This window comes from Streptosporangium sp. LJ11 (assembly GCF_051918945.1).
Classification (GTDB): domain Bacteria; phylum Actinomycetota; class Actinomycetes; order Streptosporangiales; family Streptosporangiaceae; genus Streptosporangium.
The window spans coordinates 1-56,819 of sequence record NZ_JBPXMB010000029.1 but is presented as its reverse complement, the minus strand read 5'-3'; the positions used below and the strand labels follow the sequence as shown (position 1 = coordinate 56,819).

51 protein-coding genes and 4 tRNA genes (1 of these 55 running past the window's edge) are annotated in these 56,819 nt (G+C 69.4%); 23 read left to right on the top strand and 32 right to left on the bottom strand.

What is annotated here, in order from left to right; genetic code table 11:
- On the top strand, positions 1–332 hold the 3' end of the coding sequence (locus tag ACTOQ3_RS34930; protein ID WP_440087753.1) for a serine hydrolase domain-containing protein. The gene continues 811 nt to the left of window position 1, outside the view; only the last 332 of its 1,143 coding nucleotides appear in the window; its start codon lies beyond the left edge, outside the window; its stop codon occupies positions 330–332.
- 33 nt (positions 333–365) lie between these two features.
- Here ACTOQ3_RS34930 and ACTOQ3_RS34925 read toward each other — a convergent pair whose 3' ends face one another.
- The 7 genes from ACTOQ3_RS34925 to recD2 form a co-directional block, all read right to left on the bottom strand.
- Positions 366–1,223, bottom strand: coding sequence for an NAD(P)-dependent oxidoreductase (locus tag ACTOQ3_RS34925; protein WP_440087752.1), 858 nt, complete (start codon positions 1,221–1,223; stop codon positions 366–368).
- Between the two features lie 193 nt (positions 1,224–1,416).
- On the bottom strand, positions 1,417–2,448 hold the full coding sequence (locus tag ACTOQ3_RS34920) for an ABC transporter ATP-binding protein (RefSeq protein WP_440087751.1): 1,032 nt from the start codon (positions 2,446–2,448) through the stop codon (positions 1,417–1,419).
- Positions 2,445–3,206 (bottom strand): molybdate ABC transporter permease subunit, encoded by a 762-nt coding sequence (gene modB, locus ACTOQ3_RS34915; protein WP_440087805.1) that lies wholly within the window; start codon positions 3,204–3,206, stop codon positions 2,445–2,447. The genes ACTOQ3_RS34920 and modB overlap by 4 nt, the downstream gene beginning before the upstream one ends.
- 181 nt (positions 3,207–3,387) lie before the next feature.
- Entirely contained in the window at positions 3,388–3,795 is a 408-nt protein-coding gene (locus ACTOQ3_RS34910) for a TOBE domain-containing protein (RefSeq protein ID WP_362844357.1), read from the bottom strand.
- Positions 3,796–4,047: 252 nt separating this feature from the next.
- Positions 4,048–5,028: an SMP-30/gluconolactonase/LRE family protein gene (locus ACTOQ3_RS34905; protein WP_440087750.1), complete on the bottom strand. Its 981-nt coding sequence runs from the start codon at positions 5,026–5,028 to the stop codon at positions 4,048–4,050.
- A 259-nt stretch (positions 5,029–5,287) separates the two neighbouring features.
- Positions 5,288–6,589: a ThuA domain-containing protein gene (locus tag ACTOQ3_RS34900; RefSeq protein WP_440087749.1), complete on the bottom strand. Its 1,302-nt coding sequence runs from the start codon at positions 6,587–6,589 to the stop codon at positions 5,288–5,290.
- A 216-nt stretch (positions 6,590–6,805) separates the two neighbouring features.
- Entirely contained in the window at positions 6,806–8,971 is a 2,166-nt protein-coding gene (recD2, locus tag ACTOQ3_RS34895) for an SF1B family DNA helicase RecD2 (RefSeq protein WP_440087748.1), read from the bottom strand.
- 1,074 nt (positions 8,972–10,045) lie between these two features.
- On the opposite strand from recD2, the gene ACTOQ3_RS34890 reads away from it, so the two are divergent.
- The 3 genes from ACTOQ3_RS34890 (at position 10,046) to ACTOQ3_RS34880 (ending at position 13,879) form a co-directional block, all read left to right on the top strand.
- Positions 10,046–11,071: a LacI family DNA-binding transcriptional regulator gene (locus tag ACTOQ3_RS34890; RefSeq protein WP_440087747.1), complete on the top strand. Its 1,026-nt coding sequence runs from the start codon at positions 10,046–10,048 to the stop codon at positions 11,069–11,071.
- A gap of 244 nt (positions 11,072–11,315) precedes the next feature.
- The gene (locus ACTOQ3_RS34885) at positions 11,316–13,202 is read left to right on the top strand and encodes a ricin-type beta-trefoil lectin domain protein (protein ID WP_440087746.1); all 1,887 of its coding nucleotides are present in this window, start codon (positions 11,316–11,318) and stop codon (positions 13,200–13,202) included.
- Between the two features lie 209 nt (positions 13,203–13,411).
- Complete coding sequence (locus tag ACTOQ3_RS34880) at positions 13,412–13,879, top strand: hypothetical protein (RefSeq protein ID WP_440087745.1); 468 nt, start codon at positions 13,412–13,414, stop codon at positions 13,877–13,879.
- Positions 13,880–14,206: 327 nt separating this feature from the next.
- Here ACTOQ3_RS34880 and ACTOQ3_RS34875 read toward each other — a convergent pair whose 3' ends face one another.
- From ACTOQ3_RS34875 to ACTOQ3_RS34865, 3 genes are all read right to left on the bottom strand, one after another.
- Positions 14,207–14,671 (bottom strand): hypothetical protein, encoded by a 465-nt coding sequence (locus ACTOQ3_RS34875; RefSeq protein ID WP_440087744.1) that lies wholly within the window; start codon positions 14,669–14,671, stop codon positions 14,207–14,209.
- A gap of 363 nt (positions 14,672–15,034) precedes the next feature.
- Positions 15,035–16,570, bottom strand: a complete 1,536-nt coding sequence (locus ACTOQ3_RS34870; protein ID WP_440087743.1) for an MDR family MFS transporter — start codon at positions 16,568–16,570, stop codon at positions 15,035–15,037.
- Between the two features lie 375 nt (positions 16,571–16,945).
- Positions 16,946–17,491 carry a DUF308 domain-containing protein gene (locus ACTOQ3_RS34865; RefSeq protein WP_440087742.1) on the bottom strand — a complete coding sequence of 182 codons (546 nt, stop codon included), beginning with the start codon at positions 17,489–17,491 and terminating at the stop codon, positions 16,946–16,948.
- Between the two features lie 315 nt (positions 17,492–17,806).
- Here ACTOQ3_RS34865 and ACTOQ3_RS34860 point away from each other — a divergent pair, with 315 nt between their 5' ends.
- Together ACTOQ3_RS34860 and ACTOQ3_RS34855 are read left to right on the top strand one after the other, a co-directional pair.
- A complete protein-coding gene (locus tag ACTOQ3_RS34860; RefSeq protein WP_440087741.1) occupies positions 17,807–20,530 on the top strand; it encodes a helix-turn-helix transcriptional regulator in 2,724 nt (907 codons plus the stop codon).
- 110 nt (positions 20,531–20,640) lie between these two features.
- Complete coding sequence (locus ACTOQ3_RS34855) at positions 20,641–21,087, top strand: VOC family protein (protein ID WP_440087740.1); 447 nt, start codon at positions 20,641–20,643, stop codon at positions 21,085–21,087.
- A 166-nt stretch (positions 21,088–21,253) separates the two neighbouring features.
- Here the strand turns inward: ACTOQ3_RS34855 and ACTOQ3_RS34850 are convergent, their stop codons facing one another.
- The 5 genes from ACTOQ3_RS34850 to ACTOQ3_RS34830 all read right to left on the bottom strand — a co-directional run bounded on the left by ACTOQ3_RS34850 (position 21,254) and on the right by ACTOQ3_RS34830 (position 26,836).
- Positions 21,254–22,864 (bottom strand): tannase/feruloyl esterase family alpha/beta hydrolase, encoded by a 1,611-nt coding sequence (locus ACTOQ3_RS34850; protein WP_440087739.1) that lies wholly within the window; start codon positions 22,862–22,864, stop codon positions 21,254–21,256.
- A gap of 181 nt (positions 22,865–23,045) precedes the next feature.
- Entirely contained in the window at positions 23,046–23,723 is a 678-nt protein-coding gene (locus tag ACTOQ3_RS34845) for a response regulator (RefSeq protein WP_440087738.1), read from the bottom strand.
- Entirely contained in the window at positions 23,720–25,021 is a 1,302-nt protein-coding gene (locus tag ACTOQ3_RS34840) for a sensor histidine kinase (RefSeq protein WP_440087737.1), read from the bottom strand. The genes ACTOQ3_RS34845 and ACTOQ3_RS34840 overlap by 4 nt, the downstream gene beginning before the upstream one ends.
- Before the next feature lie 51 nt (positions 25,022–25,072).
- Entirely contained in the window at positions 25,073–25,858 is a 786-nt protein-coding gene (locus tag ACTOQ3_RS34835; RefSeq protein ID WP_440087736.1) for an ABC transporter permease, read from the bottom strand.
- A 60-nt stretch (positions 25,859–25,918) separates the two neighbouring features.
- Positions 25,919–26,836: an ABC transporter ATP-binding protein gene (locus ACTOQ3_RS34830; protein ID WP_440087735.1), complete on the bottom strand. Its 918-nt coding sequence runs from the start codon at positions 26,834–26,836 to the stop codon at positions 25,919–25,921.
- 310 nt (positions 26,837–27,146) lie between these two features.
- On the opposite strand from ACTOQ3_RS34830, the gene ACTOQ3_RS34825 reads away from it, so the two are divergent.
- Complete coding sequence (locus tag ACTOQ3_RS34825; protein ID WP_440087734.1) at positions 27,147–27,617, top strand: hypothetical protein; 471 nt, start codon at positions 27,147–27,149, stop codon at positions 27,615–27,617.
- A gap of 50 nt (positions 27,618–27,667) precedes the next feature.
- Here ACTOQ3_RS34825 and ACTOQ3_RS34820 read toward each other — a convergent pair whose 3' ends face one another.
- The 5 genes from ACTOQ3_RS34820 to ACTOQ3_RS34800 all read right to left on the bottom strand — a co-directional run bounded on the left by ACTOQ3_RS34820 (position 27,668) and on the right by ACTOQ3_RS34800 (position 33,486).
- The gene (locus tag ACTOQ3_RS34820) at positions 27,668–29,032 is read right to left on the bottom strand and encodes an acyltransferase family protein (RefSeq protein WP_440087733.1); all 1,365 of its coding nucleotides are present in this window, start codon (positions 29,030–29,032) and stop codon (positions 27,668–27,670) included.
- Between the two features lie 115 nt (positions 29,033–29,147).
- Positions 29,148–30,779, bottom strand: a complete 1,632-nt coding sequence (locus ACTOQ3_RS34815) for an alpha/beta hydrolase (RefSeq protein WP_440087732.1) — start codon at positions 30,777–30,779, stop codon at positions 29,148–29,150.
- A 581-nt stretch (positions 30,780–31,360) separates the two neighbouring features.
- A complete protein-coding gene (locus ACTOQ3_RS34810; RefSeq protein WP_440087731.1) occupies positions 31,361–31,789 on the bottom strand; it encodes a GntR family transcriptional regulator in 429 nt (142 codons plus the stop codon).
- On the bottom strand, positions 31,786–32,601 hold the full coding sequence (locus ACTOQ3_RS34805) for a hypothetical protein (protein ID WP_440087730.1): 816 nt from the start codon (positions 32,599–32,601) through the stop codon (positions 31,786–31,788). The genes ACTOQ3_RS34810 and ACTOQ3_RS34805 overlap by 4 nt, the downstream gene beginning before the upstream one ends.
- Before the next feature lie 558 nt (positions 32,602–33,159).
- Positions 33,160–33,486, bottom strand: a complete 327-nt coding sequence (locus ACTOQ3_RS34800; RefSeq protein ID WP_440087729.1) for a hypothetical protein — start codon at positions 33,484–33,486, stop codon at positions 33,160–33,162.
- 1,248 nt (positions 33,487–34,734) lie between these two features.
- On the opposite strand from ACTOQ3_RS34800, the gene ACTOQ3_RS34795 reads away from it, so the two are divergent.
- Both ACTOQ3_RS34795 and ACTOQ3_RS34790 read left to right on the top strand, forming a co-directional pair.
- Positions 34,735–35,301, top strand: coding sequence for a hypothetical protein (locus ACTOQ3_RS34795; protein WP_440087728.1), 567 nt, complete (start codon positions 34,735–34,737; stop codon positions 35,299–35,301).
- 274 nt (positions 35,302–35,575) lie between these two features.
- The gene (locus ACTOQ3_RS34790; protein WP_440087727.1) at positions 35,576–36,064 is read left to right on the top strand and encodes a CAP family protein; all 489 of its coding nucleotides are present in this window, start codon (positions 35,576–35,578) and stop codon (positions 36,062–36,064) included.
- A gap of 665 nt (positions 36,065–36,729) precedes the next feature.
- On the opposite strand, the gene ACTOQ3_RS34785 is transcribed toward ACTOQ3_RS34790, so the two are convergent.
- From ACTOQ3_RS34785 to ACTOQ3_RS34770, 4 genes are all read right to left on the bottom strand, one after another.
- Positions 36,730–36,803: transfer RNA gene (locus ACTOQ3_RS34785), tRNA-Phe, on the bottom strand.
- A gap of 28 nt (positions 36,804–36,831) precedes the next feature.
- Positions 36,832–36,906 (bottom strand) — tRNA-Asp (locus ACTOQ3_RS34780).
- Between the two features lie 103 nt (positions 36,907–37,009).
- Positions 37,010–37,082: transfer RNA gene (locus tag ACTOQ3_RS34775), tRNA-Glu, on the bottom strand.
- A gap of 92 nt (positions 37,083–37,174) precedes the next feature.
- Complete coding sequence (locus tag ACTOQ3_RS34770; protein ID WP_440087726.1) at positions 37,175–38,677, bottom strand: metallophosphoesterase family protein; 1,503 nt, start codon at positions 38,675–38,677, stop codon at positions 37,175–37,177.
- Between the two features lie 34 nt (positions 38,678–38,711).
- Between ACTOQ3_RS34770 and ACTOQ3_RS34765 the strand changes: the two genes are divergently transcribed.
- Positions 38,712–39,062, top strand: a complete 351-nt coding sequence (locus tag ACTOQ3_RS34765; protein ID WP_440087725.1) for a metallopeptidase family protein — start codon at positions 38,712–38,714, stop codon at positions 39,060–39,062.
- A 168-nt stretch (positions 39,063–39,230) separates the two neighbouring features.
- Complete coding sequence (locus ACTOQ3_RS34760) at positions 39,231–40,526, top strand: MFS transporter (RefSeq protein WP_440087724.1); 1,296 nt, start codon at positions 39,231–39,233, stop codon at positions 40,524–40,526.
- A 1-nt stretch (position 40,527) separates the two neighbouring features.
- Here ACTOQ3_RS34760 and ACTOQ3_RS34755 read toward each other — a convergent pair whose 3' ends face one another.
- The gene (locus ACTOQ3_RS34755) at positions 40,528–40,974 is read right to left on the bottom strand and encodes a PspC domain-containing protein (RefSeq protein WP_440087723.1); all 447 of its coding nucleotides are present in this window, start codon (positions 40,972–40,974) and stop codon (positions 40,528–40,530) included.
- A 153-nt stretch (positions 40,975–41,127) separates the two neighbouring features.
- Here ACTOQ3_RS34755 and ACTOQ3_RS34750 point away from each other — a divergent pair, with 153 nt between their 5' ends.
- A complete protein-coding gene (locus ACTOQ3_RS34750; RefSeq protein ID WP_440087722.1) occupies positions 41,128–42,285 on the top strand; it encodes an acyl-CoA dehydrogenase family protein in 1,158 nt (385 codons plus the stop codon).
- 8 nt (positions 42,286–42,293) lie between these two features.
- Here ACTOQ3_RS34750 and ACTOQ3_RS34745 read toward each other — a convergent pair whose 3' ends face one another.
- The gene (locus ACTOQ3_RS34745) at positions 42,294–42,845 is read right to left on the bottom strand and encodes a 3'-5' exonuclease (protein ID WP_440087721.1); all 552 of its coding nucleotides are present in this window, start codon (positions 42,843–42,845) and stop codon (positions 42,294–42,296) included.
- Between the two features lie 188 nt (positions 42,846–43,033).
- Between ACTOQ3_RS34745 and ACTOQ3_RS34740 the strand changes: the two genes are divergently transcribed.
- Positions 43,034–43,109 (top strand) — tRNA-Lys (locus tag ACTOQ3_RS34740).
- Between the two features lie 243 nt (positions 43,110–43,352).
- Here the strand turns inward: ACTOQ3_RS34740 and ACTOQ3_RS34735 are convergent.
- Positions 43,353–44,000 (bottom strand): hypothetical protein, encoded by a 648-nt coding sequence (locus ACTOQ3_RS34735; RefSeq protein ID WP_440087720.1) that lies wholly within the window; start codon positions 43,998–44,000, stop codon positions 43,353–43,355.
- 3 nt (positions 44,001–44,003) lie between these two features.
- On the opposite strand from ACTOQ3_RS34735, the gene ACTOQ3_RS34730 reads away from it, so the two are divergent.
- Together ACTOQ3_RS34730 and ACTOQ3_RS34725 are read left to right on the top strand one after the other, a co-directional pair.
- On the top strand, positions 44,004–44,294 hold the full coding sequence (locus ACTOQ3_RS34730; protein ID WP_440087719.1) for a hypothetical protein: 291 nt from the start codon (positions 44,004–44,006) through the stop codon (positions 44,292–44,294).
- A gap of 274 nt (positions 44,295–44,568) precedes the next feature.
- Positions 44,569–44,793, top strand: coding sequence for a hypothetical protein (locus ACTOQ3_RS34725; RefSeq protein WP_440087718.1), 225 nt, complete (start codon positions 44,569–44,571; stop codon positions 44,791–44,793).
- A 143-nt stretch (positions 44,794–44,936) separates the two neighbouring features.
- Here the strand turns inward: ACTOQ3_RS34725 and ACTOQ3_RS34720 are convergent, their stop codons facing one another.
- Positions 44,937–45,233, bottom strand: a complete 297-nt coding sequence (locus tag ACTOQ3_RS34720) for a hypothetical protein (protein WP_440087717.1) — start codon at positions 45,231–45,233, stop codon at positions 44,937–44,939.
- Between the two features lie 496 nt (positions 45,234–45,729).
- Between ACTOQ3_RS34720 and ACTOQ3_RS34715 the strand changes: the two genes are divergently transcribed.
- The 6 genes from ACTOQ3_RS34715 (at position 45,730) to ACTOQ3_RS34690 (ending at position 52,069) form a co-directional block, all read left to right on the top strand.
- Complete coding sequence (locus ACTOQ3_RS34715) at positions 45,730–48,507, top strand: ATP-binding protein (RefSeq protein WP_440087716.1); 2,778 nt, start codon at positions 45,730–45,732, stop codon at positions 48,505–48,507.
- A 46-nt stretch (positions 48,508–48,553) separates the two neighbouring features.
- Positions 48,554–49,120 carry an RICIN domain-containing protein gene (locus ACTOQ3_RS34710; RefSeq protein ID WP_440087715.1) on the top strand — a complete coding sequence of 189 codons (567 nt, stop codon included), beginning with the start codon at positions 48,554–48,556 and terminating at the stop codon, positions 49,118–49,120.
- 113 nt (positions 49,121–49,233) lie between these two features.
- On the top strand, positions 49,234–50,040 hold the full coding sequence (locus ACTOQ3_RS34705; protein ID WP_440087714.1) for an SAM-dependent methyltransferase: 807 nt from the start codon (positions 49,234–49,236) through the stop codon (positions 50,038–50,040).
- Between the two features lie 36 nt (positions 50,041–50,076).
- Positions 50,077–50,664: a dihydrofolate reductase family protein gene (locus ACTOQ3_RS34700; protein WP_440087713.1), complete on the top strand. Its 588-nt coding sequence runs from the start codon at positions 50,077–50,079 to the stop codon at positions 50,662–50,664.
- 193 nt (positions 50,665–50,857) lie between these two features.
- Positions 50,858–51,379: a hypothetical protein gene (locus tag ACTOQ3_RS34695; RefSeq protein ID WP_440087712.1), complete on the top strand. Its 522-nt coding sequence runs from the start codon at positions 50,858–50,860 to the stop codon at positions 51,377–51,379.
- Positions 51,380–51,529: 150 nt separating this feature from the next.
- Positions 51,530–52,069: a DUF6461 domain-containing protein gene (locus ACTOQ3_RS34690; RefSeq protein WP_440087711.1), complete on the top strand. Its 540-nt coding sequence runs from the start codon at positions 51,530–51,532 to the stop codon at positions 52,067–52,069.
- 188 nt (positions 52,070–52,257) lie between these two features.
- Here ACTOQ3_RS34690 and ACTOQ3_RS34685 read toward each other — a convergent pair whose 3' ends face one another.
- The 3 genes from ACTOQ3_RS34685 to ACTOQ3_RS34675 form a co-directional block, all read right to left on the bottom strand.
- Positions 52,258–52,821, bottom strand: coding sequence for a hypothetical protein (locus ACTOQ3_RS34685; protein ID WP_440087710.1), 564 nt, complete (start codon positions 52,819–52,821; stop codon positions 52,258–52,260).
- Between the two features lie 415 nt (positions 52,822–53,236).
- Positions 53,237–53,737 carry a flavin reductase family protein gene (locus ACTOQ3_RS34680; RefSeq protein WP_440087709.1) on the bottom strand — a complete coding sequence of 167 codons (501 nt, stop codon included), beginning with the start codon at positions 53,735–53,737 and terminating at the stop codon, positions 53,237–53,239.
- 20 nt (positions 53,738–53,757) lie between these two features.
- Positions 53,758–54,480, bottom strand: coding sequence for a sterol desaturase family protein (locus ACTOQ3_RS34675; protein ID WP_440087708.1), 723 nt, complete (start codon positions 54,478–54,480; stop codon positions 53,758–53,760).
- Between the two features lie 177 nt (positions 54,481–54,657).
- Here ACTOQ3_RS34675 and ACTOQ3_RS34670 point away from each other — a divergent pair, with 177 nt between their 5' ends.
- Positions 54,658–55,590, top strand: coding sequence for a hypothetical protein (locus ACTOQ3_RS34670; protein ID WP_440087707.1), 933 nt, complete (start codon positions 54,658–54,660; stop codon positions 55,588–55,590).
- Between the two features lie 45 nt (positions 55,591–55,635).
- Positions 55,636–55,776, top strand: coding sequence for a hypothetical protein (locus ACTOQ3_RS34665; protein WP_440087706.1), 141 nt, complete (start codon positions 55,636–55,638; stop codon positions 55,774–55,776).
- 116 nt (positions 55,777–55,892) lie between these two features.
- Here the strand turns inward: ACTOQ3_RS34665 and ACTOQ3_RS34660 are convergent.
- A partial coding sequence (locus tag ACTOQ3_RS34660) for an ATP-binding protein (protein WP_440087705.1) occupies positions 55,893–56,819 on the bottom strand: 927 nt, incomplete at its 5' end.

Here is a 56,819-nt window from a genome sequence, read left to right as displayed (position 1 = left end):
ACCACGCCACCGACCGCGACTTCGCCCGGTTCGGCCTGCTCTACCTCCGTGAGGGGAAGGCGGGAGGGCGCCAGGTCGTGCCGCGTTCCTGGGTCAGGACGTCGACCACGCCCTCCGCCTCCTTCAACCCCGGCTACGGGCTGCACTGGTGGCTCGGTGACGGCGACCGGGGTGACTTCATGGCCGCCGGATTCGGCGGGCAGTACGTCTACGTCTCCCCCGAGCGGGGGGTGGTGATCGTCAAGTCGTCCCTCTCCGCGTCGGCCAACGACCGGCGCGAGGCGCTGACCGCTTTCCGCGCCGTGGCCGCCGAGGTGGCGAGAACCCGCTGACGGGCGCGGTGACGGGCGCGGTGACGGGCGACGCTAGCGCGGTTTCCCGCGCAGCAGCTCGACGACGGCGCCGATGTCCGCGTCACCCCAGCCGCGCCCGGCCGCCTCCTCGTAGCGCCGCTCGACCAGCCGGGCGATCGGCAGGTCGAGGCCGCCCGACTCCGCCATGTCGATGGCGAGCCGCACGTCCTTGGCGGCGAGCCTGGTCGTGAACCACCCCTGGTGGTCACCGCTCAGGATGTCGTCGACCCGGTTGTGCAGGGCCGGCGCGACGGTGGGCCAGGTGAGGAGGAAGTCGTGCAGCAGCGTCTCGTCGAGATCCGCCGCCAGGCCCGTGGCGGCCGCCTCGGAGAGCGCGGCGATCCCGGTCATCAGCAGGTAGTTGTTCAGCAGCTTGAAGGCGAGCGCCGCGCCGGGATCCCGGCCGCAGTAGGAGTAGGAGGCGAACACCTCCGACCACACCGGCTTCAGCACGTCGGCGACGTCACGCTCGCCGCCCATCAGGACCGAGGCCCGTCCCTCGGCGACGGCCGGCGGCCAGCCGATGACGGGCGCGGCCACGAACCGGCCCCCGGGCGCCATGTCCCGCAGCGCGCGGGCCGTGTCCGGGGCGACGGTGCTCGTGTCGGCCACGACGGGCCCGTCGGCGCCGATTCCGGTCAGCTGGGACATCACATCGCGAACCGCCTGGTCGTCGGCGAGCGACATCAGCACCCCTTCGGCCTCCCGCACGGCCTCGGCGGGCGAGGCCGCCTCGACGGCGCCGAGGCCGACCAGCTCCTCCGCCCGCCCCGGTGTGCGGTTCCACACCGTGACCGGGAAGCCGCGCACCAGCAGCCGCCGGGCCAGTGCCTGCCCCATCATGCCCATCCCGAGTACAGCGACGCGCATAGATCATCCCCCCTCACGCCATTGTGCCCCCGCGGGTCCGGGCGGCCTGGGCCGCCACGCGGGTGACCTGCGGCATCTCGGCGCTCGTACGGGCGGGAACATGGCGGGGGGCCGTACGGGCGGGCGGTGCCACAGGGGTTCAGGCCGGATGGGCGTGGGTCGCGAGAGCCCGCGCCGGGTGAACGCGGGGGGCTCAGGCCGGGTAGGCGTGGGTCTCGGTGGCCTTGACGGCAGCCCAGATCCGCTGTCCCGAGGTCAGGTCGAGGTCCGCGACGGCGGCGGGGGTGACGTCGGCCGAGGCGGTGATCGGCCCCTCCAGGTGGATACGGACGTTGTCGCCGTGCCGCTCGATGCCCTCGATCGTGGCCTCCCAGAGGTTGCGCGGGGTGCCGTCCGGGCGGGTCCGGTAGAGCGCGACCGCTCCGGGACCGAAGGCGACGAACGCGGGACCGTCCAGATGCTCGGCGACGCTGAAGCTCACCTCGCCGACGGTGACCTGTCGTCCCGCGGCGAGCCCCCGGTAGAGATTGAGGCCGACCAGGCGGGCGACGTAGTCGGTGCGCGGGCGCCGGGCGACCTCGGCGGGGGTGCCGCGCTGCACGACGGCGCCGTTCTCGATGACGACCAGCTGGTCGGCGAGCACCATGGCGTCCAGCGGGTCGTGGGTGACCAGGACGGTCGCGCCGCCGAAGTCGGCCAGGTGGCGGCGGAGCCCTGAGCGGATCTCCAGGCGGGTGTGGGCGTCGAGGGCGGCCAGCGGCTCGTCCAGCAGCAGCAGGCGGGGCCCCACGGCGAGGGCGCGGGCCAGGGCGACGCGCTGGGCCTGACCGCCCGACAGCTGCCGGGGTTTCGCCGCGGCGTGCCCGGCCAGGCCGACGCGCTCCAGCCAGGCGGCGGCACCGCGCCGCGCCTCCGTTCTGGAGGCACCTCGGCAGCGGGGCCCGAAGGCGACGTTGTCCAGGGCCGACAGGTGCGGGAAGAGCAGGTAGTCCTGGAAGACCATGCCGATCGGGCGACGTTCGGGCGCCAGGGTGTGCAGCGCCTCGCCGTCCAGGGTGATCTCCCCTCCGGACAGGGCGGTGAGCCCGGCCAGCGCGCGCAGCGCGGTGGTCTTGCCCGCGCCGTTGGGGCCGAGGAGAGCGACGACCTGGCCGGCGGCGACCTCCAGTTCGATGTCCAGGTGGAAGCGGGGCCGGGTGACGACAAGGTGGGCGTTCAGGGTCACGGGCCGCTCACCCACCGGTCGCGCAGGCAGGCCAGGATGATCACCGAGACGGCGAGCAGGACGAGGCTGAGCACGATCGCGGCCTCGGGTTCGGTCTCCAGGGCGAGGTACACGGCCAGCGGCATCGTCTGGGTCCGGCCGGGGAAGTTGCCGGCGAAGGTGATGGTGGCCCCGAACTCGCCCAGCGCGCGGGCCCAGCACAGCACGGCGCCCGCGACGATGCCGGGGGTGATCAGCGGCAGCGTGACGCGGCGGAAGATGGTCCAGCGAGAGGCGCCCAGCGTCGCGGCGGCCTCCTCGAAGCGCAGGTCGGCGGCGCGCAGCGCGCCCTCGACGCTGATGACCAGGAACGGCATGGCGACGAACGTCTCGGCGACGACGACTCCGGCCGTGGTGAACGGCAGGGTGATACCGAAGGTCGTGTCGAGCCACTGGCCGACCAGGCCGCGCCGCCCCAGGACGAGCAGCAGGGCGACCCCGCCGACCACCGGGGGCAGCACGAGGGGGACGGTGACCAGCGCCCGCACCAGGCGGCGGCCGGGAAAGGCGACACGGGCCAGCAACCACGCCAGCGGTACGCCGAGCAGCAGGCACACCACCGTGGCCACGGTCGCGGTCACCAGCGACAGGCGCAGCGCCTCCAGCACCTGCGGCTCGCCGAGCCTTTCCGCCAGGGTGGACCAGGGCGCGCGCACCAGCAGCCCGGCCAGCGGCAGCGTCAGGAAGACCATGCCCGCCACGGCGGGCAGCACCAGCATCCAGGGCAGGCGGCCCGCCACCCCACCGGACGGACCACCGAAGGAACCACCGGACCGGCCGCCCGCCGCATCGCGCGGCACACCACCGGCCGGCTCCCCCGGCACGCCGCCGGAAGGACCGCGTGACACGCCGCCGGACGGACCACCCGTAACGTCACCGGACGGACCGCTCACGGCGCCGTCAACCCGTCGTGCGGGCGTGGTCGGCGATCTCCACGACCACGTTGGTGGACTTGATCACGGCGACCGCCCTCACCCCCACCTCCAGGCCCAGCTCGTCGGCGGCCTGGCGGCTCATCAGCGACACCACCCGGTACGGTCCCGCGGCGATCTCCACCTGGGCCATCACCGCGTCCCTGATCACCTCGGTCACGATCCCGCGAAGGCGATTGCGGGCCGACGAGTGCCCCGTACCGTTCTCGGACTCGATCTGGGCACGCGCGAACGCCGCCAGATCGGTGCCCTCCACCATCCGATGCCCGTGCTCGTCCCGCCGGGCCGCGAGCCGCCCGGCGTCCACCCATCGGCGGACCGTGTCGGAGCTCACCCCGAGCAGCGCGGCGGCCTCGCTGATCCGAAACGTCGTCACGAACAATCACCATACCTTCGCGTATTCACGCCCTTATGCCCCTCCTCCATGGCAGTCGCGCCGCGATCCGCCACTCCGTCGCCGCTCCTGCGAGCTCGAACGACCTGGAGGACCCTTTCCCCGCGCCGGGGACCCGCTCACACCGGCGCGCCGAAGCGCCGGCACACCGGAGCGAGGAGCGCCGCCGCGGCGAAACCGGCTCGCTCCGGCGGGACGCGCCTCCCGCCGGTGGGCGCCCGGGGCGGGAACGTCCTACTCCGGAATCCGGTGGGCGGGGGCGGGACCGGACCAGTAGGGGGTGGCGAGCCCCCGCGTGCCGACGTCCGCGAGGAAGACGCGCCCGGCGTCCGGATGGCGCGCGGCGTCCGCCGGCGTCATCCCCACGCGGGCGGACGTGATGAGCAGCGTGTCGAGCCGCGGGCCCACGAAGGCGACGCTCGTCACGTTGGGAGCCGCGACCTCCACGGTCGCGAGATGCTCGCCCCGGGGCGAGTAGCCGCGCACCTGGCCGGCACCCCAGAGCGCGAGCCACAGGTTGCCGTCGACGTCGGCGCACAGCCCGTCCGGCGTACCGTCGGAGATCTCCAGCAGCACGCGGCGCTCACCGTACGCGCCGGTGACGGCGTCGTAGGCCCTCGCCCAGATCGTTCCCGGGACGCTGTCGACGCTGTACATCGTCGACAGGTCCGGAGACCAGGCGAGACCGTTGGAGAGCGCGAGGTCGGTGTCGAGGGTCGTGACGGTTCCGTCCGCCTCGTACCGGTACAGGCACTCCTGGCCGTGCCGGTCGTCGAGGGCGAGGCTCCCCACGAGAAAGCGTCCCCCGGGATCGCACGCCCCGTCGTTGAGGCGGCTGTCCTTCCCCTCGGAAATCAGGTCGACGAGGTACGCGCGCTCGCCCCGTTCGCCCTCCGAGGCGGGCGGTCCCCCGTCCTCCGCGGCGGACGGCCGTCCCGGCCCGCCCCCGCCCGCCACGGTGAGCAGTCCCTTCCGCCCGGCGACGAGCAGCCTGCCGTCCCGGTCGCACACGACGGCGCCGACGGTCTCGCCGAACTCGTGCCTGCGGTCCACGCGAACGGAGTCACCGGCGAGCCGTCCCTCGAAGACGTGGCCGGCGTCGATGTCCACCCACAGGAGGCGCTCCCTCGCTGCGTCCCACACGGGCCCCTCGCCCAGCAGGTGCGCGTCCGCGCTCGCGACCCGCGCCTCGAAGCGCCGGATCTCCCGCCTCACGACGCGCCTCCGCCGGTCTTCCGCACGGCGGTCACGTTCGCGGCGGGGTGGACGGGCACGGCCGGACGGCCGCCGTTCCCGGGTCTCACAGGTGCTTGGGGTCGCATGAAACCCACAGTGTTCCAGATGACTGGTTCCTCCGGATACGTCCACCTCGCCGGTCACCGGTCACGGGCTCACCGCGTACTCGCCGGGTGCCCGCGGGACGCCCGCCCTTCCCGGTCGGCGGAAAGGGCGGGCGCGCGGAACCTCGTGGCGACTACGGCTGCTGGGAGATCCGGAACGACTGGGCGGCGCCTCCGTTGCAGGTGCTCTGCACCAGCTGGACGCTGTCGGCCGTCGAGGAGCCCGGCACGCTCAGGCACTTGGCGCTGAGGCGGCTGACGAAGCGGTAGTGGCCGTCGCCCTCGGACACCGCCTGCCACTGCTGGTTGTTGCCTCCGGAGTACGTCCACAGCTGGAGCGGGGCGCCGTCGGCCGTGGAGACGTCGGTCACGTCGACGACCTGGGCACTGTTGAGGCGGCTGTTGAGCCGCGCGAAGCCGCCGCTGGTCGGCTGGACCTGGAACCGCTGGGCGAGGGTGCCGTTGCAGGTGTACTGCTGGATCACGGTGCCGTTCGCCGAGGCGGCCGCGCGCGCGTCCACGCACTTGCCGTTGGCGCGGTTGGCGAGGCTGTACCACGCGGTCGGCGAGATGGTGTCCGGCGGGGGCGGGGTGCTCCCGCCGCCCAGCCACAGCAGGCCGTCGATGACGAACCGGTTCTGCACCTCGCTGGCGAACGTGGACGACAGCGGGGTGTTGTTGCTGTAGTTCATGGCGTTGTGACCGAAGTTCGCGTACAGCATCTTGTAGTTCCGGTTGGTCCACATGAGCGGGTAGTAGCCGCTGTACCAGGTCTGGTTGGGGTCCGTCCCGACCGGGAAGCTCGACGGGTCGATGGACCCGAGGATCCTGATGTTCGGGTTGTTCCTCAGGTCGTTGGCCCAGCTGTACCACTCGCTGACCGACGAGGTGAAGGTGGCGGGCAGCCGCGCCGTGGAGGCGTGCGCCCCGCCCTCCGTGCGCATGACCACCGAGGTGGGTCCCCAGGTGTTGGACCTGAACGCGCCGGTGCCGAGGAGCTCGTTGTGGTACCACGACCAGCTTTGGGCGTCGGTGTTGAACGCGCTCACGTGGAAGCCCATCCACGCCCCGCCGTTGCGCATGTACTGCTCGAACGCCGAGCGCTGGGCGGCGTTCTGCGGCAGGTCGTCCAGGAAGATGACCACCTGATACTGCTGGAGGTTGCTCGCGTTCAGCTGGCTCCAGTTGTTGGTCGCGGTGTAGGTGAAGTTGTTCTGCGCGGCTATCTGCGGGAACCAGCGGTTGGCCTCCTGCACGAAATTGACGTGGGCCGCGTCGTACGCCCCGTTGTAGAAGGCGATCACTTTGAAGCTCGGGGCGGCCGAAGCCCCCGCGCTTCCGCCGGCCGGAAGGGTGGTGAGGCCGAGCGCGAGAGCGAGCACGGCGAGTAACCGCACCCACGTCCGCGTCGAGCTGACCATGTTTTCCCTGGTCATGTGTGTTTCCTCTGTCTCGCGACGAACGACAAAGGCGAAGCCCGCCCCGCCCACGGGCATAACGGAGACCGGCGTTACCAACAACTTCGGCAAGCCGAGGACGGTTCTTGTCTGACTTAATTCAAGTTATGTGAAGAAAAAATGTCAAGAAGATCGCGGAGCCGGGAAACGTCCGTACGGGCGGCGCCCGCGTCGGCCGATGTCATCGTCCGACGGTCAGTCGGCGGCGGGGGCGGCCTCGTAGTGGAGGCCCGCGCCGAGGCTCAGCGCGAGCCTGCGGGCGAGCCCGGTGTTGCGGCGGTGGTCCAGCCGGCCGACGGCCATCTCCAGCGCCTTGCGCTCGCCGACGACGACCACCCACGACCGGGCCCGGGTGAGCAGGGTGTAGAGCAGCTTGCGGCGCAACATGACGCCCCCGGACTCGGTGACGAGCGGCGCGACCACGAAGGGATACTCGCTGCCCTGGGAGCGGTGGACGCTGATGGCGTACGTGTGGGTCAGCTCGTCGAGCTCGCCGAAGCCGTACTTCACGGTCTGCCCGTCGTCGGTGCGGATCTCGACGAGCCGCTCCTCCGGGGTGATGGCGGTGACCGTACCGGTGTCGCCGTTGAAGACGCCCTTGTCGTAGTTGTTGCGGATCGGCATGACACGGTCGCCCACCCGGAAGGCGGAGGCCCCCGACCAGTGCTCGGCGACTCCCTCGCGCGCCGGGTTGAGCCGCTCCTGGATCATGCGACCGAGCTCGGTCGTCCCCGTCAGGCCCCTGCGCATCGGGCACAGGACCTGGACCTGGTCCGGGCTCACCCCCTGCTTGCGCGGGATCGCCACCGTCGCCAGGTGCATCACCCGCTCGGCGACCCGCTCGGGATCGTCGACCTCCTCGAACCAGAACCCGCCCCCGCCGGGGATCGCGGGCACCTCGCCCGCCCTGACCCGGCGGGCGGCCTGGATGATGCCGCTGCCCTCCGCCTGGCGGAAGACCTTGGTCAGGCGCATCCGCGCGATCGCCTCGACCCGCAGCAGGTCGGCCAGCACGCTGCCGGGGGCGATGCTGGGAAGCTGGTCGCTGTCGCCCACGATCAGCAGGTGGCTGCCGGGCGGGATGGCCGCGGTGAGCCGGGTGGCCAGGCTCAGGTCCAGCATGGACGCCTCGTCGACCACGATCAGGTCGGCCTGCGCGGGCGTCTGCTCGAACAGCGTGCCGCTGTCGGGGTCGGGCCGGTGGGCCAGCATCCGGTGCACGGTCATCGCGGGCAGGCCGGTGAGCTCCGACAGGCGCTTGGCCGCCTTGCCGGTCGGCGCCGTGAGGGTCACCGTGCCGCCCATCGCCCGCACCGTCGCCGCGACGGTCTTGACGGTGTGGCTCTTCCCGCAGCCGGGACCGCCGGTGAGGATGGACACGGTGCTGGTCAGCGCCATGTTCACCGCCGCCCGCTGGTCCTCGTCCAGCCCGGGGTCCTCCTGGAACGGGCGCATGGGCAGCGTCGAGGCGGCCTCCCAGAGCCTGGTCAGCTGATCGGTCAGCGTGAGCTCCCGGCTGTGCGTCTCCTTCAGATAGACCACGGCCGTTCCCCGGCCGTCCGGCGACGCCTCGACGACCACGCGGCGGTCGGCGACGAGCGCGTCGACCATCTGACCGACGAGTTCGTGGTCCTGCTCGACGAGTTCCGCGGACTGGGCGATCAGCGCGGTCAGCCGTACGTAGCAGTGCCCGTCGCGGCTGGCCGCCGTCTCCAGCCTGTCCAGGATCGCCGCCTTGACCCGCTGCGGGCTGTCCTCGGAGACCCCCGACCGCAGGGCGATCCTGTCGGCCGTGGCGAACGCGATGCCCCTGACCTTGCCGATGAGCCGGTACGGGTCGGAGGTGAGGACCTCCCCGGAGTCGGCCCCGAAGACCTGGTAGATCTTCGCCGCGAGCAGCGGGCTGATCCCGAAGCCCTGCAGGACCACCATGAGCTCGGCGATCGCCTTCTGCTCCTCCCACGCGTCGGCGATCTGGGCCTGCCGCGCGGGGCCGATGTTGACGACCTCGGTGAGCCGCCCGGGCTCGGTGTCGATGACCGTCAGCGTCGCCTCGCCGAAGTGGCTCACGATGGCGTGGGCGAGCCTCGGCCCGATGCCGCGGATCAGGCCGGAGCCCAGGTAGATGCGGATGGCCCGGACCGTGGCCGGTACCAGCCGCTCGCACGCGACGACCTCGAAGCGCCTGCCGTGACGAGGATGCTCGCCCCACTCGCCGACGAGCCTGAGCGTCTCCCCCGGCTGGACCCCGCCCAGGGCCCGGCCGGAGGCGACGAAGCCGGGCATGCCCTCGGCGCTCATCCGCGCGATCGTGTACTCGTCCTCGCGGACGTACACCAGCTGCTCGACAGATGCCTCCACGGCAGAAAGCAACCCCTCCGTACTGGCCTCACCTCATCCTTCGCACATCAGACCAGCTCACCCGGTGTCCCCACAAGCCGTCGCGGCTCGCCCCCGGGCCGCCGTCGTGGCGTCCCGGGGGCGATGGATGTGACGTACGGTCGGCGGCGCGGGCGAACCGCCGCCGGGGGTGATGGCCGGGTCGCTACACGCCCGACCCGAGGTGCCTGCCGCCGTCGAGGCTCAGATCCCGCCGGCGGAGGTGCTTCCCACCTGGCCCGCTATCGGCCAGGCCGGCCTGGGTCCCGGGTACGGAGGCCGCGGACCCGGGTACGGAGGCCGTGGCCCCGGGTACGGAGGACGCACGCCCGGGTACGGAGGACGCCAGCCCGGGTAACCGCCCGGGTACGGAGGACGCCAGCTCGGGTAAGGGGGCCGCCAGGTCGGGTACGGAGGACGCCAGCCCGGATACGGCGGCCGCCAGCCCGGGTACGGAGGACGCCAGCCCGGGGGGTACGCGCCCGGATAGCCGCCCGGATAGCCACTGGGGTAACCGCCCGGGTAACCACCGGGGTAGCCACCCGGGTAACCCGACGCGGGCACGCAGTCGTACTGCGGGCACGGCGTGGTGAAGCACTGCTTGGGCGAGGGGACGCAGACGCGGCCCGGACCGCAGTTGACCGCCGCGCACGGCGATCCCGGGCTGCACGTACCGGCCGCCTGCACGGCGGTGGCCGGCTGGGCCGCCGGAGCGGCCGGCGCCCTGTCCGCCCAGGCCGTGTTCGCGATGGCCGGTGACCCCGCCACCACGACCGCGGCCAGGACTGGGGCCAGTTTTCGAAGCATTTTTCCCCCAGATGTCATGATCGGTTCTGACTCTTCGACGATGCTTGCACCGGCCTTACCTGCTAACGGCAAACTGGATCCCAGCAAGTCGGATGGCTTGTCGAGAGTCGGGTGGCGACGCTGCCGCATCGATGGAATCGATCGGTTTCGCCCCTTTTTGCGGCGCCGATCCGGGGAAGACTCCTCGCCGTCGCCTCCCGTCGGCGCTGGTTATGCTGACGGCAGGGACACGGCTACCAGGGGGCGCACATGGCTCGGCCCGGGACGCGCGCGACCGTGCGCGACGTCGCGGCGGAGACGGGCCTGTCGATCGCCACCGTCTCGCGGGTCCTGAACGGGCAGGCCAATGTCGCCCCGCGCACCCGGGAGCTGGTGTTGCGGGCCATCGGCCGCCTCGGGGACCAGGCGCCCCGGCCGCGCGCCGGGCAGGAGGCGACGGCCGGCGGCACGATCTACGTGCGCTGCCCCTACCTGCTGACCGACTACTTCGGGCTCATCGTCTCCTCGGTCGGCGAGACCATCGAGCTGCACGGCGGTCAGATGATCCTGAGCACCGGGGAGTCCGCCCGGCACGCCCCGGCGATCGCAGGCCTGCCCGACCGCCCCGGCATCGCGGGCGCGATCCTGATCCTTCCCCCGGAGCCGGGCGAGGAGCTCGTACGGCTTCGCGACCGGCGGTTCCCCTTCGTGGTGATCGACCCCAGGACGCCGCCTCCCAAGGACATCGTGGCGGTGTCGGCCGCGCACTTCGCGGGCGCGCGCAAGCTGATGGCGCACGTGGTCGAGCTCGGTCACCGCCGGGTCGGCATCGTCGGCGGTCCGGTGGAGTGGCTGCCCAGCGAGGCCAGGCTGGCGGGATACACCGCGTCGCTGGCCGACGTCGGCGTCCTGCCGTCGGCCGAGCTGCTGCGCAGCGTGCGGGAACCCAACGCGGAGAACGGCTACCGCGCGGCCTGCGAGCTGCTGGACCTGCCCGAGCGGCCGACGGCGCTGGTCGCGTTCAACGACAAGATGGCGGTCGGCGCGCTGTGGGCGGCGGCCGAGCGCGGCCTGAACGTCCCCGGCGACCTGTCGGTCGCGGGTTTCGACGACCTCGACCTCGGCCGGGCGACCCTGCCGACGCTGACCACGGTGCGCCAGCCCCTGCAGGAGATGGGCCGGATGGCGGTCACGCTGCTGATGCGGCTGCTCAGCCGGCACACGCTGGAGGCCCTGCACGTCTCCCTGGGGACCGATGTGATCGTCCGCGGTTCCACCGGTCCCGTTTCCCGCTGAGGGCTTTTGTTTCATTTGTTTCATCAGCGACGGGCGCCCCGAATATCGCATGGAATGCGCTAATCCTGGTATTTCCGAACCTTGACAACCGATTTCCACGTGTGTTGTCCTGTCCTGCAACAGAAAAGTTTCTTATCTGTTACATCGGTTACAGCGACGGTTCCCCGGGGCGACGCGTGTGCCCTGACGCGGACGGACCGGGGCGTCGCGGGCCCAATCGCACCCCCCGAAAGGACCCCCTGCCGTGTTCCGACCACCTCGCCGGGCCCTCACCCTCGCCCTGGCCTGCGCCGCCGCCCTGTGGGCGACGGGACCCGTCGCCGCCACGCCCGCCCTGGCCGCCAACGAGCCCGTGAACATCTGGCTCACCACCACGTCCGACGCGGGCGGCCGGACCGTCACGCGGGGTCTTCAGCAACAGTCCCCCATCGCCTTCGGCCCCGCCGGAGGCAGTGCCAACCACACCATCACCGTGAACGAGGGCACCACCTACCAGCAGTTCGAAGGCGGTGGAGCCTCGATCACCGACACCACCGCCTACCTGCTGCGCGGCGGCCCGATCAGCGCGGCCACCCGCGACGCCGTGATGCGCAGGCTCTTCCACCCCACCGACGGCATCGGCCTGTCGTTCGTGCGCAACCCGATCGGCGCCTCCGACCTCTCGCGGCCCGGCAACGTCTCGCTCGACGACACCTGCTGCGACCTCAACGACTTCGGCGCCAACGGGTACGACACCAACGTGCGCCTGCTCACCCAGCAGGCCAAGTCGCTCAACCCGGCCCTGCGCGTCAAGGGCGTGCCGTGGAGCGCCCCCGGCTGGATGAAGGACAACGGCCGGATGGACCAGATGGGCTGGCTCAAGTTCGAGCACTACCCCACCTACGCCCAGTACCTGGTGAAGTACGTCCAGAGCTACCAGAACGCCGGCATCCCGGTCGACTACATCTCGGTGCAGAACGAGCCCAACTGCTGCCAGGCGGGCAACCCGACCGCGATGAACTATCCCGGCATGAGCTGGAACTCCTCCGGACTGGCCGAGTTCACCAAGAACCACGTCTACCCGGCCTTCCGCGCCGCCGGCATCACCACCAAGGTCCTCGTCCACGACTGGAACTACGGCGACTACGCCACCATGGGCGCCGGCGTGCTGAACGACGCGGGCGTGCGCAACGACCCCCTGTTCGGCGGCATCGCCTGGCACGGCTACTTCGGCGACCCGGCGGTCGGCACCCAGGTGCACAACCAGTATCCGGCCGTACGCCAGTTCAGCACCGAGCACTCGGGCGGCACCTGGATCGGCAACCAGCACAACGAGGACCTCGCCGACATCGTCAACTACGCCCGCAACTGGAGCGGCAGCCTCGTCAAGTGGAGCCTCGCCCTCAACCAGAACATGGGCCCGCACAACGGCGGCTGTGACGTCTGCACCGGCCTGGTCACCGTCCAGGAGGGCGGCCCCCGCGCCGGCCAGGTCGACAACACCATCGAGTACTACACGACCGGCCACCTCACGAAGTTCGTCAGGCCCGGGGCGTTCCGGATCGACTCCACCGCCAACGCCACGATCCAGAACGTCGCCTGGCGCAACTCCGACGGCTCCAAGGCCCTGATCGCGCACAACCGCGGCACCTCGGCCCAGTCCGTCCGGGTCAACTGGGGCGGCCAGTCGTTCGTCTACTCGCTTCCGGCCCGCACCACCGCCACCTTCACCTGGTCCGGCACGCCGAGCGGCAACCCCGGCGACCCTGGTGGCGGCGCCATCACCGGCCTGGCCGGCAAGTGCATGGACGTCGCGGGCGCGAGCAGCGCCGACGGCACCGCCGTCCAGCTCTACTCCTGCAACGGCACCGCCGCCCAGCAGTGGACCCGCCCCGGCGACGGCACGCTCCGCGTGCTCGGCAAGTGCCTGGACGTCGTCGACAACGGCACGGCCAACGGCAGCCGGCTCCAGCTGTGGTCGTGCTTCGGCGGCCCCAACCAGCGGTGGACCTACAACCCCACCACCAGGGACCTGGTGAACCCCGCCGCGAACAAGTGCGTGGACGTCACGGGTAACACCAGCGCCGACGGCACCCGCCTCCAGCTGTGGGAGTGCACCGGCGGCGCGAACCAGAAGTGGACGATGTCCTGACCTGAGCGGAACACGGGCGCGAACCCTCCGCAGGGGGTTCGCGCCCGTGGCCTTCCCGGGTCCTCCGAGCTCCGGACGCCCCGGTGGCGGCGTTCTCGCCGCGGTCCGTCGACGCCGCTCCCTCGGCCTCCGCCGGTGGCCCACGACCCTTGACGTCAACTTTAAGCATCGAGGCGATTACCCACAGTGATTACGGTGCATGAGGTCACATGCCAATCAACCCTCAGCACCAACGGGAGCACCCCATGCACACCCGCACCACCGCAACGGCACTGGCCGCTCTCGGCCTTCTCGCCGCCCTCACCACCGTCGGCGCGAGCACCGCCTCCGCCTCCACCTCCGCCCCGGCCCCCTGCGCGCGGGAATATCTCGCGCTGATGAACGCCGAGGACGCCCTCACCAACGTCGAAGCCCTTCCCGAGGTCAAGGCCGCCCACGCCGCCCTGATGAAGGCCGGCGCCGCCGCCAACGTCGACCAGCTCTCCCAGAAGGCGGCTCTGCAGCAGCTCGGTGTCAAGGCACCGGGACTGGACCCCGCCGCGAAGAAGATGGTGGAGGCCTACAACGCCGCCGGAGCCAAGTACGTGCAGGTGCGCGACGCGGCTCTCCTGAAGATCGCACCGCAGCGGCAGAACTCCAGGAACACGCTCAAGAAGTGCCTGAACGCCCACTCCTGACCATGGAGATGTGACGCGGCCGGAGTTCCCGGTGCCACGACCAGGGCGGTACGCCTCCTGGTGATCGGGGACCCCGGCCGCGTCCGGCGCGGAGGACCGCGGCCCGACGACGACCACCCGGCAGGCTCGGCACGCTCAGAGAGCACGCGTTCAAAGGGCACGCGCTCAGAGAGCACGCGCTCAGAGAAGGCCGGCGTCCGGTGTTCGGCGGGGAGCGACCGCCGCCCGGACTCCGGGCGAATCCCGGCGAAGGCGCCGGCGGGATCGCCGGCGCCTTCGCGGATTCATCTGCCGAACGCGGTGCGCGTCACGACGTCAGCGGGTGGTTCAGAAGGAATCGCGGTGGTAGTTACCCCAGTCGAAGTCGCCGGAGCGGCCTTCGCCGATGCGGACGCGGAAGCCGTCGAAACCGCCCTTGGCGCTGTAGCTGAACTTCCACCCGTGGTGGCCGCCGGTGTTGAAGCGGCGGTTGTGCCAGCCACGGTCGTCGTGGTAGTAGAAATCGATGAAGGTGTTCTCCCGGTCGCGGTCGCGGTCCCAGGTGTTGATGTCGAAGTGGTAGCGGCCGTTGGAGTAGTACCAGTAGCCCTTGTAGTAGGAGCGCTCGCCGCGCGACTCACCACGGCCGAAGCTGGAGTAGCCGGAGAACCAGTGCTTGGTGTACTGCGCCTGGGCGACCGCGGCCGTACCCGCGGTGGTCGCGGTGGCGGCCTGGGCGGGGGCGGCGACGATACCGGCCGCCAGGGCGCCGGCCAGGGCCGTGCCGACAAGGACGCTGCGAAGCTTACGCATGAGGGATTTCCTTTGATCGAGGGTGTTCGGGAACAACCCGTGTGACCTGTGCCCGGTGCGCCTTTTCGGTGCCGCGCTCCGGACAGCACTGACATTAGGCAGAAGAAAAGTCCCGTTCTGCGTACAAACGCACATATAGCGCCGAGCGTGCACTACGACACACAAAACCTCGGTTCCCCGCTGGATCGGGCACCTCGCCACAACCGGACACCCTCCGGCGCGCCGCCGTTCAGAGCCGGCGGCCGGGCGCGGTGAAGGCCAGGTGGGCGGGTTCACGCGCCGGCGAGATGGCGGCGTCGAAGAGCTCTCCGGCGACGGCCGCCCCGGCGGGGAAGGTCACAGCGTCCCGTCGTCCCACCGTCGTCAGGCCGGCTGTTCCACCGACCGGGTCTCCTCGGCCTCCTCGGTCTCCTCGGTCTTGCCGGTCTCCTCAGTCTCGCCGACCTTGTCGGTCTCTTCGGGCTTGCCGGCGTTGTCCGCCCGGGCGGGCAGGAGCAGGGCGGCGACGACCACGGCCAGGGACAGCACCGCGCCGATGATGAAGGCCAGCCGCATGCCGTCGAGGTTGGCGAGCGTCTCCGTGACCCCCGCGGCTCTCAGGTTGTCGGTTCGCGCGCTCATCACGGTGATCACGAGAGCGATACCGACGGCCCCGGCGACCTGTTGCAGCGTGCTCAGGATCGAGCTGGCGTGGGAGTAGAGCGGCGGCGGGACCGCTCCGAGCCCGAGGGTGAACACCGGGGTGAAGACCGCGGCCAGCCCCACCATCAGCAACGCGTGCAGACCGAGAAGCTGCCAGAACGGCATGGTCATCGTGACCTGGGTGAAGCCGGTGAGCGCGAGCGTGATCCCGATCGAGCCGGGGATGACCAGAACCCGGCCACCGAACCGGTCGAACAGGCGGCCGACGGTCGGACTGAGCAACCCCATCGCGAGGCCGCCCGGCATCACGAGGAGCCCGGTCTGCAGGGCGCTGAGCCCGCGGACGTTCTGCAGGTACAGCGGCAGCAGGATCATCGAGCCGAACATCGACATGAAGGCCACCGCCATCAGGATCAGCGCGACCGTGTAGGTGCGGTAGCGCAGGGTGCGCAGATCCAGCAGCGGCACGCCGCGCTTCTGCAGCGACAGCTGGCGGAAGACGAAGACGGCGATGGCGACCAGGCCGGCCGCCACGATCGCGACGGCGACGCGGGCGTCACCGCTCTCGAACCGGCTCAGCCCGTAGACCAGGCCGCCGAAGCCGCCGCCCGCGGTCACCACGCTCAGCCAGTCGACGGTGCTGAACTGCGGCTCTCCGACGTTCTTGAGCTGCTTCAGGCCGCCCCAGGTGATCAGGGCGGCGATGGGGAGCACCACGGCGAACAGCATTCGCCAGGACCCGAACTGGAGGATCACCCCCGAGACCGTCGGGCCCATGGCGGGCGCGACCGAGATGGCCAGGGAGACGCTGCCCATCACCCGCCCTCGGTCGCCCTCGGGCACCACCTGCATCAGCGTGGTCATCAGCAGCGGCATCATCACGGCCGTCCCGGCCGCCTGGATGATGCGAGCGCCCAGCAGCACCCCGAACGACGGCGCGACGGCGGCCAGCAACGTACCGAGCAGGAACAGGCCCATCGCGGTGGTGTAAGCGCCGCGGGTGGAGACCCGCTGCAGGAACCACCCGGTGATCGGGATGACAACGGCCATGGTCAGCAGGAAGGCGGTCGAGAGCCACTGCGCGGTCTGCTCGGTGATGTGCAGCGCGCTCATCACCTGCGGGATCCCGTTGATCAGGATCGTCTCGTTGAGGATGACCACGAATGTGGCGAGCACCAGCAGCCGGATCACAGCCGGGGTGCGACCTGGGGCGGCTGTCGCGGGCTTGGCGGGTGAGTCGAGCTGTGGGCTGTGCACGGAACCTCGATCGGGGGTTGTCGGATATGACACGTGGTCATCGCTGGCGTTCCAGCCTTGGGTCTCACGAGAAGTCGTGGTCTGCAAAGAATGACCGATACCACCGACAAAACTCATCGCCCGTCCTCAGCATTCCGGCAGGCGATGTGAAACGCCACCCGATTTTCACCGGCGAACGACGATCCCCAGATCGCGCACGGGAACCTTCAAATCCCCCCTGACCTGGGCTAACACCTCGCGCACCCGCCCCGAGGGGCCGGGCACCACTGTGACGAGCGCCACGGATCGGGAAAGGTCGTCGATCCCAGGCGACCGGCTCGTTTCGGCCCGGTTCATACGTCTGAACCAGCCGCCACCACCGCGTCAGGATGCCGATCAGGCCTGGGCGACCCGCGTCCGGCGGCGCCGCTTCCAGGCCAGGGTCGCGGCCTGGATGACGAAGAAGGCACCCCCGGCCGCGGTGTACATGATCAGCGCGGTCAGGCCGGGGTCGTCGCCGACGGCGGCGGGCAGGTAGGTGAGACCGGCGATGACCGACAGGGCGCCGGCGACGAGCATCGGCCACTGACGGCCGAGCTCGGGGCCGCGGCGGCGGATGGCCACGGTCAGCTGGGCGGCACCGGAGACGATGGCCCAGAGGCCGAACACGAACAGCACCGCGCCGACACCGCTGATGGCGGCGAGGCCGAGACCGGCGGCGGTCAGGGCGCTGAGCGCCGTGTTGAACACCTGCAGCCTGCGGGCCGGAGTCCCGGGATCCTCACGGACGTCGAACAGCGAGGCGACGACGTCGATGACCGGGTACGCGATGAGCAGGATCACCGAGGCGGCCGTCAACGAGTCGTGGACGGCGGCGAAGCCGACCGACCAGGCGATCGCGATGAGGCCACGGACGAGGTAGATGCGAAGGAGTGACGACATCGGGGATTTCCGCTTTCTTTCCGGCTTCCCGGCGTTCCGGGGTACGGGAATCACTCTGACCACCCGTACCGGCCGGCCGCCCCGGGGAGAGACCCTGGGCGGGACACTGGTCCCCGGCCGCAAGGCTCACCAGGTACCCCCGGGTGGCGAGGTGCCGGTCCGCCGCTTCGGGCAGCGGCGACGGCCGTCGGCGGCGAGGCCGATCATCATGGTCTTCCGGCACGCCGGTCCGGCGTTTCGGCACGTCACGAAGTTTGGTGCCACTTGTCCGTCGGGGAATCAGGAGTGTTGTAACCTCCCCGGCAGGGGGATTACGTGCCGATCAACACCAGGACTTCCGCGCTGCGGGGGCGGCGACGCGAGCAGGAGGCACTCGACCGGCTGCTGCGTGACGTCCGCGCCGGACGGAGCCGGGTGCTGGTGCTGCGCGGCGAGGCCGGAGTGGGCAAGACCGCCCTGCTGGACTACCTCGCCGAGGCCGCGTCGGCCGGCCAGGTGACCCGCGCGGCAGGGGTGGAGCCGGAGACCGAGATCGCCTACTCGGCGCTCCAGCAACTCTGCGCGCCGCTGCTGGGCCATCTCGACCGGCTGCCCGAGCCGCAGCGGGACGCGCTCGCCACCGGGTTCGGCCTCAGCGCCGGTGATCCGCCGGACACGTTGCTCGTCGGGCTCGCCGTGCTCGGGCTGTTCGCCGAGGCCGCGTCGGAGCGGCCGCTGGTCTGCGCGGTGGACGACGTGCAGTGGATGGACCGGATGTCGGAGGTGATCCTCACCTTCGTCGCCCGCCGGCTGGACTCCGAGTCGGTCGCCCTCGTCTTCGCGGCGCGCAGCCCCGGCGACGAGCGGATCCTCGGAGGACTGCCGGAACTGCGCGTCGAGGGTCTTCCCGACGCGGACGCGCGGGCGCTGCTGGCCTCCGTACTGCCCGGCCCTGTCGACGCTCGCGTACGCGACCGGATCGTCGCCGAGACCCGCGGCAACCCGCTGGCCCTGCTCGAGCTGCCGCGCGATCTCACGCCGGCGGAACTGGCGTTCGGGTTCGGCGGACACAGCGCGAAGCCGCTGGTGAGCCGGGTCGAGGAGGGCTTCCAGCGGCGCATCGCCGCGTTGCCTCCGGAGACCCGCACACTGCTGCTCACCGCCGCCGTCGAACCGGTCGGCGACGTGCCACTGCTGTGGCGCGCGCTCGAACGGCTGGATGTCGGCACGGATGCCGCGGCACCCGCGGCGGCCGCGGGCCTGGTCGAGATCGGGACCCGGGTCCGGTTCCGGCATCCGCTGGTCCGCTCGGCCAGCCGGCGCTCCGCCGAGCCCGCCGGGCTGCGCGCGGTGCACCGGGCGCTCGCCGAGGTGACCGATCCAGAGCGGGAGCCCGACCGCCGTGCCTGGCACCGGGCGCACGCCGCGCCGGGGCCGGACGAGGAGGTCGCCGGCGAGCTGGAGCGGTCGGCCGGCCGGGCGATGACCCGTGGCGGCCGGGCGGCGGCCGCGGCCTTCCTGGAGCGCGCGGCGGAGCTCACCCTCGATCCGGCGAAGCGCGCCGGGCGCATCCTGTCCGCCGCGACGGCCCGATTCACCGCCGGAGCCCTCGCCGAGGTGCCGGACCTGCTGGCCGCCGCCGAGCTCGGTCCGCTGGACCCGGTGCAGCGGGCCGGAGTGGAACGGCTGCGCGCCAAGGTCGCGTTCGCGCTCAACGCCGGGCGGGCGGCCGTGCCGCCGCTGCTCTCGGCCGCCCGCCGCCTGGAGGCGCTGGATCCCGCCGCGGCCCGGGAGACCTACCTGGCGGCGATCGGCGCGGCCGTGAACGCGGGGTGGCTCGGCGGCGGCGACCTGCGCCGGGCGGCCGAGGCCGCCCGCGGCGTTCCCGCGGGCGAGGAGCCGGCCGGTCTGCTCCTCGCGGGGCTGACGGCGTGGATCCTGGAGGGGCACGCGGCGGCGGTGCCGCTGTTCACCCGCGCCCTGGCCGCGGTCCCCCCGGACAACGACCTGGACCTGGTCTGGCTGAACGGGATGGTCATGCACGAGGTGTGGGACGACGTGGCGTTTCTCACCAGGACCGAGCAGGCCGTCCGCCACGCCCGCGAGACCGGCGCGCTGTCCCTCCTGCCGAGCGCGCTGACCTTCCGCGCCACCGCGCTGATCTACGCCGGCCGCTTCGCCGACGCGTCGGACCTGGTCGACGAGGCCGAGGCCCTCGGGAACGCCACCGGCTCGTCCCCGCATCCGGCCACCGCGGTCATCCTGGCCGCGCATCGCGGACGCGAGGAGCCGGCGCTGGAACTCAACGAGGCTCTGGTCGGGAACGCCGAGGCGGGCGGCCTGGGATGGTTGCTCGCCGTCGCCGGATACAGCAGGGCGGTGCTGTTCAACGGGCTCGGCCGGTACTCGGCAGCGCTGGAGGCGGCCCTCGATGCGGCTCGGCACGAAGACCCCGCCGTCCTGCAGTGGACGCTCGGTGAGCTGGTCGAAGCCGCCGCACGCGCCGGGGCGGGCACCGTCGCGGCCGAGGCGCGTGACCGCCTCGCCGCCCGGACGCGTGTCGTCGGCACGAACTGGGCACGCGGCGCCCAGGCTCTCGCGGACGCGCTCGCGGTCCCGGCCGGGCCGGTCGAGAAGCACTACCGGGAGGCGATCGAGCGGTTCGCCGCGACTCGGCTCGGCCTGCAGGCCGCCCGGGCCCGGCTGCTCTACGGTGAGTGGCTGCGACGGGAGAACCGGCGGGCCGACGCCCGGACGCAGCTGCGGATCGCCCACGAGGCGTTCACCACGATCGGTGCGGACGGTTTCGCCGAGCGGGCCGGCCGGGAACTGGCCGCCACCGGCGAGACGGTGCGCAAGCGGACCCCGGGGGTACGGGAGGAGCTCACCCCCCAGGAGGCGCAGATCGCGCGTCTGGCCGTGGCGGGGCGTACCAATCCGGAGATCGGCGCCGTGCTGTTCCTCAGTCCGCGTACGGTCGAATGGCATCTGCGCAAAGTCTTCACCAAGCTCGGCATCGGTTCCCGCCGCGAGCTGTCCTCCGCCCTGCGCGACAGGTGATCCCAGGGCCGCCACCAGGGTGTCGCCCTGGGGCGAACGCCCTGCTCCGCACATGATTGTGAATGCCGGATGCCGAACGGCACCGCCGTGATCATGGAGGAGTGGGGACAATGGTGGACTACATGCTTGAGGTGATCGTGCTGCCGGTGGCCGACGTCGACCGGGCCAAGGAGTTCTACAGGCGGATCGGTTTCCGCGAGGATCTCGACTACGTCGCCGATCAGGACTTCCGGGTCGTGCACTTCACCCCGCCGGGCTCCCACTGCTCGATCATCGTGGGCAAGGGCATCGGTACCGCCGCGCCCGGGTCGACGGAGAACGTTCACCTGATCGTGCGTGACATCGAGGAGGCCCGGGCCGACCTGGTCAGCCGCGGTGTCGAGGTCAGCGAGATCTTCCACGACGAGGGCGGCGTCTTCCACCACGCGGGCACCGAGAAGCGGGTTCCCGGCTTCTACCCCGGCCGCCCCTCGTACGGCTCGTTCGCCTCGTTCAGCGATCCCGACGGCAACGGCTTCCTGCTGCAGGAGGTCACCGAGCGCTTCCCCGGCCGCTGAGGCCGGGCCATGGGCGCCGACCGGGTGACGGCGGCGACAGGCGACGCGCCGGGCCCTCGCCTGCCGGGCCGGGCGGCGTCGCCGTGAGCGTGGGCGAGTCCGGCGGGCGGGCATGGGGCGGCGGCCCCGGCGAGAGCGCCGGGGCCGCCGCGTCGTTCGGACGAGGTCAGGCGGTGACGCAGCGGTAGTTCGCGGCCGAGGCCGTGTCGCCGTGGCCGGTGTAGCGGGCCACCATCGGGTAGCGGCAGACGTCGCGCGTGACGGTCTCGCCGCCGGGGCCGGAGGCCGAGGCGGCGAGGGTGGCCGGAGCCTGGCCCTTCTCCACCCAGTTGACCAGCGCGCCCAGGTCGTCGGTCGGGTACGGGCCGGGGCCGCCGGCGCAGTGGTTCACGCCGGGCAGCAGGAACAGGCGGTAGAAGTCGTCGACCCGCTTGTTGCCGCCGAGGACCCGGTTGACCCGCTCGCGGTAGGCGATCGTGCCCTGGGTGGGGACCAGCTCGTCGTTCTGGCCGTGCCAGCTCAGCAGCTTGCCGCCGGCCTTCGCGAACGCCGACAGGTTCGGGTCGTCGGTACCGATGACGTCGTTGAACCGCAGCTGCGACGCGCGGAAGATCTGCGCGAACGACGTGTAGGTGAGCTTCGTGGTGTCGAACGACGGGTTCCGCTTCACGAAGTACTTGACCCAGCTGTCGGCGACGGTGAACGGCGTGCCGGGAGTGGCCAGGGCGTCGAGGCTCGCGCCCTTGTTCGGCCCGTACCAGAGCCTCCGGCCGGAGGAGGAGACCGGTCCGGCCCAGATCTTGCGCACCGCGTCGGCGGTGGCGCGGGAGATCGTGATCTTCTTGCCGTCACAGTCGATCTTGGTGCCGGCCAGCCGCCGGGCGTCCCAGTGGCACTCCCGCGGGTCGTCGATGATGCCGTCCTTGACCCCGTCGAGGGTGTCGCAGGCCTTGACCGCGGCGGTGTTGAACGCCGCCAGCTCACACGGGGTGGGCGCGACCTTCTCCTCGGTGAAGACGGCCTGCGACCAGAGCGTGGCGACCGCGAACCGGTCCCAGTTGATCGCCGGCGCCTTGGCCAGGATCCCGTCGAAGTCCGTCGGGTGATCCTGGGCCTCCGCGTATCCCTGGCGGCCGCCGGTCGAGCAGCCGTTCCAGTACGCGTAGCTCACGGGCCGGTCGTAGAACCTCTTCGCCACGTCCTTGCCGATGACGGCCATGTCGTGCAGCGAGCGGGAGGCGAAGTTCTCCAGCAGCGGGGTGTCGACCTTTCCGGCCGGGGTGAGCGCCCAGCCGCTGACGTCGAGCGGGTTCGCGCCGACACCGGCGTCGGTGGCCGCGGCGACGTACCCGGCCTTCACCGCGCCGACCAGCGAGGAGCCGCTGAAGTCACCGGCGAGGTAGGCGCTGCCGCCGAGCGCCTGGAACCTTCCGGTCCAGTTCTCCCTGTCCTGGGGCAGCGAGATCTTGATGTTGACGTGGTCGTTCGCGCCCGGGTGGCTCACCGTGACGGTGAAGTCGCACCAGGCCGGCACGTCGGTGAGCGTCTCCTCCTGGGGATGCAGCGGAGGAGCGGCGGGGAACGTGACGGTTCCACCGGCGTTGGCGACCGCCTTCACCGACTCCACCTTGGTGCCGGAGGGCGCGGAGACGGGAACGGCGGCACAGGTCGCGGCCACGGGGCCGCTGTCGCGGGAGACGGCGTCGGCAGCCGTCGGCGCCAGCGCCGCCACCGCCGATACCGCCGCCGCCATCAGGACGATCAAGCGTCGTTTCATGCCCGACACCCTCACGTGAGACCCGCGGGCCTCGCCCCAGGGAAACACCCTGGGGCGCCCCCTGGCCGGGACGTTCACCAACCGGCCGTCGTCGTGGCAACCGGAGACACGTTCCCCCTTGGGCGCCGCTCACCGGATGAGCGTCGAGGACGCTGAGCGTGACCAAGGAGGCGGCGAGCGATCAGAGCGGCTCCCGCGTCTCGGGGGTGAGCAGTCGCCGGTTGAACGCCTCGGTGACGGCGGCGGCGCGGTCCCCCACGCCGAGCTTGGCGTAGATGTTCAGCAGGTGACTTTTGACCGTGGCCTCGGTGATGAACAGCCGGGCGGCCGCCTCACGGTTGGTGTTCCCGGCCGCCACGAGTTCGAGGACCTCGAGTTCCCGCCGGCTGAGCAGTTGCGGGGCGGGTGTCCTGACCCGGCTCATCAACCGGGCGGCCACCGAGGGAGAGAGGACGCTCTCGCCCTTGGCGGCGGCCCGCGCACCGCGCAGCAGGTCCTCCCGGGGAGAGTCCTTGAGCAGGTAGCCGGTCGCGCCCGCCTCGATCGCCGGCAGTACGTGGGTGTCGGTGTCGTAGGTGGTCAGAACCAGCACGCGCGCGGCGACGCCGAGCCTGGTCAGCTCGGTGATCGCGGTCAGCCCGTCCATGCCCGGCATGCGCAGGTCCATCAGGATCACGTCGGGCTGGAGCTCCTTGGCGAGCCGCACGACCGCGGCGCCGTCCGCGGCCTCGCCCAGCACCTCGAATCCGGGCGCGGAGGCGAACATGCTGCTCAGCCCGTCCCTGACGATGGGATGGTCGTCCGCGATCAGCAGCCGGATCGGGGGCTCGGCTGCCGGCTCGGCCGTGCGATCGGTCATGTGCGGCTCCCGGCCGGCAGGATGGGGATGCAGGCCGAGATCCCGGTGCCGGCGCCGGGCTCGGACTCGATCCGCAGACTCCCGGACAGCCCTTCGACGCGCTGTCGCATGATGGTCAGGCCGAACCCGCCGCGGGACGGCGGTTGCGACGCGCCGTTCCCGGCCGCGCCTGCTTCGAGACCCGCGGGTTCGAAGCCCCTGCCGTCGTCGCGTACGTCCAACGCCACCTCGTGTTCCAGGTAGGACAGCGTCACTCCGACCCTGGTCGCGCGCGCGTGCTTGGCCACGTTGGCCAACGCCTCCTGTGCCGTGCGCAGCAGCGCGAACTCGGTCTCCGGTGTCATCGGCCGTACCGTGCCGGTCGTCGTGACCTGGACGGCGAGCCCGTGCAACCTCGACCACCGGTCGGCGACGTCGGTGAGCGCGTCGCTCAGGCGCGCGGTTTCCAGTGGCTCGGGCCGCAGCGCGTCGACCGAACGCCGGGCCTCTGCCAGGCTCTCCCTCGCCAGCGTCTTCACGGCTTCGAAGGGGCGGTGCCACCGCTCCGGGACGTCGTGCATCTGCTCGGCGGCCTGGAGTTGCGTGATGATCCCGGTGAGTCCCTGCGCCAGGGTGTCATGGATCTCGCGAGCCATCCGCTGGCGCTCGTCGAGGATTCCCGCCTCCCTGGCCTGGGCGAGCAGCTGGGTGTGCAGGCCGGCGTTCTCGGCGAGCGTCGCCTCCAGCAGCCGGTTCGTCCGGCTCAGCTCGGCGAGGGCCTGGACGCGCTGCTCTCTCTCCTGCTCGGCGAGCTGGAGGAACCAGGCGGTGACGCACATCATGACGATGTTGACGACAACGATGATCACGGAGATCGTCAGGCCGAGAGCGGTCGTCTTGGGCACGTCGGATGCCTGTGCGACGCCGGCCACGACCGCCACGGTGGCCACGCCCAGCAGCCGCCACGGCCAGCGAAGGATGGTGAAGGCGTAGATGTAGGGGGCGGGGGTGAACAACCCGAACACGGGGTCCCGCGCCACCAGGATCGCGGTGATCACCACCAGGCCGGTGAAGAAGACCCCCATGATCAGTGGGCGCTCCCACCAGGCGGGACGCAGGGTGAACATGACGAGCATCCACCCCGCGGCCAACCCGCACAGGCCGAGATCGACGAGCAGGGAGTCGTCGCCCGCCGGCCGCTCCACGATCACCTTGAAGATGACGAGGGCGGCCAGCAACGTGTACGGCACCACGGTCACCAGCAGAAAGGGGGGCCGTCCCTGCTCCGCGTCACAGGACTCCGGCATCTGCCCGCTCACATCCCTCTCCATTCGTCCCGAGTCTATTCCCGGTGAAACCGGCGAACCGCTCTATTCCCAGCGGAACCAGCGGACCGCGACGACCGCGCACACGACCGCGTAGCCCGCCAAGGTCGCCAAGGGCTGGGCGGACGGGAAATGGCCCTGGAAAGAAGCCTCCTGGAACGCCTGCATGCCCGCGCCGAGCGGGGTGTAGTGGCTGATGCCCCGCAGCAGCGGGGGCATCTGCGCGATCGGCACCCAGAGCCCGGCGAAGAACATCATCGGGAAGAACAACACCGTGCCGATCGCCGTGGCCGGGCCACGTCCGGGCGCCAGCGCGGTGATCAGCAGGCCGATCGAGAGCAGCGCGGCGGCCGCGAGCAGCCAGCCGACGGCGAAGCCGGCGAGATTCTGCGGCAGGCGGACGCCGAAGCCGAGCCCGGCCACGGTGAGGAACAGGGTCACCGCGACGACCGCGATGGAGAGGTTGGCCACGAGCTGGGCGGCGAGCACGCGGGCCGGGCCGATCGGCGTGGTCCGCATGCGCCGTAGCACGCCGTTCTCACGGTATCCCGCGAGTATCGTCGGCAGTGCGGTCAGCGCCAGGATGGCCAGGTTGAACAAGATGATGACCGGCACGTAGAGGTCGAAGTACGTCAGGCCTCCGCCGGCCTCCATGGGCTCCCGCAGGATGGGGACGTTGCCGAGGATGACCAACAGGACCAGCGGGAAGCCGACCCCCCAGAGAGGACCGGTCTTTTCGCGGACGCAGAGTTTGATCTCGGCTTTGGTGAGCCTCCACGTTGCGGAACCGCGCTTGGCGGTGAAGGGCGCGGCCGTGTTCAGGGCTGACATGGGTATGGCTTCCTCTCTGTGGACGGGCTGCATCGGTTCGGATCGCTCGGATCATGCGGATCACGAGGTGGCATCGGGGCGTTTCCCGGTCAGCTTGACGAACGCGTCCTCCAGGCTCGCCTGCTCGACGCGCAGCCGTTCGGCCACTATCTGGTTGCGGGCCAGTACGGCGGTGACGGCGTTGAGCGCGTCGCTGTTGCCGCTGACGATGACCAGCTCGCCCCGGCGGGTGACGCCGGAGACCTCGGGCAGGCTCCTCAGCAGCTCGTCGTCCATCTGCCTGGACGGGCGGAACTGGATCCGCTGCTCGATACGGGCCCGCTCGGCCAGACCGGCCGGGGTGTCCACCGTGACGACGCGGCCCGCGTCGATCAGGGCCAACCGGTCACACAGCCGCTCGGCCTCCTCCATGAAATGGGTGACCAGCACGATCGTCACCCCGCGGGAGCGCACGCCCTCGATCAGGTCCCAGGTGTCGCGCCGTGCCTGCGGGTCGAGGCCGGTGGTGAGCTCGTCGAGTATCGCCACCTGAGGGCTGCCGACGAGCGCCAGCGCGATGGAAAGCCGCTGCTTCTGGCCACCGGACAGCTTGGCGTACCTGGTCCTCGCCTTGCCCGCCAAGCCGAGGCCGTCCATCAGCCCGCGCCAGTCGGCAGGCTTGGGATAGAAGGAGCTGTAGAGCTCCAGGGCCTCGGCGACCTCCAGCCGCTCCTGGATCTGCCCCGCCTGCAACTGCACACCGAGCCGCCGGGTCAGCTCGGCGTGGTCCCGTCGGGGATCGAGCCCGAGTACCTTGATCTCGCCCCGGTCCGGCACGCGGAGGCCCTCGATGCACTCCACGGTCGTCGTCTTGCCGGCGCCGTTCGGGCCGAGGATCCCGAGGATCTCGCCCTCCTGGACGGTGAGCGACACGTCGTCGACCGCGACATTGTTTCCGTAGCGCTTGTGGAGATTGCGTACCTCGATGACCGGTGGCATGCGCGTGTCCTCTCGGGCTCGACCCTGTCGGCGACTGGCTATGTCCACCCTTCTACGGCGGCGCTCGTTCCGACATTGACCAGTGGACGGGACCTGGCCGCCGTTCGGCGGGGGGATCGGCTCCACCGGGTGGTGGTCGCGATCCACCGATCGGTTGATCGCGACCCGGACGAGCGGAACGGGGAGACCGGCGGGACCGGTCTCCCCGAAGGTGACGGGTTCCGGCGTGACGAAGGACCGGGATCCCTCATGCCGGCAGCGTCGGAGGACGGTCTTCTCCGATCCACGGCGACGCGAATACGCTGGGTCCGTGCCGCCGTGTCTCGACGTCTACGTGTGGGTTCCAGACCCCGGCTCCGAGGTCTTCGGGCGATTCATCGACGAATACGTCAACATGGACGCCCCCGGCGACGAGCGGTTTCACGCTTTCAGGCGGGTTCGTGTCCTGGGCATCGCGAGCGACGCGGACGGCGAGGTCCTCGACGAGTTACTCCGCGACGGGGATGACGCCTTCACCCTCTACCTCAGGGCTCGCGACCACTACCAGGCCATCATCACGGTCACTCGTGACGGGGCGACGGTTCTCGGCCTCAGCGTCGAGGCCCCGGACGACCTGCCGGAGACGCTCAGGCAGGCCGAGCAGCTCATGGAACGGCTACGACGACAGTTCTCCGCCCCGGCCGGACTCGCGGGGGTTGAACTACCTCCGGCCACAGACCGCTCCGAATGGCACGAAGAAGGCCTCGTACTGCTTCGCACGGGTGAACTCCCCACACCCTGATCCGGGATCTGATCGGTGGGGAAGGGCGGCTCCAGGATGCCCCACCCCGATCACTCCTGCGCCGGATGCGAATACCGCCAACGGACGAGACCCAGGAGGGCGACACCGCCGAAGTAGGCGACCAGCACCGTCACGGGCAGGCCCACCGGTCCGTGGTAGCCCAGGCCGGCCAGAGCGAGGGACAGAAGCCCGGCGAGCACGGCACCGACCCCGGCGATCGTCAGTGCGGTGGGCCACACGCCTTTCACCGTCCCCACGAGATCGGCCCGCGGCCCCGTACGCTGCTCGAAACGCCCGAACACCGCGACGAGAAGGGCGAGAACCAGCGCCAGACAGGCGAGCCAGGGAAGGCGCAGGAGCAACCAGAGTGCCGACCCGGGCGTGGCGTCGGGCATCACCGCCGTTCCGTAGAGCACCAGGACGCCGATCACGACGGCGGTCATGTGCCAGAGGAAAAGCGTCATGATCACCAAGTTGATCGCCACGACGACGGTCCACGGGCCCGGCCGTCGCAGCCACCGGTTCCCCCGGTCACGCGTCCACAGGGCGATTCCCGTCTGGGTGACGGCCAGAGCCAGGAGGGCCAACGTAGGTGGAGAGGTGTTCCGTATCTCCTCCCCCCCGAACCCCACCATGCTGACCGGATAGGGGCCGACCACCGTGAGCAGCACGAGGGCGATGAACCCGACCGCCGCCATCGGTAGAGCCACGCTCCGCCGGGACGGCAGGCGCCCGTCCTGCCAGGCGAAACCGAGTTGATGCACGGCCAGCCAGGCGAGCAGGAAATTCGCCTGGCCCACATAGGGAACGGTCAGCACCAGACGGGCCAGGTCGCCCCCGCCGACCAGGACCGCCAGGATGATCGGCACGGCCAGACCCGCACGCCGGTGCAAGGCGTACATCGGCGGGGTGAGGACCATCACGGCGATGTAGGCGACCAGGAACCACAACGGGATCGAGGCCAGCCAGACCGCCACGCCGATCAGGTCGGGCTCGGCACCCAGAACCCCGGCCGTCAGAGCCGCCACCGCCAGCCCGCCCAGCAGCATCGTCGTCGGGCGCAGAAGCCGAGCGGTCCGGCCCAGCACCCAGCCCATGGCATTGCCGCCCCGCCCGAGATGGGAGGTGAAGGACATGGCGTTCGCGAAGCCGCCCACCAGGAAGAACAGCGGCATCACCTGGAACAGCCATGTCAGCGGATGGGTCCACGAGGCGACCTGGAGGATGCTCGCGCCCTGGAAGCCCTCGCCGTCGCGGGTCACGTAGATCGCCAGCCAGTGCCCGACGACGACCGCCGTGATCGCGACGGCGCGCAGCAGGTCGACATGGCGCTCCCGCTGCGGCGGTGTTCGCTCGGCCAGTTGCCGCACCTGCCGCGTCATCCGATGAACGACCCGGACAAGGTGCGCTGCCATGTCACCGACGCTCGACATGATGAGAACGTTCCTCCATCCACGTCATGTCAAGCGGCTTCTCGTCCATGAGGATCGATGTGATCCACCGGCACACGGCAGTCCACGGGCAACGGCCCTACAGCGGCCCCACGGAAGGTATGTACGGCGAGGGCGTGGAGCGAGCGGCGGCGCCGGCCGGTGACGGCGCCGGGCAGAAGCGGTCTCGCCCGGGCAGTGCCCCGGTGGCGAGGAAGGAGTTCATCGCCTCGTCGGCGCAACTGCCCAGCCCGACGACGCCGTGGCCACCCTGGTCAACCGTGATCATGACGGCCCGCCGTCCGAGCGCGGCGCGCAGGCCGCGCGCGCCCGCCAGGGACGTGGAGGGATCGCGGGTGTTCTGCAGGATCAGCACGTTGCGCGGCCCGTGACCGGTGACCGTCACCGGCGGCTCCACCGGCCGGCTGTGCCAGGCCGCGCACGGCCAGAGGTTCGAGGGCATGCCCGCCGTCACCGGCCACGCCCGCCGGTCGGCCGCGACCTGCCGGGCGTGCAGCGCCACGCTGCGCGGCCAGGCCGCATCATCGCAGATCACCGCGTAGAAAGCGGCGATATGGTTGTCCGCCGGTATCCCCGCCCTCCCCGCGCCCCCGCCGACAGACCCAGGCCGGTCCAGCCGCGTCAATATGGCGGTGTCCACGGTAGAGCCTGAGACGGCGGCCGCGACCTCCTGCCACAACTCGGCCATGGAGGGGAAGTAGCCGTCGAAGTAAAGCCTCATTCGGGTGATCTCACGCAGGGCGTTGCCGTCGAGTACGAAGCCGCTCGGGTCCGGCAGGGGTCGCCGGTCGAGGGCCGCGGTCAGCCGATCGTAGGTGCGCCTGACCTCGTCCGGCGTCGCGCCGAGGTGATAGACGGCGTCCCGCTCGGCCGCGAAGGCGAGCAGGTCGGGCAAACGCGCCGCGACCGCCTCGTTCCAGTTCCGCAACATGTCCCGCCAGACCATGCCCGGATCGACGGCGCTGTCCAGCACGATCCGATCGCCGCGTCCGGGGAACAACGAGAGGTAGACCGCCCCCAGGTAGGTGCCGTAGGAGAGGCCGAAGTAGGACAGTTTCGGCTCACCGAGCGCGGCTCGGATGCGGTCCATGTCCCGGGCCGTGCTGGCCGTGGTGATGAACGGAAGCAGATCGCCGGAATGCTCGGCGCACGCGGCCGCGGTGTCTCGTGCGAAGGCGATGTTGCGCTCGATGCCACCATCGGGCGCCGGGTAGGGCAGCAGCAGCGTGAACTGCTTCACGAGATCGAGACCGCAGGTGACCGGGGCGCTGTGGCCGACCCCTCGCGGATCGAAGCCGATCAGGTCGTACTGATCCAGGACCTCGGGCGGCAGTACGACCGCCAGCCGGCTGGGCAGGTCCAGGCCGCTGTCGCCCGGGCCTCCCGGGTTGGACAGCAGGATCCCCCGGCGCGACCCGGGTCGCGCCGTGCCGATCCGGGAGATCGCGATCTCGATGTTCCGCCCGCGCGGGGCGCGGTAGTCCAGCGGCACCCGCAACGTCGCGCACTGCTGGCGTGGGTCGCGCGTGATGCCGCCGGGCGCCGTCGGCGGGCACTCGCCCCAGATCGGAGCCGCTCCCCCGGCTTCGGCCACCGCCGGTTCCGGCGCGCCTGTCCTGGGCTCGGCCGACGTGGGCGCGCCTGCCGCCACGGTGGCCACTGTCGCCGCGGCGATGAACACCGTCAGTCTTGATCGCAGAATTAATCGCACTGGTACCCCTTTTCGAAAGGAACAGATGCTTTCTCGATTGCCATGAACTCGGCACCGCCGGATACGCGAGACCCTTCGCTCGATCACGCGGAGAAACGGGGACCGTGGTTCACGGTGGGAGTCGAGCGGGCGGACGCCGCCCGTGACGCCCTTCGTCCAACGATCCGGAGCCCCGCTCTGACAGGAGCCTCGCCTTGATGAGAGTCGGCCGGGAGAACGACCGATGCCATGGAGGTTTTCGTGCGTTCGGCGGCTGGTGGAGATGGCGGCCGCCACCGCTCAAACGATCCGGTCGCCACCGCCACCCGTGATTCGACCGCTCCCAGCAGGTCACGGGGCTTGACCGACAACGGAACGGTCAGTGGCGTCAGCAGGCCGACGCGGGCGGAGTCGCCGCCATCCACCGTTCCGGCCCCGAACTCCCATGGTTACGGCGAGCCGCCACCCGGGTGGATCGATCGGTCAGACGCCCGCGCCTTTCACGAGCCGGTTTCCTTCACGGCGACCGGAACGGGCGGCGGGGTTGGCGCGGGATTTCCGGAGCAGCCGATGCGACGGCTCGGACGCCGCCTGATCAGCCGCTACGCGGACGTCGCGTGCCCGGCGACATGACCCTCGCGGCCGGGTCGCGGTCGTGACGAGGCCGGTGCTGCCGCGCCGGAGGTCAGGGCCGCCTGGACGATGCGGATCGCCTCGCCCGTGTCGATGCCGACGCTGGCGATCACGGCCGCGTAGTCGGCGGCGGCCCGGCGGGCCCGCTCCCGGCCCTCCTCGCCGGCGGCCGACACGAACGAGCCGGCCCGCCCGCGCGTCTCGATCAGTCCCGCCTCCTCCAGCTCCCGGTAGGCCCGGCCGACCGTGTTGACGGCCAGGCTGAGGTCGGCCGCGAGGTGGCGAATGGTCGGCAGCCGGGCGCCCACGGCCAGCGTGCGGTCCTGGATCTGCCGGGCGAGCTGGGCCCGCAGCTGCTCGAACGGCGGCACCGGCGAGGCCGCGTCGATGACGATCATCGAATGCTCATGGCTCGCCGGGCCACCGTCGCACTCGACGGCATCCTGGCGTGGAGCACGACGAACGCGACCAGGCCCAGGATCAGGTAGACGAACGCGGCGGCACTCCACCAGCCGGGCGCGGTGCCGAACAGCAGCACCATGGGCAGCGACCACTGCACGCTGGGTGTGGTGAGCTCGCGGGCGTCCTCCACGCGCATGATGACGTCGGCGGTCAGCGACTCCTCGTCCTGCGCCACGACCGGGTGCCTGAGCAGGTGGCGCAGCTGCATGGCGGTGATGGCCGTCGCGCCGAGCAGACCGATCAGCAGCACGACGGCCAACTGCCGCACGGTGGGGTCGGGAATGGCCAGGGCGCTGCCGGCCAGCGCCATCGCACCGACGAACGTGGCGACCGCGAAGACGGCGTACGGCTGGCCGAGCACGGCCCGCCAGCCGGGCTGGATCGAATGGGCGGCCCTGCGCGACAGTGTCGCGCCCGCTTGCTGGTCGACGCGTCGCACCCACCGGTCGAGCAGTGACTGTGCCAGCAGTAGCCCGACCACCAGCGTGGCCAGGGCCAGCAGCGGCAGCGGGCGATACGTCGGGGGGCTGCCGAAGGTGGAAGCGGCGGCGAGCGAGCTCGCGAGGATCAGCACGGCCAGGAGGATCTGAGCGATGAGGCGAGCGCGTCTGCGGACCGCCAGCCGGATGGCCAGCAGCGGGGTCGGGTGAGCGTCGGCCAGATCGTGGCGAGCCAGCCACTCGCCCGCCAGTCGCAGATCGGCCGCACGCGCCGACGGGCCGGCGTCCGGTAACGGTTCATGGGTCATGGCGCCTCCTTTGTCGCAAGCTTTGTAGCAACATGGTGCGTCATACCTTGCGACAAAGTCAACGCCCCGTGGGTTCTCGTCGTCCCGCGGGCTCTCGCCGTCCCGTGGTGCGAGCCCCGGCTCAGCGGCGGGTCGTCGCCGTGGAAGGATCACGGGCTCGTCCTCCCTCTCGCCGCGGTACGCCCATGGAGCCGGACAACCTGCGACGGAGCTGGGCGGAGATCCGCGCCACGGCCGGCCTTGGAGCCGTACGGCTTCACGACAAAAAGCGCCCCGGCCATAAGTGGCTCGGGGCGCTTGTGCTGCTCAGCTGCTGTGGTCAGGGGCCGGGTCGAACCGCCGACCTTCCGCTTTTCAGCCAGGCGGAGCGATCACCCTGCTCCTCTCGACGGACACAAGGCCAGAAGGCGGTGGACGGCTGCCAACGCGTGCTCGCGGTGGCCGATGTTGTCGTCAGCCCCACCTCTCGTAGCCGGCGGTGGAGGCTCGAAGCATTCAAAGACTCTGCGGTGTCAACCCCACCAGCTCATGCCGGCCGCGAAAGTGCGAGTTGCTGGTCTACTTGTCGTCGTCTGTGGTCGTTCCTAGCCGCTCCTCGGCGCGGCGTATCCTCGTTGTGCCTTTAGGACTGTCTGCCAAGGAACCGCTCCTCACCCTGATCTTGTCGGTCTCGTCGTGAAACTTTGAAACGATGGCCGTTTGGGGCCGCACAGGTTTCACGTCACTCTCCACAGACCAGAGTTCCTCTCGGACCTGCTGGCGGATTTCCCCTGCCAGTCTAATCTGAGCCTCATAGTCGTCCTTATCGGCGCTGAGACGCCACGCCTCGGTTAGTTCTCGCGCCTCCGCACTGCCGAAGACTTGAACCCCGATGATGGCCTCCACATGCATTTGAATGCGTTGCCCCTGGGCCGGAATTTTTCGACCTCGGCCAACTTCTGATGCTTGTCTTGCTGCTCGCAGCGCTGGCGGCGTAAATCCAAGCCGATAACCTTCAACGCATTCAAATAGGCATCCCTTCGTTCCTTGAGCCTCCATACATGCAGTTCTTCGTCCCTGGCCTTCGAGACCATACGTTCCATGTGCGCTTGCGCTCCAGCGAACCACGTGAAGAAGACGCCAACGACTCCAGAAGTTCCCGCCACAACCGGTGCCCCCATTCCCAAGCCATGTGAGAAATCTTCCCCTGGAGGGCTTGGCCTGGCCAGATTGAACCGCGCCGGTTTGTGTGGAGACCATTGGCGATACTTCTTATGCGGTCGATGCGGCTGAACGGTCTACGAACACTACTTGGGATTGTCAAGCGAACTAGCTGGTCAGCCGCCTCAAACCCGTTAAGACAAGGAGGGCGACCGCAGCCACCGCGCCGTTGAATCGCCGGGAGGTCCATCAGTCGCGGAGACGCACGCGCGAGGAGTGGATGGTCCTGGGACCTGTGGGGCGGGTCGTCGCCGCCGTGGAGGCTCAGATAGTGGCCGGCGAGAAACCGTTGGTGCGGCGTTCATGCTGGCCGCCGGGCGCGAACGGCGTCCGGCGCGATGTACGGAATAAGGCACCCGAGTCGTGCAACGGTCGTGCGGGGCAATCGTCTGCTCGACGCGTCTTCGTGATCGCTGTCGTACGCGACAGGCAGCCGACATCCCGTACATGGCACCCGGTTCTCTGGCCTCATCGTCACGCCCAGGCCGGTGCGCAAGCGCTGTGGTGGTGGGCTCATGCTGCCGTGGATCATCGCCGCAATCTCCGAGTCGGTTAGGACTCCGTAGCCGTCATGAGAGTGGCCAGATGAGGCCAGATAACGGCGCCGCTTACGGTGTCTCCTTTCGGTGCCGGTGGGGCGAAAGCGGCAGATGTGTCTTCGGTGGGATCAGAGTGTGACGGGTGAACCCTTACCCTCGCCCTTGGACCTGCGGCTTCACTTCCAGTCGAACAAAAGGGGATGTGGACGGCATCCGGTTGCACTGGGGAAGTCAAAGGGGCGAACGAGGTAGTCCGTAACGAAATCGGGTGTTAGTGCTGTTTGTTTCGGTCTGACCTGACGTATAGCGGTCATTGTGGGTATCGGAACGGTCTCTTAGCGTCAATGGGTGTGGGCCCTCAAGGCCCGGCCAGGAGGCGCACACGATGGGGTTCATGCGGGCCGAGACCACCGGATTCTCCGCGGTCGTCATGAATTTGGGCAACCGATGGGTGATGTGGTTCCCTGCGCGGGGAGGAGGCCGCTCGGATCGACGCACAGGCGTTGCAGTGCAGAAGCCGCTCACCGAAGCGTTCAACGGAGCGTTCGCCAGTCTGCCCGAGCCGTTTGCCAGCTGCAGCGACGGCGCGTTCGACCTCAGCAAGAAAGGGACCGGGTACACGGTCTTCCTCACCGGTGACCAGTGCCTGAAGTGGCAATGGGGCATCGAAGCCCTCTACCAGGGGCCGATCGACACCGACACCAGCATCGAACAGCTCGGCGCGGTCGTGGCCACCACCCTCGACCCCACCACCGACGCCGGCGTCGACAACATCACCCTGAACGAGACCACGCGCCGCCTGGCCCACGCCCACACCCACGCCGGCGACCTCAAGGAAGCCGACATCGTCCTGGACCAGCTCGTGGAGACCTTCCGTGACAAGGACGTCCCGGAGCCGGTGCTGGCCACCATCGTCGAGCAGGTTGAAGCCGCCCGCACCGAGCTGCACGACCAGGCCTGACGACTCCCGGGCTTGCACCGTCCCCGCAGGCGGCGCAGGCCCACCAGGCGGCGACGACCTCGCCGACCTCGATGCCCCCTCTCTGACAAGGCGCCGGCTTGCGGAGAGGTGATAGGCGCTCCTGAGAGGTACCGACCGACTGTCCGAGGGTGGACAAAGGCGGCATCCGGCGGATTCACACAGGCGGCAGAGCTCCACCCGCCGCCTGTGTGAATCCGCGATGGGTAGCGAGCGTGACCGCCCGGCGTCCCCACCACCGTTCGAAGGATGTCTCATGACAGGAACCCGCCCCGCCCTGCCTGACGCCACCACCCCGGAGTTCCAGGCTGAAGCGCTCGCCGAGGCCAACGCCTACCGCACCAAGCACCACGCGCCGCCTTTGGTCATGGACGCCGAACTCAACGCCTACGCACTGGAGCGGGCCCTGTCCCGTTCCGAGCAGGAAAAGCTCGCGGCCGGCCACACCGGCCTGCGCGCACAGACGGGCGAGAACATCTTCTGGGCCGGCGACGCCGAAGCCCTTCCCGGATCCAGAGCGGTCAATAAGTGGTACGACGAGATCACCGCCTACGACTTCGCCGCCGCCCAGTTCTCCCCCAGCGCCGGCCACTTCACCCAGCTGGTCTGGAAGGCCAGCACCAAGGTCGGCATCGCGCGCGTCGCCGGCCAGCCCGGTGAGTACTTCGAGACCTACATCGTGTTCGTCTTCGAAGAGCGCGGCAACATGCGCGGCGCCTTCGCCGACAACGTGCTGCCCGCCTGACCAATCCCCACAACGCCGTCCTGCCCACCTGAAAGAAGGCACCCGGAGCCGAACGCTGGCGTGGATCCCCGCACCACGCCAGCCGGAGCTCCACACCTAGGGCCTCACGACGCGAAGGCTAGGACGATTCACACCCCGTGATGATGGCGTCAGGTCGACGCTTACCCAGCCTCACCACGCTCAGGTCGATGCTCCGGACCCGACGCTCGCTCGGCCAACCATTGACCCCCGGCATCGAATCCGATGGGCATCTGAGGCAGTATGACCGCGGAAACGCTGGAGTTCGCCACGTACGACCGGGCCTGAACGAGATCCTTGAGAAAGGATTTCCGTAGGCGAACATGCCTGACAACCCCAGACAACTTGTCGGGCATATTCGTCGGGAACACGCTTGCCTCACATACCTGATGCCTTCCCGGCACCCCAGACAACCGAGGTCCTCACCCTGCAACTCCCGGCGCACGATGTGCGTCGTGGCGCATCTCGATGAACCCTCGGCCCATCAGATAGCGCACCGCGGCCTGAGCCGACAGACGCGCCTCCCGGCATCACAGGAGCCGCCAGCCCATCACTCGCTCCCCTAACGAAAAACGCGTTGTCGTCAAGCACAACAAAAAGCGCCCCGGCCATAATTGGCTCGGGGCGTTTGTGCTGCTCAGTTGCTGTGGTCAGGGGCGGGGTCGAACCGCCGACCTTCCGCTTTTCAGGCGGACGCTCGTACCGACTGAGCTACCTGACCTCGGTGGTGGATCGAACACCTACCAGAGCGGTCCTGACGGGACTTGAACCCGCGACCTCCACCTTGACAGGGTGGCGAGCACTCCAAACTGCTCTACAGGACCTTGCTTCCGGGGCTTTTGTCCCGGTCTTTCTTGCCTTGCTTAGCCTACCAGTTTTCCGGAGGTCTTCGACCTGCCGTTTCCCTGGCGAGCCTTGGCTCGGCCGTGCCCCCAACGGGATTCGAACCCGTGTCGCCGCCTTGAAAGGGCGGTGTCCTAGGCCACTAGACGATGGGGGCTCGAGACTCTCATCTCGTTCCGTCGCCGTCTTCCGCTGGAGACCTCTGAAGCATAGGGGACTTTTGCCCCTGATGCCAAAGCGGTTTGCGGCCTACGGCGTCGGTGTGACGGTGATCGACCCCGTTGGAGACGGGGCGGTCGTCGGCACAGGAGAAATTGTACGGCCAGGGTCGGTCTCAACGTGACGCTGGATCTGAACCGACTGCTCGCCGAGCCCTCCCAGGGTGATGTCGTCCCAGGCCCGCAGGCGGTGCGTGTTGGCGTCGAAGTACAGAACGGAGGCCGCGACGGGGGTGGGTTCGTCGTGTTCGAGGGCCCGCAGACCCGCTCCGCCCGTGGATCCCTGGACCAGAAGGCGGGTGCCCGAGGGCAGCAACTCGGTGGATCTCTCGTGGGAGTGACCGGTGAGGACCATCGGGACCGCGCCGGAGAACCCCTTGGCGATCGTCGGGTCGTGGACGGCGACCAGATCGACCTGCTTGGGCAGCTTCGCCAGCTCGGCGGCGCGCGAGCGGCCGAGGGCGGCGAGCGATTCGAGGTTGGAGTCGACCGGGACGGACTTGTCCGGGGTGAACCGGGGGTCGCCCATGCCGTAGATGCGCAGTCCCGCCACGGTCTTGGTCTCGTTGTCGAGGACGACCGCGCCCTTCTGCCTGGCCACGGCCCGCTGGGTGGCCATGGAGTCGTGGTTGCCCCTGACGAAGACGTACGGGACGCCGAAGGTGCCGATCTCCTCGGTGAACCTGTCCTCGGGCCCGGTGCCGTGGTCGGTCAGGTCACCGGTGTCGATGATCGCGTCGATCTTGAACTGGGCGGTGACCGAGCGGATGAGGTTCCAGGCGATGGGGCTGAGGTGGATGTCGGAGACGTGCAGCACCCGGATGGAGGTGGGGTCGGCGTCGTAGACCGGCAGGGCGGAGACGACGTCGTAGAGCTGGGAGACGTTGTTGACGAGCTTGGCGAGCTGGACCCGGTAGGACTCGAACCTGGTCACGATCGACTCGGCGTCGCCGACGAGGGACGGCGCGCCGGCCAGCAGGCCGGTGTACTTGGGTTCCACCACGGAGTCGGGCCGGAAGGTCAGGGCTATGGCGGCGCCCGTACCGGCGATCGCGACGGTGATGCCCATCAGGCCCGCCAGGGCCGGTCCCGGCCGGCGAAAGACGATCAGGGACGTGATCAGGGCGCCCAACAGCCCGGAGAACGCGGCGCGCAGGATCAGCGTCCTGACGCCGGCGCCCAGTTCCTCCTCCAGGAGCGCGGGAAGCCGGTCGGCGGAGAATCGCGGGTCGTCCAGGAATCCGCGGGCCCGGTCGGGGTTGATGTTCTCCAGGGTCACCCGGAGGCCGACCGGGGCGTCGTGGGTGTCGAACAGAAGTGTGCCGAAAGGGTGAGCGTCGACAACGGTCTCCCCCGCCCACGAGGGCTCCGCCGACATGCCGAGCTCCACCGGGCCGACGTTGGCCCGTACGGCCCCGCCCAGCATGATGCCGAGCCACGCGCCGGCCAGGGCGACGGCGGCGACGACCAGGCCACGGGCGATTCGCCCGGTGGCGACACGACGGGCTCCCTGGGTCCAATCAGCGAATTTCATGCGCCTCCACCTCTACCCGGTATCACGGGGCAGAATGACGGGTGTGATCGAGATCTCGCGGGAGAAGTTCGAGGAGCTCGTGGCCGAGGCTCTGGACACCATTCCCCCCGAGCTGACGAAAGTCATGGACAACGTGGTGCTCGTCGTCGTCGACGATCCCCCCGAACCGGATCTTCTAGGTCTCTACACGGGTATCCCGCTCACCGAGCGGGGCGAATGGTACGCAGGAGTGCTACCCGACCGCATCGAGATCTACCGCAGGCCGATCTGCTCGATCTGCGAGACCGAGGATCAGGTCATCGAAGAGGTGCAGATAACCGTTGTCCATGAGATCGCCCACCATTTCGGCATCGATGATGACCGGTTGCATGAGCTGGGCTGGTAAGTAACCCCGCACGGCATGTCAAAGACCTCCTATCCGGAATGTCGCCGCTTATCATCACGGTTTGCATGCGCTTGATTGCTTTCGGTTGCGCGGCGGCCTTGTAGCAGGCACCGTAGGTTACACAGTGAACACCCACAGTCAGTGTGCCTGCGAGCTCAGCGGAGTCCTATGGCGGCGACCAAGTCCGGCCGACTACCCGGGCGGCATCGCCGTCCGGCGGAACGCCAAGCGACCTACGGCGAGGTCATCGCCATCAGGGAGTTCCGCGCGCTCTGGCTCGGCCAGGGGCTTTCCCTCCTCGGCGACCAGCTCTCACGGGTGGCGCTGTCCGTCCTGGTCTTCGAACGGACGGACTCACCCCTGGCGACGGCGTCGGTCTATGCCCTGACCTACCTGCCGCCGATCATCGGCGGACCGCTTCTCGCGGGGCTCGCCGACCGCCACGCCCGTCGGCGCATCATGATCGCCTGCGACCTGCTCCGGGCTCTCCTGGTCGCGCTCATGGCGATTCCCGGCGTCTCGTTCGCCGCGCTGTGCGTGCTGGTCTTCTGCGTCGTGCTGCTCAGCGCGCCGTTCTCCGCGGCGCGGGCGGCCCTGCTGCCGGAGTTGCTGGAGGGCGACCGCTACGTGGCGGGGTCCGCCCTGCAGAACATGACCAACCAGGGCGCGCAGATGCTCGGCTTCGCCGTCGGCGGCGTCCTGATCATGGGAATGGGGCCGTACCGCGCGCTGGCGCTGGACGCGGCGACCTTCCTGGCCTCCGCGCTCATCATCGTCTCGGGGGTACGGCGGCGTCCCGCCCCCATCCCCTCCGACGAGAACCGGCCCTCGATGTGGACGATGACCCGCGCCGGCGCCAGGCTGGTCTTCGGTGACCCCCGGCTGCGTACGCTGGTGCTCTTCGCCTGGCTCTGTGGCTTCTACGTGCTGCCCGAGGGGATCGCGACCCCGTACGCCGACGAGCTGACCGGGAATCCCCAGGAGCTCTCACTGGTCACCGGCCTGCTGATGGGCGCCATGCCCACCGGCACCGTCGTCGGCGCGTTCCTGTACAGCCGCTACGTCAGCCCATCGAACCGGTTGCGGTCGATGGGCTGGATGGCGATGCTGACCTGCGCGCCGCTGATCCTGTGCGCCGCGCAGCCACCGCTTCCTGTGGTGCTGCTGTTGTGGTTCGTCTCCGGCCTGGGCGGGGCCTACCAGCTCGCGGCCAACGCCGCCTTCGTGCAGTGCGTCCCCGCCGAGCAGCGGGGACAGGCCTTCGGCCTGGTCCAGTCGGGTCTGCTGGCCTCCCAGGGCATCGGCATCCTGGTCGGCGGGGCCGCGGCCGACCGGCTCGGCCCCGAGACGGTGGTCGCGCTGGCCGGCGCGACCGGTCTTGCCCTGGCGGCCGCGCTGGCCGTGCTCTGGAGGGGTTCCCGCAGGGAGATCATCGAGAGGGTTCGCGCGGAGGCGACCTCCTGAGTCACGCCTGGGGGCGGGTGTCGTCGTCCTGCCGCGGCGCCGTGCCGTACGGGGCCTGGGGGGCGACGGGCGGGGCGGGCGGGAAGGGAGCCTGGTGGGTGGGGTACTCCGTGGCCGGCTGGTGCGGCGCGCGGTGCTGGTTGGTGGCCTTGGCCCAGCCCTGCTCGGCCTTGGTCCTGGCGTCCACCCAGATCGGGTTGTCCTTGTTCTTGTCGATCACGTCCTGCAGGACCGACCTGTCCTTGTTCTCGTCGGGCAGGAGCACCCAGCCGATCGCGTAGACCGCCACCCCGAGGCCACCGAAGAAGGTGGCGATGGCGAGGGCGGCGCGGATGATGTTGGGGTCCACCCCGATGTAGCGTCCGAGACCGGAGGCCACACCCGCGATGATGCGCCCGTCTCTGGTCCTCTGGAGTTTCTTGACGCCGGAGAAATCGTTTTCGTTCATGTCCTCAGACTGCCCGAGAGCGGACCTTCCTCACATCGGGATTCCCCCTGGCGCGACCCTGACATACACCCCACCCCTGGCCGAACGTGACCCTGGCCCCTGTCCCACCCGCACCGGTAATACCCTGACAGGGCCGAAGAGAGAGGGAATCTCATGGACGATCTCCTGCGCATCGACGACACGCTCTCCGAGGAGCAGCGCCTCATCCGCGACACCGTGCGGGACCTCGTCACGGACCGGATCCTGCCCCACGTCGGCGACTGGTTCGAGGAGGCCGCCTTCCCCGCCCGCGAGCTCGCCCCGGCGCTCGGCGCGCTCGGCGTGCTGGGCATGCACCTGGAGGGGTACGGCTGCGCGGGCCTCGACTCCGTCTCGTACGGTGTGGCCTGCCGCGAGCTGGAGGCGGGAGACTCCGGGCTGCGGTCGTTCGTGTCCGTGCAGGGCTCGCTCGCGATGTTCCCGATCTGGAAGTACGGCTCCGCGGAGCAGAAGGACGAGTGGCTCCCCCGGATGGCCGCGGGCGAGGCGATCGGCTGCTTCGGCCTGACCGAGCCCGACCAGGGCTCCGACCCGGCGGGCATGCGCACCCACGCCAAGCAGGACCCCTCGGGCGACTGGATCCTCAACGGTTCCAAGATGTGGATCACCAACGGCTCCATCGCCGACGTCGCCGTGGTCTGGGCACAGACCGAGGACGGCGTCCGCGGCTTCGTGGTGCCCACGGACACCCCGGGCTTCACCGCCCCGGAGATCCACCGGAAGATGTCCCTGCGAGCCTCGGTGACCTCGTCGCTGTACTTCGACGACGTCCGGCTGCCCGCCTCCGCCGTACTGCCCGGGGTGCGCGGCCTGAAGGGCCCGCTGTCGTGCCTGTCGGAGGCCCGTTTCGGCATCGTGTGGGGCGTGGTGGGCGCCGCCCGCGCCTGCCTGGAGTCGGCCGTCGACTACTCCACCTCCCGCGTCCAGTTCGGCAGGCCCATCGGCGGCTTCCAGCTGACCCAGGAGAAACTCGCCTGGATGTACGTCGGCCTGGGACAGTCGCAGCTCACCGCCCTCCACCTGGGCCGCCTCAAGGACGCGGGAACCCTCACCCCGCGCCAGATCAGCTTCGGCAAGCTCGCCAACGTCCGCGCCGCCCTGGACATCGCCCGCCAGGCACGCTCCATCCTGGGCGGTAACGGCATCACGCTGGAGTATCCGGTGATCCGGCACATGAACAACCTGGAGAGCGTCCTGACGTACGAGGGGACCGAGGAGATCCACACGCTCGTGCTCGGCGAGGCCCTGACCGGCATCCCCGCCTACCGCTGATCTCCCGCCTACCGGCGGCGAGGGTGCCGCTGGGGCAGTCCGGAGGGACGCCATTCGGGAGCGCGGGCGGCCCTGTCGAGCTCCTTCTCCCAGGAGACGCCCGTACGCAGGTAGAAGCGGAGCAGCTCGGCGCCGGCGCGGGCGTCGGCCAGCGCGGCGTGCGCGCCGAAGAGCGGGATACCGGCGCGCTCGCAGCACGCGGCGAGCGTCCACCTGCCGTCGGGGAGGAAGGCGGGCGCCAGCCGCTGCGTGCACAGGGTCTCGGTCACCCACTCGCTGCCGGGGAGGCTCCGCAGGAAGCGCAGGTCGAAGGAGGCGTTGTGGGCCACCAGGACCCGGCCGGCGACCCGCCGCCAGATGTCGTCCAGCAGTTCCTCGATCACCGGAGCGCCCTGGACCATCGCGCTGGTGATGCCGTGGACGTGGACGGCCCCGGTGCCGCGCCGGGGGTCGACCAGCGAGTGCCACTCGTCGACGGTCTCGCCCCGCGCGTCCAGCGAGACGAGCGCGATCTCGCAGATCCGGTCGCCCCTCGACGGGGAGAAACCTGTGGTCTCCACATCGACCACGACATACCCTGGGCGTGTGGAGACGGGAGAGGTGAGGGCGGGCCCAAGCCCCGAGCTCGTCATGCATGTCACTCTAGGAGCCGTTCCCGCCCCCCACCGGCCGTTCCGCAAACAGATGACCATGAATGGGCCTGGCGACGGACGTTAGTGGACACTATCCTCGGTACGCTGTCACCTGCGGGGCGTTAGCTCAATGGTTAGAGCTGCGGACTTTTAATCCGTAGGTTCTGGGTTCGAGTCCCAGGCGCCCTACCACTCCCGACCAGGACTTAGGCTCTGACCTGGGCCTTTGCTCTTGTCGATCTTTCTCGGCACATGCAGCTGGATGCAGCCGTCTGCCAGTGGTCCTGGAATATAGGCGGAATGGGACCACCGGCGTTTCCCAGGTCAGTACGAGCATCCCGGACGCTCGCGGAACGATTCCGGGGACGGCGGAGCCCACACGACGAAGGACCCCGAGGGGTACCCTGGGTCCTTCGTGTCCTGCCGCCGGGGATGTCACGTCGTGAGCGCTTCCAAGATCCGCTTGTTGGCCACCTCGTGCTGTCCGTCGATGCACTTGGCGTAGACCTTGAGGAGCACATCCACGCCGTGCCCTGCCCGTTCGGCCACCTCTGGCGCGTGGACTCCGGCGTTGAGCCACAGGGAGACCGCCGCAGGTCGTACGGCCGACGCGCCAGCGGTGAGACGACCTGGTCCGGAGTGAAGGCGTAAGAGCGAACCTGCTTCCAGACCATCGAGACCGTGGAGCCGGGGGAAGGTCTGGCCGGTACGGGTCCGGAACGGCCGGCCGTCTCCGGCGACGCCGTGTCTGTCGATGTGCGCGCGCAGGGTGGTCACCAGCTCCGGAGGGATCGGCACCGTCCGTGTGGCCTTCTCGTCGCGGTGCTTGAGTTCTCGTTCGTCGTTGGACTTCCCCGAGTCGGTGTAGCGCTTGTTGCTCTCTGGCCGGGTCTTCTCAAGGCGGCGGCGCGGCGCGCCGCCGCACGGCCCTCCCACCGCCCGCCGTCTGGGCGTGCGGCGTGGGCGCCGGTCCCGAACGGCGGCGGAAATCGGGCCGCCCGCCGCACCGACCGCGCGCCGCACCCAACCAACCCGCCGCGCCGAGGCCACACCGCCACTTTTTAAATGCCGACGTATGATCATGTTATGGCAGTACACCGTACGCTCAAAGATCTGGTGCTGATGCTTGCTGTTACCAACACCAGTTTTATCGTGTTTACCTTTTTCACAGCGTTGGTCTTCAAGGACTTTTTTCCGCCGGATGCATTTGAAGCGACCCTTGACATGGGTCCGGGGCTGTGGATCCTTCTGGTCGTCGGGTCCCTAAGTACTACCGTGGGATTTCTATTGACGAGGCGAGCGAAGAGCAAAAGCCAGCCCCCGGCGGGGGGACTTCGGCTCCGGGATGATCGCCAGCAGCAGGAGCGGAGTTCGTAGGTAGCCGAGGTGGCCGGATCTTCCCGTCTGCCACGTCCCAGGCAAGCCCAACATCTCGACTCCTCCGGATCAAGGCCGTCTGTGACCGTCCGCATCCCATGGCCGAGGAACGTCCACCGGCCGGCGTACACGCGAAGACGACCTTGACCCTCCGCCCCAGAGCTGTTGCCCTTCCGGGGTGGGACGAGGCAGACGGGAAGATCCGGCGAGAAGGGCGTGCGTACGCATGGTCCGTCCCTTTGCCGGTCTCACACACCAATGGGAGACTCAACGCATGAGTGAACAAGAAGATCCTGCCGCACGTCAGGGGAAGACAACTGACGGCACCCAACCAGTGGACGGGTGGGGGAACGCAATTCTTGCCCTGAGCGCAGCAGTTCCCATCCTCGGCTTCATCATCGAAAAAGAGCTCACAGCTAACGCCCTCCTTGGAGCGCTCATATTCGCGACCGTCGGAATTGGGCTACGTATTGAGGCAGCGATCAAGAGTCGTGGGTGACGTGCCACTCGCGTGCCAGTACGACCGGGGAACAGGGGGACTCACGGGGACTCACGGGGACTCACGGACAGGGGAAGACCACCTCTCACCTGCATCGCAGCACTTCAGGAAGCCGTGTACCGAAATCTCCCAAACTGCGGTTTCTAGTCTCCGATGAACCAAAGTTGACGATGGTGTATACGCCCTACCACGAGCTCACACAGTGCCTTGAGATCTGAGCAATCGGACGAGTTCAATGGATGATCATTGGGCAGGCGGTCGAGTTCCTCGACGAGGGTGCGAACCTGCAAGCTGTTGAACATCGTGTCGTCATAAGGATCAATGTGTCCGAGCATGGGGAAAGCGCTACGGTCCAGGGCCTTGATGGTTGACGCGTAGATACGTTGCTCACCGCGAGCGACGATGATGCCGGTGTACTCCTGTACTCGATAGCCGATCACCAAATCAGGATCTCATTGAGGTCTGAGAACAGTGCTCGACGGCGTGATGCCCAGAACCTGCCGGCTGCCTGTGACTGTCCTGTTGTCCCTCCGCATCGAAACTCCGTCTGCTCTCTCCCATGACCTGACCCCCCTTAGGTCAGACCTCCACGGTACGAGGGGAGGATCGGGGCGCGGCTGCGGAATGTCATGGCCTCGCGTCTTGATCAAGGCTGACCGGAGGCTCTGATCTGGTCTTTCTCGTTACTTGGGGCTGGTGGTACCGACCCGGGTGGAGGGACTTGATCCAGAGGTTCGGCGTCCTGGGCGAGAAGGACCTCGGGCTTACGCGCGCCGAACACGGCAGGATCACATGCGGGTTCCCTGCACTCTCTTTCGTCTTACGGTGAATGGGTGCCTCACATCGGTTTTGTCCGCGTCAACCCAGGTGATCCAGGGCTCGCGATAGGGGTGTATGGAGTTGGTGGGATTGATGGAGCCGCCAGGGGAGCGGATCGTGGGTCGGGCCACGGACATCGCGGTGATCGAGGAGCTCATCGAGGCTTCGGCCGATGGCCGTGGTGCGGCCGTGATGATCGTCGGCGAGGCGGGCATCGGCAAATCGCGGTTGCTGGCGGAGGCGTCGGCCCGGGCGTCGGCGGCGGGCATGGAGGTGCTGGCGGGCCGGGCGGTGCTGGCGGGGGGCACGTACCGGGCGCTGGCCACCGCGTTGGTCGGGCGGTTGCGGGATGCCGTGCTCGCGGGGGACGCCGAGCTGCGGCCGTATCGGGCGGCGTTGGGGCGGATCATTCCCGATTTCGGGCCGGCCGGCGATGCCGAGAAGGCCGACACGATGGTGGATCCCGCCGTGGTGGTGGGGGAGGGCGTCCTGCGGCTGCTGCGCGTGGTCGGCGCCGGACGCGGCTGCCTGCTGGTTCTGGATGACCTGCACTGGGCAGACCTCGACACGCTCGCGGTCCTGGAATACCTGGTCGATCAGGTAGGCGACCAGCGGATCATGATCTGTGGGGCGGCGCGTGAGGAGCCGCGTACCGCCGATCAGATCGAGCGGATCGGCCGGCGGCCGGGCGTGCGGGTGCTGTGTCCGGCTCGGTTGGACGCGGCCCAGGTGGCCGAGCTGGCCGGCGATCGGGCCGGTGTGCCGCTCGCGGCGGCGACCGCCTCGTTCGTGGTGGAGCGCTGCGACGGGCTGCCGCTGCTGGTGGAGGAGCTGACGGCGGGGCTGCGCGAGACAGGTGTGGATCTGGCCGCCCCGCGGGAGGCGTTGAACGACATCGCGGTGCCGCCGACGTTGCGGGCGCTCGTCGGTGAGCGGATGGCGGCCCTGGCCGGGGAGCACCGCCGGTTGCTGCACGTAGCTGCGGTGGTGGGGGTCGACCTGGGCTGGGACGTGGTGGCCTCGGTGACGCAAGTGGACGAGGCGGTGTTGCTGGCGGGTCTGCGCGCCGCCACCCACGCGCATCTGCTGCGGGCCGAGGCCGATGAGCTGACCTGGCGGCACGCGCTCACCCGGGAGGCGGTGCTGGCGGGATTGCTGCCGCCGGAGCGGGCCGCGATAGCACGGCGCGCCGCGGATCTGCTTGACGGCGGTGGCGTTGGTGAGGCTGACGTACGGGCCGCAGAACTGCTGGCTGCGGTGGGAGAGCGTGAGCGGGCCGGCCGGATCCTGCTCCGGCTGGCCCGCCACGATCTCGCCCGAGGGGCGTTACGCAGCGCGCGGGCGCTGCTGGCCCGGGTGGAGGCCGCCGGTGCGATCCGCACCGCGTGGGCCATCGAGCAGGTCCGGCTGCTGACGCTGGCCGGCGAGGTGGAAGCGGCGTTGCGCACCGGGGAACAGGCCATCGGCACCGCGACCGGGGACGAGTACGTCGAGCTGTGCCTGCAGCTGGCCCGTGGCTCCATGGTGGGCGGACGCCGGGCGGCGGCGATCGAGTATGCCGAGCGAGCCGGCCGGCCGCACGATCCGCGTTTCGCCATCGTGCGGGCCGACGCCGCCTACGGGGAGGGGGATCCGCACCGCGCCGGCTCCCTCGCCGCCGACGCGGTCCGCGAGGCCGAGCGCGCGGGTGATGGCGAGTCTCTGGCGGGGGCGCTGCTGGTGCAGGGGCGCTGCCTGGCCCATCGTGATGCGGCTGCGGCGCGGGTGGCGTTCGGGCGGGCGGTGCAGGTGGCCGCCGAACGCGGCCTGACCCCACTGCGCGTGGCCGCCCTTTTCCACCTGGCCGCCGTTCAGCGTGGCCAGCCAGACCCGCCCGCGCTGGCCGAGGCCCGCGAGATCGCTGAGTCCGCCGGGCTGCTGGGGCAGCTGGCGTCGATCGACCTGCTGGTGGCCGACCTTGCGCTGGTGGCGCACGGTCCCCGCGTGGGTGAGCCGGTGGCCCGCAGCTGTGCCGAGCTGTCGGCACGGCTGCGGCTGACGAGCGTCCAGGCGGTCGCCGAGCTGTTCGTCGCCGCCGCCCGCGCAGGCGCCGGAGACCGCGACGGCGCGGAGCGGTGGCTGCGCCGGGCCGGAGCCCGACCCAACGCGCCGCGGGAGGTGCGAGCAGGTCTTGACCTGGTACGCGCGATCTACTCAGTGGTGGCCGGAGACCTGCCGGGCGCGGCCACGCAGGCGGACGACGGCGCCGCGATCCTGGCCGGTCACGCCTCGGCGGCCCCCACCCACTGGTGGGGGTTGTGGTTGCTGCTGCGCGAAGTGACCGGTCACGAGCCGCAGGACGCCCGCGCGGTGTTCCACCAGGCCCGGGCGGGCCGCCGGCGGGTCAACCGGGGCGCGCTGCTCTATGCCGACGCCGTCGCCGCGGGGCGCGAGGGCAGGGCGGAGGAGTCGGTGCAGGTGCTGGCCCGCGGGGACGCAGCGCTTGAGGAGCATCCGTGGTGGCATCGACTGCTGCGGCTGCCGGTGTGGACTGCAGCGGTGAGCGAGGGATGGGGTGATCCCGTACCCGGACTGCGCGCCGACCTGGCCTGGCACGAGCTCAACGGTGACGAGGCGCCGGCACGGCAGTGCCGGGACCTGCTGAGGCAGGCAGGTGCGCCGTCCCGCCGCAGCAGGGGCGCGGCCGTGCCGCCCCGGCTACGCGCCGCCGGGGTCACCGGCCGGGAGGCCGAGGTGCTCGCCCTGGTGGCCGAGGGGCTGGGCAACGCGCAGATCGCAGCACGGCTGCACCTGTCCGTACGCACGGTCGAAACCCACGTCAGCCGGCTTCTGGCCAAGACCGGCGCGGCCGACCGGACCCAGTTGCGTACGTACGCGCCCGGCCAACATCAGTAGTCGGCACGGACGCGTAGCCGGCCCTGACCCGGCGACCCTGGAGGACATGACCACGACACCCGACGGCACCGCCCTTCCCCGGCTGCGCAACATTGCTCCTGTCACCGCGCTCCTCGTCTCGGCCATCACCGGCTTCGCCGGTGCAGCCTCGCCGGCTTCGGCCGGAACCACCGCCGACCAGATCGTGAAGATCAGGCCACTGCACACCACCGACAAGTGTCTGGACGTCCAAGCCGGCAGCACCGCCAACAGCGCCAACCTGATTCAGTACGACTGCACCGGCGCCACGAACCAGAGATTCCGCCTGGTCCGCGTGAGCGGCAGTGATTTCGAGATCCGGCCGACCCACGTCACCGGGAAGTGCCTGGACATCCAGGGCGGCAGCACGGCCCCGGGAGCGCGAGTGATCCAGTTCGACTGCACCGGCGCTCCGAACCAGCGGTTCGAGCTCGACAACGGCGGGTCATCGCTGAACGACATCAGGCCGCGGCACGTCTTCAACATGTGCTTCGACGTTCCGAGCGCCGGCACCGCGAACAGCGTGAACATCATCCAGTTCACCTGCAAGGGCGGGGCCCGCAACCAGCTGTTCGAGTTCCTGCCGACGCTGTGACAGCGATCGCGGGCGAGCACCGCGTCGACCCCCAGACCTACCCCGGGCGGCAGGGAGCGGGCGGTGCGGGCACGGCGCGACCATCCATCCCGACCAGGAGGAGAACGACATCCATGCCGCAAGACCCCTTGGCGAGCCCGCTGTTCCCGCGGACCTCGCGGTACCACCCCGACTGGATCCGCTCCAGCGTCAGCGGCGGAGCCAACTCACTCTGGCTGACCGAATGGCTCACCCATGCGATGACGCTGGAGCCCGGGATGCGGGTGCTGGATCTGGGCTGCGGCCGTGGCGCGTCATCGATCTTCCTGCACCGCGAGTTCGACGTCCAGGTCTGGGCAACGGACCTGTGGTTCGGTGCGGACGAGCGACTGCACCGCATCCGTGACGCCGGCGCCGACCACGCGGTGTTCCCGATCCACGCCGACGCCCGGTCCCTGCCGTTCGCGGCGGGCTTCTTCGACGCCGTCATCAGCATCGACTCCTTCGTCTACTACGGCACCGACGACCTGTACCTCAACTACCTGGCCCGGTTCGTCCGGCCGGGCGGCCAGATCGGCATCGCGGGCGCGGGACTGACCCAGGAGATCGACGGGCCGGTTCCCGAGCATCTGCGGGGCTGGTGGGAGCCGAGCATGGCCTGCCTGCACTCGGCCCACTGGTGGCACCGCCACTGGGAACGCAGCGGCATCGCCTCCGTGGACCTCACCGACACCATGACGGACGGCTGGAAGCACTGGCTGGAATGGCAACGGGCGATCGCACCCGACAACGAGCCGGAGATCAACGCCATCACCGCCGACCGCGGCCGTCACCTCGGGTACGTACGCGCGGTCGCCCGGCGTCGAGCGGACACCGCACTCGACGAACCCATCTCCTCCATCCCCGTGACCTATGCGAAGCAGCCCCTGTATCGCGCCTGAACGGCGAGGGCAGAGGAGAGCTGATGAGGAGTCACTGTGCGTAAACTCGTCTATCTGGTAAACGCCACGATTGATGGCTATATCGCGGGACCGGCAGGTCAGTCGGACTTCTTTGTCCTCGACGGTGACCATCAGGAGGAGCTGTCGGCCGAATTCCCCGAGACCGTGCCAGGGCCGCTGCGGCCCCAACTCGGATTGAACGGCGCGCCGAACCGGCGTTTCGACACCGTCATCATGGGACGGAGCAGCTACCAGCCCGCGGTGGCAGCAGGAGTGACCAGCCCCTTCCCGCACCTGCGGCAACATGTCGTCTCCCGCACGATGACGGCCGCAGATCCCGAGTTGATCATCGATGGCCACCCCCTTGATCTTGTACGCCGGCTCAAGAAAGACCATGGCCTGGACATCTGGCTGTCCGGCGGCGGCCGGCTGGCCGGCGCCCTCCTGCCCGAGATCGACGAGCTGATCGTCAAGCAGCATCCGGTCGTCGCCGGCTCGGGCATCCCACTGTTCACGGGGTCGTTTGACCCGACCCGCTTCACCCCGGCCTCGGAACGGACATTCCGCAGCGGCGTGCGCCTGCTGCGGCAGGTAGCGCACGAGCACCGCGGAGATGAGCCATGAAGCCTCCGGCCCATCCTTCGCCGGGACCGATCCCGAAACGGCAGTGAAGACGCCCTGGCGGAGATGTACCGCCGGTACTCGACCCCCCTTCTCACCCGTTCGCGATGACCGATCGCCGGACCGTGACACCACCTATCACTCGCACCACGCGCTCACGCGCGTACAAACCTCAACGATCAGACGGGATACCACCATGTCGCTCATCCACCGCTCCCTCACCGCTCTGGCGCTGGCGGGGACCAGCTTGATCACTACCGCCGTCTCCACCTCGCCCGTGCAGGCCGCGGCCGTCACCACCGTCCATGTCAACAGCCGTACGGTGTTCATCACGGGCACGTCCGGCGCCGACACCATCAAGATCGACATCCTTGAGGGCAAGGTCACCGTGGACAGCACATCAGGGGTGAGCGCCGGCGCTGGATGCGTCACGTCAGGTACCAACGTGGTGCAGTGCTCCGGGACCGGCAGCACGATCCAGTTCATCGACGCGGCCACCGTCGGCGGCAAGGACAGCGTGACCAACAACACCTCGTTGCAGTCGTCGATCTTGGGCGGGAATGACAATGACACCCTGACCGGCGGTTCAGGCCGTGACGGGCTCAACGGCGGCGGTGGAGACGACACGCTGAACGGCAGAGGCGGCATCGATGCCGCCAACGGCGTCAGCGGCTTCGACACCTGCACCGCCGAAACCGAGAGCTCCTGCGAGGCCTGATCCGAACACGGTCTCGCCGCGGCGTGGATCAACGACCCGGACAAACGCGAGAATGAGGCCCCCGCAGGACGGAACACCCCCAGACCGGACAGTTGTCGGTCTCCTCTGCGAAGATCATCGCGGGTTCGATCCTTCGGGAAAGGCATGTCGATGAGCGGCGCAGCGGCAGGAGAGTACGAATGGCTCTATCAAGAGTTCACTGATGGTGTTGGGGATACATGGCTCTGCGCCGGCTTCGTGCAGGGCCTTCCCCCTCGCGAAGTTCTGCACCGGATCGACGTCGTTCCTGGAACCGTCGGCGATTTCGGAGTCGAAGCTTACGCAGCCGACGGAGGAACAGTCCTGATCGACTACGGATGGGGCACATCGGGGGGACCGGCACCGGGGTTGCTGTCGTCGGGCACGACGATGGCCACGGTGTTCGCCACCATCAAGAGCAACGATTTCCGCCTCCTCATCGACGGGGATCTGATCACCGAGTTCGGCTTGTACGGTTACTCCTATCGCTACGGAGAGGCCCCCGGACATCTTCTTCCCGACCTTCACGAACTGGGCTTTGACCGTGATGACTTCACCGAGAACGCCGTCCCCGCGGCTCTCGCCCTCGCCTCCCGCGCCACTGGCGTGCGTTTCTCACGGAGGGACTACGCCCGAGATGCCCTGACCGGCGCGAGCGACCACCTCCAATGACCTGTATCCATCCGCTGCCATGTTTCCCCCTGTAGACGACCCAGCCTTGATCACGTGCCGGAACAAGCGGGGAACCACGGTCACTCAGGGGGACTCACGGGGACTCGACCCACCCTGACCTGCACTCCCGTTTCGGCGACGCCGTGTCTGTCGACATGTTGGGGTGCCGCCGGCTCGCCTGGAGCCGCTCAGCAACGCTTGCCGAACCCGCCCCCCCAAGCTCGAGTAAGGGCGCGAGGAACCTGCGGGCCGCACTCCCTGCCGTCGAATACACCCTCGTACTTCCAGGGCCCATCACCTTGTGATGTCCAGAAATACAGACTGTCGAGGGAGGCGACCACGTAATACCTGTCGCTACCCGGCGTTGCGCCATATACCTTTCCGTACCAGATGGTTCCACTGTTGATAATCCGTCCGGCTCTCTCAGGACTACCCGATCCGTCAGTGGCAGTGCTTGCGGCGGCGGCCAGCTCGTTGCGTTCTCTCCGGCTGATCGCGAGTGGAATCGCGGCACCATCCGGAAGGCGTCCTCCCTCGTAGTCGCTTTCCTGTTCTTCGTACTCCTCCGTCTCCTCCGTCGAAGTGACGGGAGGAGGCTCGGCTGGGCCGGTCGGAGTCAGGGAGGTGGAGGCGCCTTGGGATCCTTCATGGCGGAGACCGGATTGATCTGGGTCAGGGGTCACCAACACGAGGGTCACGACAACGGCACCGATGAAGATGATGATCAGACCGATGGCGAACAGGAACATCATCAACCTGTTTTCGGAGTTTCCGGAAACAGGAGGGGGCGGGGGACGCATGGGAGACATATATCATGATCTATTCGTCTGTAGACGGCGCAACTGTGTCGTCCAACTATCGGAAATGTCCCAAGCTTCCGAGGACGCATCAACCAGTCATCCTGATGATCCGGACCATGTGCGGATCACGTGCACTGATTAGACCTGATGCGGTTGTTGAATTGCCGGACCGGAGGAGTCTGGAAGCCGGTAAGAGCCTTCCTCTTTCAATCCGTGGATTCTGGATTCCAGTCCCAGGCGCCCTACCCGAACGACCTGGGCAGACTCCCCATTTCCCGTTCGGGAAGTCTGCCCAGGGTGGCGACGGTCGCCGTCAGCCGTCGGTGGACCCGCGTGGACGGGGTCCCGGCACCCGTGTCGATCTCCGTCATCTTCTGGACGGCAGCAGATACCGTCCCATGTGGTAGACGAGAGGATCGCCTCGCTCGCCACGGCTCTGGCCGTGCGTCAACTCCCCCAGCACGATTATGTGGTCACCTGCCCTCACCCGCTCCGTCACCCGGCGGACGAGCACGGTGTCCGGCGCGCTGAGCAGCGGCACCCCGTGTGGCCCGTGCCGCCATTGGGTTCGCGTGAACTGGTCGGCACCCTTCGCGGCGAACGTGCGCGCCATGTCCTCCTGGGACTCCGCCAGGAAGTGGATGCCGAAGTGACCGGCTTCGGCCGGCACGCGCCACGACGACGAGGCGCGGTCGACGCAGAACGACACCAGCGGGGGATCCAAGGACACGGAGGTGAAGGACGTCGCGGTGAAACCGGCACGCCTCCAGCCGGTCTCCGCCGGAACGGCGGCTGCGACGATCACCACGCCGGCCGCGTGCCGCCTCAGCAGCGACCGGAACAGATCAGGGCCGGGTGCCGCGTCCATCTCTTCACTCCCAGAGGGCACTATCGGGAAACACGGGTGATGTTCTCGGGCGGCGTGCTCGGGGTCCACCCCGGTCGCTTGATGAGATAGCGGCCCCGGTCCGCCCAGGTCGGCGCGTACCACAGGTCTCTGACGAGGGCCGCCCGCTCGTGGAACGCGACTCGGATGGGGTTGAGGCTGTCCAGGTCCTTGGTGAGGCCGTACCGGGGTGTCTCCGTCTCGGCGGCGAAGGAGCCGAAAAGGCGATCCCAGATGATCAGGGTTCCCCCGAAGTCGCGGTCGAGATAGCTGCCCTGCGAGGCGTGGTGCACCCGGTGGTGCGACGGGGTCACCATGATGAACTCGATGGGCCGGGCCAGCTTGTCGACACGCTCGGTGTGCACCAGGAACTGGTACATAAGGTTGAGCGATTGGCAGAAGATGACCGCGGCCGGATGGAAGCCGGCCAGCACCAGGGACGCGTAGAAGATCCAGGCACCCGGGTTGAACCACGATTGCCGCAGTGCCGTGGAGAGGTTGAAGTGCTTGCTCGAGTGGTGCACCACGTGGGAGGCCCGGAACATCCGGATGACGTGGTGTGAGCGGTGTTTCCAGTAGTAGAAAAAGTCCTGTGCCACCAGCAGACCGGGCAGCATCCACCACTCGAAAGAGATGTGGAACGGGGCCATCGAGTACAGCGCCGAATAGGCGAGCAGATACTCGATGACGAACACGAGCGCGAGCAGCTCACTGCCCACGCCCATGGCCAGGCTTGTCGTGGTGTCCTCCTCGACTACGGCCCCGACGTTCGGGTCGTCGTCGAATCAGCGGGCCGGCCCGAGCCGGTCCCGCTGTCGGAACTGCTGCCGCACAAGTATGTCGGGACGAAATGGGCCGCCGAGAAAGGGCCCCGGGGGGAAATTCGGTGATGTGACATGGGAATGTTCCGTACCTTCCTTGAGAGGGAGTTCCCTGGGGCGCGGATCAGCGAGCTCAGTGAATCCAACAACATCGTTTACAAGGTCCAGACCGCCGGCGAGACCATCATCGCCAAGCACGTGATCGACACGGACATTCCGTTGGCCTACCTCGCCGAGGCCAACGCCAGGCTTGCCGGGCACATAGCGGTCCAGCGCATCACGCGGGTCTACGAGACCGAGCGCGGCGCCCCCTTCGACGCCGTCTTCGCCGAGTACGTCGAAGGCCGCGACCTGGCCTCGGCGATCGCCGACGGTCAAGGTGTGCCCGCCGTCTCGGACCTGGTGAAACACCTGTGCGGGTTCGTGCTGGCCTGCCGCGATCTGCCGCGGATGCACGACGGTTTCGGTCTGTACAAAAGCGGCGCGCCCGTGATCGCCGACCATCGTGAATTCGTCGTCCACTACGGGAGCCGGTACTGGGGACGCGTGCGCCCGTTCTACGAGGGCACCCGCGTGGGGGACGCGGTCGACGACTGGTTGTCGGGCGGGTTCGCCGCGGCAGCCGAGCGCAACCCCGCGCCGTTCACCACGGTGGCGATCGACGCCAACCTGAAGAACATCATCGTCACCCCCGACCGCGGGCTCGTGGTCCTCAACGTTCCCATCGCCGGCCGGTCGACCCCCGCGCACGCCGTGGGCGCCATCAGCGCGCATCTGCGCAACCAGAAGCAGCACGCGCCGTTCCTGAAGGCCGCGGCGGTCGAGGTGTGCCCCGACGATGCCGAGATGGTGCCGCATTTCGAACTGTGGGCACTGCTGGGCATCCTGTCGTTCTACGCGGTACGCGAACCGGAAAACCGGGACAAGTGGCGCAACTGGGGGGCGCCGGTGACTCTGGACGAGGATTTCCAGACCCTGGTGCACACCCATTTCATGAAACCGGTCGCGCGGTGATCCTCACGGGCTCGGCCATCGTCGAGGCCGTCGCCGCCGCTGTACGTGAGGTTCGTATGGGACGTCACCGCGGACTGTCAGGCCACCGTCGCGCTCGCGGCGGCACGGACACTGGGGATCGATCCCGCCGCGCCCGACGTCGAAAGCAGCGAGATCCCGGCGGACGGCTCCGGAGTGATCGGCTGACGCGCGGGGCGGGCGCCCCGCGACGGCTTCCCGAGCGGTCGAGCCCGGCGTCCGGCCCGCGCAGCGGGAAGGCCAAGGAACGGGAGGAAGGCCACGGCTCGATCCCGGTGCCGGGGTCACATGTCGATGATCTCGCAGATGACGGCGCCGGAGGCGATGGTCTGGCCCGTGGTGACGCTGAGGTTGGTGATCATGCCTGGTTTGTGGGCGGTGACGGCCTGCTCCATTTTCATGGCCTCGATGACCACCACGAGGTCGCCGGTGTCGACCAGGTCCCCGTCGATCCTGGCGACCATCGCGACGGTGGCCTGCATGGAGCTGACCAGCGCGTCTCCCCCCACCGGCGCCTGCTTGGCCATGCCGCCGCCGCGCCGCGGCGTCCTGGGCGCCGAAGCCGGCGCGGCGGAGCCGAAGCCCACGGGCAGCACCACCTCCAGCCGCCTGCCGCCGACCTCGATGAGCACCTTCTCGCGAGGTTGCGCCGCCTCGATGTCGCCGGTTCCCGAGTGGGGCGGGATGGTGTTGTCGAACTCGGTCTCGATCCAGCGGGTGTGGACGGTGAAGGGTTCGGAGGTGAACGCCGGGTCCGCCACGATCGCGCGGTGGAAGGGCAGCACGGTCGGCATCCCCTCGATCTCCAGCTCGGCCAGCGCCCGCCGCGACCTTTCCAGGGCCACCGTGCGGTTCTGCCCGGTCACGATGAGCTTGGCCACGAGCGAGTCGAAGGTCTGCGGCACCGTCTTTCCGGCCTCGTAGCCCGCGTCGAGGCGGACGCCTGGCCCCGACGGGGTGCGCATGGCGGTGAGCGTGCCGGGTGCGGGCAGGAAGTTGCGGCCGGCGTCCTCGGCGTTGATGCGGAACTCGATCGAGTGGCCGCGCACCGCCGGGTCGGTGTAGCCCAGCGGTTCCCCGTCGGCGATGCGGAACATCTCCCGTACCAGGTCGATGCCCGTCACCTCCTCGGAGACCGGGTGCTCGACCTGCAGGCGGGTGTTGACCTCCAGGAAGGAGATCGTGCCGTCCTGGCCCACCAGGAACTCGCA

Coding starts and splice junctions, on each gene's coding strand:
- ACTOQ3_RS34820 (WP_440087733.1), bottom strand. CDS start 29,032: ATGGCAGCGCACCTTGTCCGGGTCGTTCATCGGATGACGCGGCAGGTG.
- ACTOQ3_RS34875 (WP_440087744.1), bottom strand. CDS start 14,671: ATGCGTAAGCTTCGCAGCGTCCTTGTCGGCACGGCCCTGGCCGGCGCC.
- ACTOQ3_RS34670 (WP_440087707.1), top strand. CDS start 54,658: ATGTTCCGTACCTTCCTTGAGAGGGAGTTCCCTGGGGCGCGGATCAGC.
- ACTOQ3_RS34790 (WP_440087727.1), top strand. CDS start 35,576: ATGACAGGAACCCGCCCCGCCCTGCCTGACGCCACCACCCCGGAGTTC.
- ACTOQ3_RS34735 (WP_440087720.1), bottom strand. CDS start 44,000: ATGATCATACGTCGGCATTTAAAAAGTGGCGGTGTGGCCTCGGCGCGG.
- ACTOQ3_RS34810 (WP_440087731.1), bottom strand. CDS start 31,789: ATGATCGTCATCGACGCGGCCTCGCCGGTGCCGCCGTTCGAGCAGCTG.
- ACTOQ3_RS34835 (WP_440087736.1), bottom strand. CDS start 25,858: ATGTCAGCCCTGAACACGGCCGCGCCCTTCACCGCCAAGCGCGGTTCC.
- ACTOQ3_RS34680 (WP_440087709.1), bottom strand. CDS start 53,737: ATGGACGCGGCACCCGGCCCTGATCTGTTCCGGTCGCTGCTGAGGCGG.
- modB (WP_440087805.1), bottom strand. CDS start 3,206: ATGCTGGTGCTGCCCGCCGTGGCGGGCATGGTCTTCCTGACGCTGCCG.
- ACTOQ3_RS34900 (WP_440087749.1), bottom strand. CDS start 6,589: ATGACCAGGGAAAACATGGTCAGCTCGACGCGGACGTGGGTGCGGTTA.
- ACTOQ3_RS34730 (WP_440087719.1), top strand. CDS start 44,004: ATGGCAGTACACCGTACGCTCAAAGATCTGGTGCTGATGCTTGCTGTT.
- ACTOQ3_RS34845 (WP_440087738.1), bottom strand. CDS start 23,723: ATGACCGATCGCACGGCCGAGCCGGCAGCCGAGCCCCCGATCCGGCTG.
- ACTOQ3_RS34855 (WP_440087740.1), top strand. CDS start 20,641: ATGGTGGACTACATGCTTGAGGTGATCGTGCTGCCGGTGGCCGACGTC.
- ACTOQ3_RS34765 (WP_440087725.1), top strand. CDS start 38,712: ATGACGGGTGTGATCGAGATCTCGCGGGAGAAGTTCGAGGAGCTCGTG.
- ACTOQ3_RS34705 (WP_440087714.1), top strand. CDS start 49,234: ATGCCGCAAGACCCCTTGGCGAGCCCGCTGTTCCCGCGGACCTCGCGG.
- ACTOQ3_RS34695 (WP_440087712.1), top strand. CDS start 50,858: ATGTCGCTCATCCACCGCTCCCTCACCGCTCTGGCGCTGGCGGGGACC.
- ACTOQ3_RS34830 (WP_440087735.1), bottom strand. CDS start 26,836: ATGCCACCGGTCATCGAGGTACGCAATCTCCACAAGCGCTACGGAAAC.
- ACTOQ3_RS34750 (WP_440087722.1), top strand. CDS start 41,128: ATGGACGATCTCCTGCGCATCGACGACACGCTCTCCGAGGAGCAGCGC.
- ACTOQ3_RS34890 (WP_440087747.1), top strand. CDS start 10,046: ATGGCTCGGCCCGGGACGCGCGCGACCGTGCGCGACGTCGCGGCGGAG.
- ACTOQ3_RS34685 (WP_440087710.1), bottom strand. CDS start 52,821: ATGATGTTCCTGTTCGCCATCGGTCTGATCATCATCTTCATCGGTGCC.
- ACTOQ3_RS34770 (WP_440087726.1), bottom strand. CDS start 38,677: ATGAAATTCGCTGATTGGACCCAGGGAGCCCGTCGTGTCGCCACCGGG.
- ACTOQ3_RS34805 (WP_440087730.1), bottom strand. CDS start 32,601: ATGACCCATGAACCGTTACCGGACGCCGGCCCGTCGGCGCGTGCGGCC.
- ACTOQ3_RS34675 (WP_440087708.1), bottom strand. CDS start 54,480: ATGGGCGTGGGCAGTGAGCTGCTCGCGCTCGTGTTCGTCATCGAGTAT.
- ACTOQ3_RS34760 (WP_440087724.1), top strand. CDS start 39,231: ATGGCGGCGACCAAGTCCGGCCGACTACCCGGGCGGCATCGCCGTCCG.
- ACTOQ3_RS34690 (WP_440087711.1), top strand. CDS start 51,530: ATGAGCGGCGCAGCGGCAGGAGAGTACGAATGGCTCTATCAAGAGTTC.
- ACTOQ3_RS34795 (WP_440087728.1), top strand. CDS start 34,735: ATGCGGGCCGAGACCACCGGATTCTCCGCGGTCGTCATGAATTTGGGC.
- ACTOQ3_RS34850 (WP_440087739.1), bottom strand. CDS start 22,864: ATGAAACGACGCTTGATCGTCCTGATGGCGGCGGCGGTATCGGCGGTG.
- ACTOQ3_RS34725 (WP_440087718.1), top strand. CDS start 44,569: ATGAGTGAACAAGAAGATCCTGCCGCACGTCAGGGGAAGACAACTGAC.
- ACTOQ3_RS34710 (WP_440087715.1), top strand. CDS start 48,554: ATGACCACGACACCCGACGGCACCGCCCTTCCCCGGCTGCGCAACATT.
- ACTOQ3_RS34880 (WP_440087745.1), top strand. CDS start 13,412: ATGCCAATCAACCCTCAGCACCAACGGGAGCACCCCATGCACACCCGC.
- ACTOQ3_RS34865 (WP_440087742.1), bottom strand. CDS start 17,491: ATGTCGTCACTCCTTCGCATCTACCTCGTCCGTGGCCTCATCGCGATC.
- ACTOQ3_RS34925 (WP_440087752.1), bottom strand. CDS start 1,223: ATGCGCGTCGCTGTACTCGGGATGGGCATGATGGGGCAGGCACTGGCC.
- ACTOQ3_RS34755 (WP_440087723.1), bottom strand. CDS start 40,974: ATGAACGAAAACGATTTCTCCGGCGTCAAGAAACTCCAGAGGACCAGA.